Genomic DNA, 54,592 nt, shown 5'->3' on the forward strand with positions numbered 1-54,592 from the left:
GCATGTCCGCGGCGAACGCCTCGATCCGCGGGCGGACCTGCTCCATCTCCTCCGGAGTCACACCCGGAACAAGATCACAGACCTGGTGTCAGACCCGGCAGCGACACACCTAACAAAGCCCTACTAGGCGCCGTCGATCTCCCGGAGGGCGGCCACGCGACGACCCGGGGCGCGGAGCTGATCGAGGTAGGGGGTCCCCGGCCGTCACGGGGGCGCCCCGGGGCGCCGCATGGTCCGGGCTGCGCCAGGTCGACGGGATGCCGCACACGCCTCCATGTAACACCTCCTCTGCGGAGGGCTGCGCACGACGGCGTCAAAGAGATATCCTCTATCGCGCTGAAGTAGACTCGGGGTGTGTCGTCTCCCGATAAGGTGCTTCGCAAGAAGATTGCCATCTGTCACATTGTGCGAGATATGCAGTTCCTTTCGCGTGTTGCGTACGATATTGTCGCTAACCAGAACAATCGCGTAATCGTCTCGCTTGCGACCAATGCCCTCACGTCGTTTATGGTCTACGAGTCAGCAAGGTTTATTCGAGGGAGTGCTCCGGAATATCTAGACCTTGCAAATGTCGTCCTCTCGGAGGAGTTGACCGCATCGCGGCACAGCGTCAAGCTCTTCGATGGCGATGAGGCTGGCTATGTCGGCGTCAGTGCCCTGTTTGAGGACGGCTTCCTCCAAGCCGATCGAGAGGCATTCATCGAATCGATCGGATTTGCGCCCTTGCGGGCCTTCGGCGTTGACCTAGGGTTGACGTTCCTAGGTGGCAAGTTGATATATACGACAAATGCCTTGCAGTTCAACTTAGGTCTTGGACCTGGCGCTGCATATCAGAAGGATTCAGGGCAGCGGCTGATGGAGATGGCGCGACAGTGCAGTCAGTTCGCGACGAGTATAGGTTCGGCCACTGGAATTACCGGGCCCGGCGGCTCGTTTGTGGGACGTTTCGATGACTCCATGTTCTGCGCACGGGATACCGTTGCGAGCACCTTCTATGTGGATCTCGCTGATCCCGCCCTAGCGGATGGCTTATCGGCATCGCTGGCTGCGATTTGCGGCATGCTGAATACTCTAACTCTGATGATCGGCCTAGATACGTCGATCGATAACGGCCCAACTGTAACGAAACTACACTTTGTGGTACTGTGGCACGGAGTTCGCGCTCTAGCGGAGATCCAAGCGAAGTTTGGCGAATTCCTCAGCCCCGCATCAAAGGCGGCACTGAATCAGGCCCTCAATCTTGGGTCTGCTGCCGTCGTGCTGACCGACGGTGACAACCGTCTAAGAAACGCGCTGGTTCACTACGGACTTAATAGGCACTACCCGGTCGCTCAACTGGACCCGAGTAGACCACTTTTCGGGCTAGTGGAGACCGTCTATCCGTCACTCGACTACTTCGAGTTTCAGAAAATCGTCTACGATGCTACCTCGCGACTAGCGGAAGTGTTGAACCAGTGGCTCCAAATATCGCCAACAATCGGACGCGCCGCTCCTCGGTCATGACCAGTGGAAGATCGTGTTTACGATCTATGCGACACGCTGACCAAGGATCCGTGGACGCCATTCCGGGTAGCAATGTACCTGTAGGCAGCAGTTCTTGGACCGAGATCTGGTACCGAGATTATCCCCATCGGCGACGCACACTAAGCTCGGCGGGCGCATCTCGACTTCCCAACGTTCTTCGGTCAATCCACGGGGCTACCGCGTCCACGAGTTAGCTTCTTTGTGCCAGCGGAACCAAATCCCAACTCGTTCGTAACCTAGTGATTGGACTGAGCGGCCTCATTGAACTTCTCAAGCCCATCCATAAGGCTTGTAAAAGCCAGCTGAGGATTCGAGAAGAAGCCCACGAGTAGCGCCTCGAAACGTTTCATTATTTCTTCGCGGCGGCCCTTCCAGAACACCCGCTCCTCAAGATCTAGTAGTTCATACAAAAGATCTTCAATGTTTTCCAAGATGGATGCGAATGAATCTACGCTTTCAAGTCTTTCCACATCGGTCAGAGATTTCCACTTGTAATGCACAAAAGCGTTCCGCCTGTCGATGATTTTCTGCGCCAGCACTGTAGAACCATGGGAAAGTCTTGGCAATTCGGCTATGGTCCATAGTTCGCGAATTTTCTCGTTCCAGGTAAACTTTCGCAGTAGAAGATCGGCCAATTTATCAGACAGGCCCTGCCGAATGAATGACTTCCGAAGGAAGCCGTTAATTGTGTGCTCAAGCCACGTGGCATACAGGGTAACACTAATTTCGTAGTCATCCGGCTTGTCATCGTCGAATTGCTCAGCTCTTGCCAAAAGTGCGTCTCGATAATCGACAGTAAGCGCCGTAATTCTACTATTGTCCGTGTTCCGCATCTCATTAAACCAAAAGAGGACTACCGCCTCAACAATTTCATCTGCGGACTTACCTTGAATTTCAACATACCCATACTCTATGCAATTAATCAAACCGTTCTTGAAAACGGGCCGCCAAAAGGTCTCGAACGCGGCCGCCTCTTCTTCCGATTTAAAAGCAAAGACTAGTTCCTTAGGTATTTTAGGAGCGTCGGTCATGAGCACATAGTATCTCCTCGACCGAGCGCGTGAGGAGAGGTTGTTCTGCGAACGTCAGCTCGGAAGACGACCCGGAGCGACTACGCTTCATCTGGGAAACGACTAGCGATGGCGCAGACAGCCGCCGGGCAGGATGGCAAGGGCGACAACACTAGTCCAGCTAGCAAGCTGGGCTGCACTGTGGTTCGTGGGTTCCGAACGGTCGGTGGCTGACCGCATACTTGGATGGTGTCCACGCTGGTCCTGCCATCGTGGGTGGTCCCGGACGTCGAGGCGGGTGCGGGAGTGCGAGCGGGTGAGCTTGCGTCTGCTCCGCCACCAGCCGCACGGCGAGACCACCCGCGATGCTGGTGTGGCCGCCGCGCTGATGTGGCTGACGCTGGGCGAGATCTCGCCGATGACACACCGGGGCGCGTCGGGCGAGCACAGCGCTGGCGGTTCGTGGACGCGCGGTGTGTCGTTCGAACTGGCGCGGGCGGAGAGCTGGGTTGCGCTCTGCGTGGCGGCGGGAGCGCCATCGCCGACCGCGGAGGACTGGCAGCGGCTTGGGGTCGAGCCGGCGGCCTGGTCGACGTGGGTCATCGTCGAGCGGGCGGCGAGGTCGGCGCGCTCCTGCTCGACCAGCACGGAGCGCTCCAGCTCGTAGCCCTTGGTCCGTCGGTGTCCATGCTCGTCCAGTCCGTCGCGCTACGGATGTCACTCAGTTAGTCACTCGCGCTCCCACCACGCCGGTGGTGTGTGGCATCCCGTCGACCTGGCGCAGCCCGATCACGTCGCCGACGGGGGGCAACCTGCCGCGCCAAGTCGACCACAAGGTCTGGGCGACGGAGTCGTTCTGACCTCTCTGGAGCACCTCGCCAAGCTTGCCCCCCGTCGGCGACGTGATAGCCCTCCGGGAGGTCGGCGGGATGCCACACGTCGCCGTCCCCACCCGACCGCCGCCCATGTGCCTTTCCGGTCATCCCGGAGACCTGCCTGCCCGGGGAGGGCACGATACTACTCAATGTGCTTACTCAGGTACCGGTCGTCGCAGCCTCGTTCGGCGCACTTGCAGCGCTGTTGGGTGTCGCATTGACTCAGTTCGCGACGAGTCGACGCGAGACCAAGCAATGGCAGCGACAGCTGGCGCAGGACGAGACTCGGTGGGAACGTGAGCGCCAGGAGCGGCAAGACCAATGGGATCGAGAAGACGCTGCCCGCTGGGAAAGAGAGAGATACAGTGCATACGCCGATCTGCTTGCGAGTGTCGAGAAATGGATTGACGCGGCTCGAAGCGAGAAGCCGAACCCGGCCGTCGGTCGCCCCTATATTACAGAGACCGGTGTGGCACGATTAGACGAAGCACATGAGGGCATCGAGCGTTCTGAGGAAATGGTCGAACTGCTCGCACCTGAGTCACTGCGCGGCAGAGTGCGTGGGATTGCCGTCAAGACTTCCTTCTTTACATTTAAGTACGGCCCAGTTGGTGAATCGATTGATGAGGCGCCTTCCGAGGATAGTGACACGGCATTGGCTGACATAACTCGGGCGCATCTCAACCTGCGTAGTCTGATCCGCAAGGATCTCGGGATCGAGCCGGTCGGCGAAGACGAGGAGTCGTAGCGGCGCTTGCGGCTGCATCGGCACAGAGCCGCGTGGCGCCCGCAGGGCGCCGCCTTGAACTCGTAGAGAAGAAGTCTGAACGCGCTGGCGTGACGTCGGCCTGACCAGGTCTCAGTTCGGGTCTCAGTCCCAGCCCGTTCAGCGAGCCGCATATGCCGCTCGACCTGCACCGATGGCATCGCCAGCAGCCTCGTGAACAGGGCAAACGCTGAAGCGCGGAACTTGAAAGCGAGAGTCCCGCAAGGGTCCGGGGGTTCGAATCCCTCCGCTTCCGCAACACCGGCGCCTGCGCCCGCGGTGGCTATCCCGGCCGGCGTAGGACGGGGAGGTCCAGGTGCGTGGGGTCGCCGAGCGTGAGGGTGAAGGTCTCGCCCGGTGGGCCGTGGTAGGAGAAGCACGAGGCGTCGTGGCCGGCGATCGCGATCCGGATCCGGTCACCGGCGCGGAGCAACGCCGACACCGGTAGCAGCTCGACGACCAGGTCGAGGTCCGCTCCGGGCTCGACCGGGAGGCGGTCGGCGCGGGCGAAGCTGCGCGGTACGCCGAGACCCGTGGGCGCGGCCGGCCCGGACGTCGCCCGCTGGAGGAACCGCAGGCAGCCCTCGGTCAGGTAGGTCACCGAGCCGTCGGGACCGATGTCCTCCAGGTAGACGTAGACCACGCCGTCGGTCCCGCTCGTGGCCAGGCGGAGCGTCGCCACCGGGAAGCCGAGGAGGTGCAGGTCGGCCGAGAGCGGTGCGGAGGTGAAGGTCAGCAGCGTCTCGTCGGCCTCCCGCCGATCAGGGTAGGCCGCGCCCCGGCCGATCTCGCCGGCGAGCCATCGATTGGTGGGGCCGGTCGTCGAGCCGGGATCGACGGCGTACCGCACGGTCGACCCGGACCCCGCACCGTCCGCCAGCTCGCCGGCCGGACCCGGGTGCAGCCGGTGCACGTCGACGTCCTCGGGCGGCCAGGCGTCCACGGTCCGCCACCGGTCCGTGCCGAGCGTGCTGTACGTCAGCGTGCCGTGCCCCGCCGGCGGCGCCGGGTCGGCTCCGAGGTACCGCGCGAAGAACTCCACCAGCCGGCGGTCCTGGCCCTCGGGGGCGGCGAGACCACTTCCGTCGAGCGGATCGACGGGCCGCAGGGGGTCGGCGTGCGTGCGACCGCCGTGCCCCCACGGCCCGATCTCGACCGTCTGGTGGTTGGGCAGGGTGGCGAACCGCGTCAGGGCACCGGTGACGAAGGCGCCGTCGACCCAGCCGACCCGCACCAGCAGGGGGACGCCGGTCGCGGCGATCGCCTCGTAGGCGGCGGCCGGCGTGGTGATCGCCCAGTCGAGCCCTTCGACCCGGTCGTCGTGGAACGGCACCCGGTCCATCAGCTCGTGCACGTCGGTGTTGGACTGGTGCTCCGCGACCGCCTCGGCCAGCAGGGCCCGGCCGTCCGGACCGTCGACCGGTTTGACCGGCGTCGAGGGCTCGATCGATTCCGGGGGCAGCCCCCGTAGCCCGGCCAGTCGCTCGCGGGCCCCGATCACGCCGTCCTTGAGCCGGCTCTCGCCCATCCACCGGGCGAACCGGCCCGCGGTGGCGGCTCCGCCCGGGTAGAAGAGCTGGCGGTACGGGTCGTTCGGGCTGAACAGCGCGGCGACGGCGATCAGGTGCGGATCGCCGAGCCGCGCGACCAGCTCGGCGGCCTGGCCCTCGTAGGACGTGCCGAAGGCGCCGACCCGGCCGTTCGACCACGGCCGGGTCGCCACCCAGTCGATCAGCTCCCCGAAGTCGGCGATCTCGCGTTCACCGAGCTCGCTGGTCCGCACCCCGAACGACGCGCCGGTGCCGCGCGCGTCGGCCACGACGAACGCGAAGCCCGCGGTGTTCCACAGCTCGCCCTCCGCCCGGTTGGTGTCGAACTCGGGGCCGGGGCGAGGCGGCTCCTCCGCGCGGTGGTAGCGGGTGGTCCGGACGACCGCACCGACGGTCTCGCCGGCGGCGACCTTCCCGACCGGCAGCCACACGTCGACAGCGAGCCGTACGCCGTCGCCGACCGGGACGTACACGGACTGCAGCCGCCGGTTCGGGTCGAGGACCATGGCCGCGATCCTGGCCCCGCACGCCGCCGCTCCGGTACCGCATATCCGACGGCATGCCCGCGTCGAGCGGCTCCGCACCGCCGGTCCGACGGCCCGGCCTCACCTCAGGTGCCGGGCGAAGAACCGGTTCGCCGCGTCCCCCTCGAACTGCGGGACGCCGGTGTGCCCGCCCATGTTGGCGTGCAGCGTCTTCTCCGTGGAGCCGAAGGCGTCGAACAGGTCCAGGGCCGTCTGCCGGTCGTTGCCCTCGTCGTCCCACTGCAGCAGGACGTGCAGGGGAATGGTGACCTGCCGGGCCTCCTCGAGGATGGTCCGGGGCACGAAGCTCCCGGCGAACAGGCCCGCGGCCGCGATGCGCGGCTCGACCACCGCCAGCCGGACGCCGATGGAGATCACCCCTCCCGAGTACCCGACCGGGCCGCCGATCTCGGGCAGCGCGAGCAGCGCGTCCAGGGCGGCCTGCCACTCCGGGACCGCCTCGTCGACGAGCGGGAGGATGAGGGCGTCGATGATCTGGTCGCTGACCGGCTCGCCGGCCTCCAGCGCCCGGCGCAGGTCGGCGCGGGCCTGCTCGGCGGCGGCGGAACGGGGCCGGTCGCCGCTCCAGGGGAGCTCGATGGTGGCCGCGGCGAAGCCCTCCGCCGCGGCGTGCCGGGCCCGGGCGACCAGCCGGGGGTACATCTTGTGCAGTCCGAGCGGGGGGTGGCCGAGCAGGATCAGCGGGGCCGGTGCGGACGCGGATCCGGGCGTCCACAGGATGCCGGGGATCTCGCCGAGGGTGAACCCGCGTTCGAGGACGCCGTCGTCGAGGCGCTGGTCGGAGGTGAATCGCATGGTCGTGCCTTTCGGGGGTGCGCGTGAGCGGCGCTCCCGGACGACCTACCGCCCGACCGTGACCCCGGAGGGGAGCACCCATGTCGATACTGCGTCCACGGGTACCACCTCCTCGATCTCTCGCACGGCCGCCGGAAGTTAGCAGTGGTCGTCGTGGCCCGCCAACGGGGTTTCCAGGGCCGGACGCCACGGGCCCTCCGCTCGTCCCGCACGGTGGGGGAGTCCGCCATGGTGGGGGCGTGCACCTGGAACCCACCTACCCGGTCGACACCGCGCGCCTGGTGCTGCGCCCGCTCGCGGACACCGACGTCGACGAGCTGCTGACCTACCGCGGGCGGGCGGACGTGTGCCGCTACCTGCCCTTCGAGCCGATGACCCGGGAGACGCTGCGGGCCCGCCTCGGCGCCGACCTGTCCCGCTCGGCGATCACGGCCGAGGGCCAGGCGCTGACCCTGGGCGTGCGGGTCCGGGACACCGGTCGGCTCGTCGGCGACGTCGTGCTGTTCTTCCGCAGCCAGGAGCACGCGCGCGGCGAGATCGGCTACGCCTTCCACCCCGACGTGGCCGGTCGCGGCTACGCGAGCGAGGCGTGCTCGGCGCTGCTGGGCCTGGGCTTCGACCAGCTCGGGCTGCACCGGGTCATCGCCCGGCTGGACAGCCGCAACGAGGCCTCCGCCCGCCTCGCCGCGCGCCTGGGGATGCGGCGGGAGGCGCATTTCGTGCGCAGCGAGATGGCCAAGGGCGAATGGGTCGACCAGCTCGTCTTCGCCATGCTCGCCGAGGAGTGGCCGGGGTCCGCTGCGCACCGGGTCCAGCAGCGCGGCCGGGGGACGGCCCCGGGTCGTGCGACGGACGGGTGACGAGGAGCGGCCCCGCCGGAACGTCACCCGGTCACGGCACGGCGCCGCCGCCGGACCAGCCGGGCCACCGCGACGAGCACGGCCACCCCCACCAGCGCCAGCAGCACCGGCACCAGGGTCAGCGCCCACGGCCACGCCGGTCCCTCCAGCACCAGGCCCCCGATCGGCAGTTCGAGCACCTTCGCCGTCCACCGCGCCGTCGCGACGTCGGTGGTGCGGGCGAGGTCGACGATCGCGGCGTCGAACGCGAAGCCGGGCGCGGCGTGCAGGTACGTCGGTTCCGGTGCGTCCGCGACCGGCGCGACGGGCCCCGCGGCGGCCCCCGGGACGAGCAGCCGGTCGAGCCGCGGGGCGGCGCCGGCCAGGTCGTCGCGGGGCAGGAACGCCAGGCCGTGCCGGGAGCGGACCGGGCCGCCGTCCTCGCTCACCGCGAGCGTGCGGGCGGCCAGCGACTGGCCGCCGTAGGGGTCGAACGCCGAGGCCAGCTCGATCTCGCCGACGCCGTCGGTGAGCGCCACGCCGATGGTCGGCGGGAACCACCGGAAGCCGGCGTTGAGCATCGCCACCGGGTCGGGGAAGGCGACCTGGGTGGTCACCGGCGGGTCCGCGCGGTGGTGGCGCCACCCGATGGCGGCCGCGGCGTCGTCCGCGGCGGCGGCCCCGAACAACTGCTCCACCACGTGCAGCGTGCCGTCGATGCTGGACAGGATGCCGGCGGTGGTCACGACGTCGCCGTCGTCGACGAACCGCTGGCCGCGCACCCAGTCGACGTCCGGGTAGTTCGCCTCGTAGCGCGGGAAGCGCAGCCAGTGCGCGGTGGCCGGGCGGCCGTCGAGCAGCCCGGCGGAGGCGAGCACCCCGGAGCCGTTGCAGACGCCCAGCAGCAGCGCGCCGCCGTCGTCCTGGGTGCGCAGCCACCCGGTGACGGGCGCCGTGCTCGGCTCGCCGACGTCGGGCAGCGCGGGCACCACCACCACGTCGGCCGCGCCGCCGAGCCGGGCGGCCAGGTCGTCGAAGCTGAGGTCGGGGACGAGGTCCAGGCCGCCGGTCAGCGGCACCGGGGCGCGCCGGGGCCCGACCGTGTAGACGTTGAAGCGGCCGGTCGCGGCGAGGATCTCGTAGGGGGCGAGCACGTCGGAGACGATCGCCCCGCGCTCGCCGACGACCACGGCGGCGGTCGGCCTGCCGGGATCGTGGGCGGCGAGCGCGGGGGCGGGGACGGGACGGTCGGGCCCCGGCTCGTACGGGGCGGCGAACGCCGCGGGCACCGCGACCGCCGCCCCCAGACCGGGGAGCAGCAGCGCGGCGAGCACCACGGCCAGGACGCGGGCGGTACGACGCAGCGCGGTCCGCACCCGGATCAGTGCCAGTACTCCGACCGGCGCCACAACATGGCCACCAGCATCAGCGGGAACATGATCACGTGCCCGGCCGTCATCAGGGCCGACCCGGACAGCGCCCCCAGCCAGTACGGCACCAGCAGCGCCAGGAACGGCACGTACATCACCGCGCACATCTCCACGATCGGCGCCCACCGGTGCCGGCGCACCGCCATCCACGCCGCCATCGCGACGGTCATGTTCGTGGCCATGACGACCGCGTGCACGTCGTCCCTGGCCACCCACTCGGCCGGCCACAGCGGCGCGAGCACGATCATCCCGATGATCATCGCGGCGACCATCTCGACGTAGTGCCCGAGGAACCGGGCGAGCTTGCGGTGGGTCGGGCGGGTGGCGGTCGCGGTGGTGTGGGCGGTGGTGTCGGCGGTCGTCATGGGGCTGCCCTCCCGGTCGAAGTCGTCGCCGTAGAGGGTCGCCGCCGGGCGGGCCGCGGCCATGTGCCGGAGGTCATGGGCGGGGTCACGATCCGCCGTGACCACCGCTGCCGGAGGTCCTCGCCGTCAGAGCAGGTCGAGGGCGCGGGCGCGCAGGGCGGCCTGGGTGCGGTCGCGGGCGCCGAGCTTGGACAGCACGTTCGTGACGTGGTTCTTCACCGTGCCCTCGGCCAGGAACAGCTCGCCGGCGATCTCGCGGTTGCTGCGGCCGTCGGCCAGCAGGCGCAGCACCTCCAGCTCCCGCTCCGACAGCGGCACCACCAGCGGCTGCGGGCGCGGGGCGGGGTCGGGCTCGGGCAGCTGGGCGAAGCGGGCCACCACCTTCGCCGCCACCGACGGCTGCAGCACCGACTCCCCGCGCGCCGCGGCCTGCACCGCCTCCACCAGCCGCGCCGAGGAGACGTCCTTGAGCAGGTAGCCGACCGCGCCGGCGCGCAGGGCGGCGAAGACGTCCTCGTCGTCGTCGAACGTGGTCAGCGCGATCACCCGCACCCCGGGCTGCTCGACGCGCAGCCTGCGGGTGGCGCCGACGCCGTCGAGGACCGGCATGCGCAGGTCCATCAGGACGACGTCGGGGGCGAGCTCGGCGGCCCGGCGCAGCGCCTCGTCGCCGTCGCCCGCCTCGCCGACGACCTCGACCTCGCCGCCCGCGGACAGCAGCGTGCCCAGCGCCTCGCGGAACAGCGCCTGGTCGTCGACCAGCAGCACCCGCACCGGGCTCACCGCACTCCCTCGCTCACCCGGGCACCTCCATCGCCAGCGTGCAGCCTTCACCCGGCGCGGTGTCGAGGTCCAGGCGCCCTCCCAGCCGCGCGGCCCGCTCGCGCAGCCCGACCAACCCGAAGCCCTCCGACGCCGTGCCCGCGGCGCCCGCCCCGTCGTCGTGGACCTCGACCCGCACCACCCCGTCGGCGAACTCCAGCACGAGCCCGGCGTGAGTAGCGCGGGAGTGCTTGCGGACGTTGGTCAGGCCCTCCTGGGCGGCCCGGAACAGCGCCTCGCGCGACTCGTCGGGCAGCGCGCGCTCCTCCCCGGAGATCGTCACCCCGGTCGGGATGCCGGCCGCGGAGGTCTCCTCGGCCAGCGCGGTGAGCGCCGCGGGCAGCGGCGGGACGTGGCGCGGCTCGCGCAGCGCGGCCACCGAGCGGCGCACCTCGGCCAGCGCCGTCTCGGCCTGCTCCTGGGCCTTGGCCAGCACCTCGTCGGCGCGGCCCGGGTCGGCCGAGAGCACCGCGCGGGCCGCCTTGACCTGCATCTGGACCACGGTCAGCGAGTGCCCGAGGCCGTCGTGGATGTCGCGGGCCACCCGGTTGCGCTCCTGGACCGTGGCCAGCCGCTCGGCCTGGGCGGCGTAGTCGCGCAGCTGCCCGTGCGCCTGGGCCAGCTCGTGGCGGGTCCGCTGCTCGCGCAGCAGCAGTTCGGTGATCACCGCGCCGAACAGCACCGACATCAACGTGCCCACGCCCTCGCGGGGCAGGCTGTGCAGCGGCATCCCGACGTGCACGAACGGCGTGGTCGCGACGACCAGCGCGATGACCGGGACCGGCAACCGCAGCACGACGCACTGGCTGACCAGCAGCACCAGCAGCAGCGTCGACCCGACCCCGGCGTCGTAGGTGAAGGTGACGAACGACAGCGGGAGCTGGACCGCGACGTAGAGCAGCGACCACGCGATGTGCCCGCGGCGCTGCACCCACGGGAAGGCCAGCAGGGACAGCGCCGCGAAGACCGCGCCGAACGCCATCGCCGGAGCCCGATCGGGCGCGCCGAGCGAGCCCAGCACCACCGTGAGGAACGCGCCGGCGGTCAGCGCCGCGAGGGCCCGGTTCACGGGGCCACTGTGGGCGCTGCGCGGCAGCACGGTCAATCGGCATCCGGGGCGGCAGCCCGGGCGGCCCGGCGGCGGGCGCGGTGGTTGGCCACGTTGACCCGGTTGCCGCACACGTCGGGCTCGCAGTAGCGGCGGCGGCCGGCCCGGCTGGTGTCCACGAACGCCCCGGCGCAGGTCGGGGCGGCGCAGTGGCGGAAACGGTCGGGTCCGAGCGCGCGCAGCACGCCGAGCAGCCCGGTGCCGGCGAGCAGGGCCAGCTCGTCGGCGATCCCGGCGCCCGGGCGGCTGCGCACCCACCACTCCCAGCGCCCGCCGTGCCGGACCAGGACGGGCCCGACCCCGGTCCGCGCGGTCAGCTCGCCCGCCCCGTCGGCGAGCGACGCGGGGTCGTCGAGGAGGGCGCGCAGGGTGGCCCGCAGCGCCCGGACGGCGGCGACGTCGTCGTCGGTCGGGGTGGCGAGCGACGCGAGGTCGTGCGCGGCGAGGAAGCGGCCCAGCGCGGCCGGGTCGGCGACCAGGTCGCCGGTGCTCACCGCGACCTCGGGTGCGGTGTTGACCAGGTCGGTCGCGACGCGCGCGCCGGTGGCGTGGTCGTCGAGGCGCACCAGCACTGTCGGTCCCCCCTTTGTAAGGTTTGTCGTGACAGTTTAAGCCTTTCGCAAGGAGAGGAGTCCTCGACCATGGCCACACCGCGAACCGAGCGGCCGCTGCGGCCGCGCACGGTCCTGCTGGGCCTGCTGGCGCTCGCGCTGAACCTGCGCGCGGCCCTGGCCGGCTACCCGCCCCTGCTGGAGACCGCCCGCACCGGGCTGGGTGTCACCTCGGCCGCGGCCGGCCTGGTGCAGACCGGGGCCGTGCTGATGATGGCGGTCGGCTCGTTGGCCGGAGCCGCGGCCGGCGAGCGCATCGGCCGGGAGCGGGCGCTGACCGCGGCGCTCACCCTGGTGGCGGCGGGCAGCCTGGTGCGCGGCGCGCCGACGCTGCCCGCCCTGATCGGCGGCAGCCTGCTGGTCGGGTTCGGCATCGGCGTCGCCGGTGCGCTGCTGGCCGGCGTGGTCAAGCAGCGCCTCGCGTCCCGCGCCGGGGCGGTGACCGGCGGATACGTCGTCGCCATGATGGTCGGCTCGACGATCGCCGGCGCGGCGGCCGTGCCGATGGCCGTGGCGCTGGGCGGCTGGTCGGCGTCGCTGGCGGTCTGGGCGGTTCCGGCGCTGCTGGCCGTCGCCGTCTGGGCGCCGGTCGCCCGCCGCGCCGGACCGGGGGAGCCCGCGGCCCGCACCCGGCTCCCGTGGCGCGACCCCTTCGCCCGGCTCGCCGCCGCCTACCTGGCCGGCTCGTCGCTGCTGGTCTACGGCTGGCTGACCTGGCTCTCGCCGTACTACGAGAGCCGGGGCTGGGCGCCGGAGGCCGCCGGGCTGCTGGTGGCGGTGTGGAGCATCGCGCACGTCCCGTCGGCGCTGGCCGTGCCCGCGCTCGCCGAGCGACGCCGCCGCTGGCGGTTCTGGGCGGGTGCCACCCTCGCCGTGATCACGGTCGGGACGCTCGGCGTGCTGCTGGCCCCGGAGCCCCCGGTCGTCGGCCCGTGGCTCTGGGTGGTGCTGATCGGGCTGGGCGCGGGCGCCGGGTTCCCGCTCGGGCTGGCCGTCATCGCCTGGCGGACGCCCGACGGCGCCGCCGGCGCCGCCGTGAGCGGCATGGCGATGGGCGTCGGCTACACCGTCGCCGGGCTCGGCCCGCTGCTGATGGGCCTGCTCATCGACCTGACCGGCGGTTTCGGGGCGGCCGTCGGCGTGCTGCTGGGCGCGGCGGCGCTGCAGGCCGTGGCGATCCTGCGGATCGGCGACCCGCCGCGGGGCTGACGCCGCCACCCGGGGCCGCGCCCGGACGGCCCGCGCCGCCGGATCAGCGGTGCTCGTCCTCGGTCAGCGGGACCACCCAGGCCCGGCGCTCGGCGATCCGGCCGTCGCGGATCACGAACACCTCCGCCATCGACATGCGCACCGGCCCACCGGACTCCCGCGGCGCCCACCCGCGCAGCTCCGCCATCACGGTGTCGCCCTCCTCGACCATCCGCACGACGTCCAGCCGCGGCGGGCCGACGAACCCCGGCCCGTCGATGGCGTCGTCGTAGGCCTGCTTGCCGGTCAGGTGGAAGTGCCCGAAGACCGTCCACTCGATGTCGTCGGTCAAGCAGGACAGGATCGTGGTGTGGTCGTTCGTGCGGAACCCGTCGAGGTAGGTCCGCACCAGCTCCTTGTTCGGCGACTCGCTCATCCGATCCTCTCCGGGCGCCCACCGCGGGCGCCTCAGCGAGGGGTCGGAGCCGGCGGCCCGCTCTCGACGTCGAAGTCGAGCCGGAACCTGCCGTCGCCGTCGCCGACCTCGTCGCGCAGCACGAGCTCGGTGCGCCGCTGCTGCAGCTCGTGGTGCTTGGTGGCGTAGAACAGCGCGGTCACCTCGTCGATCCCGGCGGCCGACAGCGAGGTGTCGCGGCGCCTGCGCCAGGGCAGCACCCAGCCGCCGAGGCGCTCCGCCGCGGCCAGCGCCACCAGCAGGCACACCAGCCCGGGCAACGACATGGCGAACACCCAGCCCATGACCGCGAGCGTAGCCGTAAACCACGTGCCACCGGCCCGGCCGCGGGGCCAGGATCGCCGCCCATGACCGCCCGCATCTCGCACACCACGTTCGACTCCCGCGACGCCCACGCCCAGTCCGTGTTCTGGGGCCGGGTGCTCGGCTTCACCGAGGACCCCGACGACTCCGACGAGCCCGGCCACGAGGAGTGCATGATCTTCTCGGCGGACCGCGGGCAGCGGCTGCTGTTCATCGAGGTGCCCGAGGCCAAGCAGGTCAAGAACCGGCTGCACCTCGACCTCGTCCCGGTCGAGGGCACCCGCGACGAGGAGCTGGCCCGGCTGCTGGAGCTGGGCGCCACCGTCGTCGACGACCGCCGCCGCCCGGACGGCGGTTGGGTCGTGCTGGCCGACCCGGAGGGCAACGAGTTCTGCATCCTGCGCTCCGAGGCCGAGCGGGAGGCCGCGACCGCCACCCCCTAACCCCGTCGAGAACGAACCTGTTGTCGATTGGACCGGTCCAAAACGACAACGACTTCGTTCTCGACGGGATGGGGCTCAGGCGGCGTAGCGGTCGATCTCGGCGAGCAGGGCCTGCCGGGTGGGGTCGTCGCAGAAGGCGGCCCGGGCGCCGGTGCGGGCGATGTCGGCCAGGTCGGCGCGGTCCAGGCCGAAGTCGGTGTGGCACAGCCGGTACTCGGTGTCCAGGTCGGTGCCGAACATGCCGGGGTCGTCGGTGGCCAGGGTGACCGGCACGCCCGCGGCCAGCAGCGCCGGCAGCGGGTGCTCGGCGAGCGACGCGGTGGCCCCCGTGCGCACGTTGGAGGTGGGGCACACCTCCAGCGCGATGCCGTGCCCGGCGAGGTGGGCCAGCAGGGCGGGGTCGGTGGCGGCGCCGATCCCGTGCCCGACCCGCTCGGCGCCCAGCTCGCGCACCGCCGCCCACACCTCGGCGGGGCCCACCGTCTCCCCGGCGTGCGGGACGCTGTGCAGGCCCGCGTCGCGGGCGGCCCGGAAGACGTCGGCGAAGTCGGCCCGGCGCACGCCGCGCTCGGCGCCGCTCAGGCCGAAGCCGACGGTGCCCGCCGGGCGGTGCCCGACGGCGAACCGCAGGGTCTCCTCGGCGCCGGGCAGGCCGAGCGCGGCGTCCGCGTCGAAGATCCAGCCCAGCTCGACGCCGTGCCGGGCGCGCACCAGCTCCCGGCCGTCGACGAGGGCCTGGGCCAGGTCGTCGGGGTCGATGCCGGCCATCCGGTTGCGCACCGGCGTGACCTGGACCTCGGCGTAGCGCACGGTGCGCGCGGCCAGTTCCGCGCCCAGCCCGGCCACCAGCGTGACGACGTCGGCCCCGGTGCGGACCAGCAGGTTCACCCGCCGGTAGACGTCCAGGAAGTGCGGGAAGTCGGTGAACCGGTAGAACTCGGCCAGCGCGTCCGGCTCGGTCGGCACGTCGCCGTCGGGGTGGCGGCGGGCCAGGGTGAGCACGGCGTCGGGCGGGGCGGAGCCGACCAGGTGCAGGTGCAGCTCGACCTTGGGCAGGGCGGCGACGTACGCGGCGATGTCGGTGGACACGATGGGCCTTCCGGGAGGGTGACGGGGACGGGAGCCGCGAACGGCTCACCAGTCGGCGTCGCCCCGGTCGTGGCACGCGCCGTACAGCGGCTGGGCCACCAGCCCGTACCGGTACACGTCCACGGCCCCCACCCTGCTCGGCCGCCCCCGACGGGTCAAGAACTTTGCCGGAGTGGCAACGGAACTTGTCAGTCGGCCCGGGTCGGGAGCAGTGTCGTGGCATGGAGACGACGCAGCGGTACGACGTGGTGGTGATCGGTGGCGGGCCGGCGGGGTTGGCCGGGGCGGTGGCGCTGGCCCGCTCCCGCCGCTCGGTCCTGGTGGTCGACGACGGGACCCCGCGCAACGCCCCCGCCGACGGCGTGCACAACTACCTCGGCCGGGAGGGCACCCCGCCCGGCGAGCTGCTGGCGCTCGGGCGGGCCGAGCTGGCGGGGTACGGCGGCGCGTTCCGGGAGGGCCGGGTCAGCGGCGCGGAGGCGCTGGAGGGCGGCGGCTTCCGGGTTGCGCTCGACGGCGGCGGGGACGTGGACGCGCGCCGGCTGCTCGTCACGACGGGCCTGACCGACGAGCTGCCCGACGTGCCGGGGCTGGCGCAGCGGTGGGGCCGCGACGTCCTGCACTGCCCGTACTGCCACGGCTGGGAGGTGCGCGAGCGGGCCATCGGCGTGCTGGCGTGCGGCCCGATGGTCGTGCACCAGACGCTGCTGATGCGCCAGCTCAGCGACGACGTCACCGTGTTCCGGCACCGGCAGCCCCCGTTCGACGACGAGCAGGCCGAGGAGCTGGCCGCCCGCGGCATCCGGGTGGTCGACGGCGAGGTCGTCGGGCTGGAGGTGGTCGACGACCGGCTCACCGGGGTGCGGCTGGCCTCCGGCGAGGTCGTCGCGGTCGAGGCGCTGGCGGTGCAGCCGCGGTTCGTCGCGCGTGGCGGGGTCGCCGAGTCCCTCGGCCTGTCGACCAGCGATTTGCTGGTCGGCGAGCACTCCATCGGCAGCCGGGTCGACGCCGACCCGACCGGCGCCACCGCGGTGCCCGGCGTCTACGTGGCCGGCAACGTCAACGACCCGATGGCCCAGGTCGTCGCCGGCGCGGCCGCCGGAATGCGGGCCGGTTCGATGATCAACGCCGAGCTGGTGGCCGAGGAGACCAGGCTGGCCGTGGCCGCCCACCGCGAGCGGAGCGCCGCCCGTGTCTGACACGCACGCGCCGCACGACCCGGCCACGATGTTCACCGAGCGGGCCTGGGAGGAGCGCTACCGCGCCACCCCCGCGGTCTGGAGCGGTCGGCCCAACCCCCAGCTGGTGGCCGAGGCCGCCGACCTGCCGGTCGGCCGCGCGCTCGACGTCGGCTGCGGGGAGGGCGCCGACGCCATCTGGCTGGCCGAGCGGGGCTGGCCGGTGACCGGCGTCGATTTCGCGACGGCGGCGCTGGAGCGCGCCGCCGGGCACGCGGCCGCCCGCGGGCCGGAGGTGGCCGGGCGCACCACCTGGGTGCACGCCGACATCACCGGCGGCTGGGATCCCGGCGACGGGGTGTTCGACCTGGTGTCCGCGCAGTTCATGCAGCTGCCGGAGGAGCCGCGCACAATGCTGTTCGCCCGGTTGGCCCGCGCGGTCGCCCCCGGCGGCACGTTGCTGATCGTCGGCCACCACTTCGACGACGAGCACGCCGCGGACCACCCGCACCTGGCGGACATGGGCTACACCGCGGAGGAGATCGCCTGGTCGCTGGACGCGGAGCGGTGGGAGATCGTCGTCGCGGAGACCCGCTCGCGCCTCGGCCGGCTCCCCGGCGGCAGCGGCGAGACCACCCTGCGCGACGTCGTGCTGCGGGCGCGGCGGGGCTGAGGGCTCAGGCGCCGAGGGCCGTCCTCGGCGGTGCGGTGACGACGTCGCGGCGCAGCCTGGCCAGCCGTGTGCCGATCCGGGCGAGCACCGCGGTCGGCGCGCCCAGCGCGGCCAGCGTGTCGACCAGGTGCCGGACGACGGCGTCGAAGTCGTCGTCGGTGATGCCCAGGCCGCGGTGCGCGACGGCCATCTCGCGGCCGGAGTAGACCTCCGGGCCGCCGATGGCCGCGGCGATGAACGAGCGCTGGTGCGCCTTGAGCCGGGCCATGTCGAGGTCGACGAAGTACTCCGAGAGCGTCGCGTCGCCGCGCAGCCGCGCGTACAGCTCGTCCACGGCGGCGCGCACCACGGGCGCGCCACCGATCGTGTCGAAGACGCCCATGGCGTCCTCCTGGCGGGACGCGTGCCGGCTCACCGGGTGCTCCCGCCGCGGGGGCCGGGGGGTGCCGCCGCGCTCGCCCGACCGCAGCGACCGGGCGACGAGCTCGGCACCGGGGGGTGTACCGCCATGTGCGGAGAGTACTGGTCACGGCCTGCCGGTGCCCGGCACCCGTACCTGACTGACCAATACTTGGCCGGTTCGCGCCGCGATGTCCTCGGCCATCTCCTCGAAGCCGCGGAACTCCGCGGCCAGCGCGAACAGCGTGCGCCGGTCGGGGCCGCCGAGCGCGCAGGAGAAGCCGCCCCGGTCGAGCTCCACGGTCTCCAGCACCTCGCCGCCCTCGGCGACGCGCACGCAGGCGCGGTTGGGCACGTCGGCGAACCAGACCGCGCCCTCGGCGTCGAGGCAGATGCCGTCCGGGGTGCCCTCGCCCAGGTCGGCCCACAGCCTGCGCTCGCCGAGGCCGCCGTCGGAGTGGATGTCGAACGCGCTGAGCCGCCTGCCCCACGACTCGGCGACGATCAGGGTCGAGCCGTCCTCGGTGATCGCCATGCCGTTGCCGAACTGCAGGCCGCCGCCGACCTCGCGGGCGGTGCCGTCCGGGGTGACCATGGCGATCAGCCCCGGGTCGGAGAAGTCGCCCCGGCCGCCGTTGACGTAGGCGTTGCCGCGGGCGTCGACCACCAGCTCGTTGTAGTAGCCGCCGACCCCGCTCAGGTCGGCGTGGGTGACGAGCGAGCCGTCCGGCTCCCGGCGCAGCAGTCGCGCTGCGGGGCCCTCGACGATCAGCATCCGCCCGTCGGGCAGCCAGTCGAGGGAGATCGGCAGGGTCTCGGCGTCGAGCCGGACGACGACCTCGCTGCGGCCCTCCCCGTCGACGGCGCGGATCTCCCCCGTCCCCCAGTCGGCCAGCCAGAGGCGGTCGTCGTGCCAGCGGGCGGACTCGCCGAAGGCGAGGCCGGCGAGCAGGACGTCGGGTTCGGTCATCGGAACCTCCGCGCGGTGATGGTGCTCGTTGGACCGGGGCACCCGGCGGAACTCATCGCCGTGGACCGGACGATCGTCCCGGCCGGTTAATCCGTTGGGCGTGGGCCGGTGCTCCGTTAGGGTCCGGCGCATGCCTGGTTGACGTCGCCTACCGCCCCCGGCCCGTCCGCTGGCCCGACGCATGGTCGGGTGGGCGGTGCTGGCCGACTCCGTGCCGATCTACCCGCTGTACGCGCTGCTCTTCGTCGACAGCGGGCTGTCGGACCTGCAGATCTCGCTGCTGTTCGCGCTCTGGTCGGCGGTCGGCGTGGTCTTCGAGGTGCCCTCGGGCGTCCTCGCCGACCGGTTCTCCCGACGCGGCTGCCTGGTCGCGGGCGACCTGGTCCGCGCCGTCGGTTTCGCGGCCTGGGTCCTGCTGCCCGAGTTCGCCGGCTTCGCGGTCGGCTTCGTGCTGTGGGGGATCGGCTCGTCGCTCGCCTCCGGAGCGCAGGAGGCCCTCCTCTACGACGGCCTCGTCGCCGCGGGCGCGAAGGAGCACTACGCCGTCGTCAACGGCCGGGTGAGCGCGGCCGAGCTGACCTCCCAGCTGCCGGCCGCCGCGGCGGGCACCGTCCTGTTCTCCCTGGGCGGCTACGCGCTCGCGGGCTGGGTGAGCGTCGGCGTGGCGCTGGCCGCGGCGGTGCTGGCCGCCCGGATCCCCGAGGCGCCCCGCGTCGGCGAGGACGATGCGGACGACGACGAGGGGGACGACCTCGGCTACCTCGCCACCCTGCGGGTCGGCCTCCGCGAGGCCGCCGCCCGCCCCGGGGTGCGCGCCGTGCTGGTGGCCGTGATGGCCGTCGCCGCCTTCGACGCCGTCGAGGAGTACTTCCCGCTGGCCGTGGCGTCCTGGGGGGTGCCGGTGGCCTGGGTGCCGATCGTCGACCTGCCGATCGTGCTGGCCGGCGTGCTCGGCGCGGCGCTGGCCGGGCTGGTCAACCGCCTCGGCGCGGGCGCGATCGGCGCGCTGCTCGCCGCGGCGATGCTGCTGCTCGGCGGGGCGGGCCTGCTCGCGCACCCGGCCGGGGTGGCCGCGGTGGCCCTGTTCTACGGCATCTACCGGGCGATCGTCGTGGTCTGCGACGCCCGCCTGCAGGACCGGATCGCCAGCCGCTCCCGGGCCACCGTGACGTCGGTGGCCGGGCTGGGAACCGACCTGGTGTCGTTCGCGATCTACGCGGCCTGGGTGGTGGGGGAGGTGGTGGCGCTGGCCGTGCTGGGCCTGCTGGTCGCGGCCGTGCTGCCGCGCTTGCTGCGGAGCCGGCCGAGCGCCCCCACGCCCGGCTCGGCTCCGCTGCCCGGCGGTGACGTGCCGGGCGGCGGGTAGCGAGGCCCCCGGGCTCGCTAGCCACCACCAATACGAGGGGCGGAACGCGGTCCTGATACATCGTCGGCGGACCGGACCAGCCGCCGGGCGCGTTCGATGCCCGGCGGCGCCGGGACGTCGGGCAGGACGTCGGTCGCGCTGCGCAGCGCGCGCAGCGTCGCCGTCACCCCGAGGTCGGTCGTCGGCAGGCCGGGCAGCCCGTACATCCGGCGCGCCCACCGCGGCAGCGTGCCCAGCGAGACCAGGGCCACCGTCGGGATCGCCAGCTTGACCAGGGTCGGGGCGTGGCCCTTCGGGGCGAACAGGTTGCCCACGGCCAGCCGGGCCTCGTCGGTCAGCGCCAGCCGCGGGCGCATCCGCTGCATGTAGGCGGCCATCTCCGCGCGGGAGGTCGGCGCGTCGTCCAGGCCGATCACCCGCGCCGCCCGCAGGCTCTCGGCCAGGTAGCGGTCGGCGCCCGCGCCGTCGAGGAGGCCGGCGCGCAGCGCCACCTGCGCGTAGGAGTCGACCTCGGTGCTGTGCACCCACCGCAGGTGCTCGGGCTCGTCCAGCCGGAACGACTCCCCGGTGTCCGGGTCGTGGCCGCGCAGGCGCCGGTGCAGCCCGCGCACGCGCGCCGCCGCCGTCTCGACCTCGGCCGTGCTGCCGAACGTCCGGGTGCCGACGAACTCGACGGTGCGCTGGAACCGCGCCCACGCCTTCGCCGGGTCGAACAGCGCCGAGTTCTGGTAGGTGCCCCGCATCACCCGCGGGTGCAGCGACTGCAGCAGCAGCGCGCGCAGCCCGCCCACCCACATCACCGGTTCCAGGTGCACCCGCCAGGTGACCGAGTCGGGCCCGAACAGGCCGTCGTCGTCCTGGTCGTCCCGGTCGTCCCGGAACCCCTCGGCCCCGTACCGCGCCGCAGAATCCACCGGCCACCTCCCGCGATGTCGCCCCTCCAGGACAACACCGCGCGGCCGGATGCGCGAGCCGAGCGGTCAGCCTGCGCGCAGCCGGTACTCCCCGCCGTGCCCGGCGACCTCGGTCAGGTCGTAGTAGTGCACGATCTTCGGCCCCTCGTGCAGGTGCACGTACCGGATGATCGACGGCACGGGTTCGGCGGCCGGGCGGGTCTGCACGCGGCCGTCGAGCGGGCCGCCGACGAACCAGTAGACGTCGCGCCGGCCCGGGCGCCACACCTCGTCGTCGGTGACCGTGGCTCGCCTCTCGGGCGGCTCGGCGTGCGCGCGATCCGGGTGCACGCCGACCACGGTAGGTGAATCGGGCCGTTCCGAACACCCGCAGCGCCGGGACGCGCTGTGATCGGTCTGTGATCGATCCGGTCGGTCAGATCGGATCGGTGAGGAACGCGGTGGCCGCGGCGGCCAGGTGCGCCGGGTCGTCGACGCCGCACAGCTCCCGCGCGGAGTGCATGCTCAGCACCGGGATCCCCACGTCGACGGTGCGGATGCCCAGCCGCGTGGCCAGCAGCGGACCCACGGTGGAGCCGCACGGGACGGTGTTGCGGCCCACGAACACCTGGGTCGGCACGCCGGCGTCGCGGCAGGCCCGATGCCACGCGGCGGCCCCGGGCGCGTCGGTGGCGTAGCGCTGGTTCGCGTTGACCTTCAGCGCCGGGCCGCGGTTGGGCAGCGTGCGGTGGGTCGGCTCGTGCAGGTGCAGGTAGTTCGGGTGCGCGGCGTGCGTCACGTCCACCGACAGGCAGCGCGAGCGGGCGAACGCGGCCGATCTGGCGTCGTGGCCCCCGGCCAGTTTGGTCAGCACGTTCTCCAGCAGCGGACCGGAGGCGCCGGTGGCCGAGCCGCTGCCGATCTCCTCGTGGTCGAAGCCGACCAGCACCGGGATGACGTCGGCGCCGTCGTCGACGCCGACCCGCTCGGCCGCGGCCACCAGCGCGCCCAGCCCGGCGTGCACCGACGACAGGTTGTCCAACCGCGGCGCGGCCAGCAGCTCGAACCGCTCACCCAGCCGGGCGGGTGGGGCGAGGTCGTAGACGACCAGGTCGTGCGCGGCCACCTCGGCCGCGTCGACGCCCGCCTCCGCGGCCAGGAACTCGATCAGCTCGCCATCGGCCGGGGCGCCCAGCCCCCAGATCGGCAGCAGGTGCTGCTGGGGGTCCAGCTTCAACCCCTGGTTGACCTGCCGGTCGAGGTGGATGGCCAGCTGCGGCACCCGCAGCAGCGGGCGGGCCACGTCGACCAGCGCGACGCTGCCGTCGTAGAGCGCCAACCGCCCGGCCACGCCCAGGTCGCGGTCGAGCCAGGAGTTCCACAGCGCGCCGCCGTAGACCTCCACGGCGACCTGCCGCCAGCCGGCCGCGCCGACGTCCGGGTTCGGCTTGATCCGCAGGGTCGGCGAGTCGGTGTGCGCGGCCATGATCCGCAACGGGGTGCCCGGCCGCGCCGAGCCCGGCACGTACCAGGCCGCGAACGTGCCGTCGCGGACCAGGTAGCGCCCACCCGGCCCGTCGGCCCACGGCTCGGACTCCGACTGCTCGGTGAAGCCCGCCGCGCCCAACCTGCGGACCGCCTCGGCCACCGCGTGGTACGGGGTGGGGGCGTCGGCGATGAAGTCGGCCAGATCCTGCGCGAGATCGTCCATCGGCTGCCATCCTCCCCCACGTGGACCGCCGCGCCGACTACGACACCCTCGTCGTCGGCGCGGGCTCGGCCGGCTGCGCGCTGGCCGGGCGGCTGCCCGGGCGGGTGCTGCTGCTCGAGGCGGGCCCCGCCGACGTGCCCCCCGACCTGCGCGACGCCGCCTCGCTGGCCGCCACCCGTCCCGGGCACCCGCGGAACTGGGCCTACACCGCCGAGCTGCGCCCCGGGCAGCGCGCCGTGGTGCCCCGCGGTCGCGGCCTCGGCGGCTGCGGCGCGACCAACGGCGCCAACTGGGTCTGGGCCACCCCCGCCGACGCCCGCGACTGGGCCCAACCCGGCTGGTCGTGGCCCGACCTGGTGGCCGCCTACCGCCGCGCCGAGACCGACCTCGACCACCCTCCCGCCCACCCTCCCACCCCTCCGCTCCTCCCCGCCGGACGTCAGGAAAGCCACCATCAGGACGTCCGGCGTCCTGATGGTGGCTTTCCTGACACGGGGGCGAGGGGTGCGGCGGGGCGGGGCGGCGGAGGGGAGTGGGGTCGGGGCGGGGCGGGGGAGTGGGGGCACGGGGACTCGGGGCCGGTGCCGGTGCGGCGGGCCGGTGGGGCGCTGCTGCACCCGGCGACCGAGCGGTTCCTGCGGGCGGCGGCCGCGCTGGGGTTCCCCGCCGAGCCGGACAAGAACGCCGGGGGGCCGCCGGGGGCGGGCCTGGTCCCGTGCAACGCCGTCGACGGTGTGCGGGTCGACCCGGCCACCGCCTACCTGCGCGCCGCTGCGGGCGTGACCGTGCGCGGGGATTCGCCCGTCGCCCGGGTCCTCTTCGACGGCGACCGCGCCCGCGGCGTCGAGCTGCTCGACGGCAGCACGCTGGAGGCCGGTGAGGTCGTGCTGGCCGCGGGGGCCGTCGGCTCCGCGCAGCTGCTGCAGCTCTCCGGTATCGGCCCCGCCGACGCGCTGCGCGCCGCCGGCATCCGGGTCCGGCTGGACCTCCCGGTCGGCCGCGACTGGTCCGACCACCCGGCCGTGTACCTGCCGTTCGTCGACGCCGACCCGCCCGCGCACCCGCACGCGCCGGGCAGCCAGGTGGGCCTGGACCTGGACTGCGGCGCCGACCCGGCGGGCGACGGCGAGGTCCTGCTGTTCGTCCGGCCGTTCGTGGCCGGCGGCCCGCTGCACCTGATGTGCGCGCTGCAGGCCCCGGACAGCCGCGGCACGATCGCGCCGGTCTCGCCGGACCCGCGGGAGCGCCCGCTGATCCGGTACGGCTACCTGCGCACCGAGTACGACCGCCGCCGGCTGCGCCACGTCATCCGCACGGCGGCCGAGCTGCTGCGCGCCGGGTTGGGCGCGCGGGTCGCACCGGGCGGCGACGTGCTCGGCACCGACCGCGCGCTGGACGGCTGGATCGCCGCGAACCTGACCACCGCCGTGCACCTGAGCGGCAGCGCCGCGATGGGGCGGGTGCTCGACCCGGAGCTGCGCGTGCTCGGCCACAGCGGCCTGCGGGTGGTCGACACGTCCGTGCTGCCGACCGTGCCGCGCCGCGGCACCGCCGCCACCGCCGTCGCGATCGGGGAGCGCGCGGCCCAGCTCATGTCGTGAGCGGGGATCGTGGCTACGAGCCGGTCTTCCACTCCCGACCGCCGAGGTCGATGCCGAAGCGGTCGGCGAGCACGGCGCGCTCCTCCTCGGGGTCGAGGGTGCGCTCGGTCTGCCGGTCGCCCTCGGTCTGCTTGAGCACCCCGTTCACCACCGAGATCCGGCCGTTCGCGGTGGCCAGCGCGGCCAGCCTGCGGTTCACGAAGTGCGACCGCGGGTCGTTCTCCTGGTAGCGGCAGCGCGGCAGGAACTCGGCCAGCTCGCGGGGGCGCAGCGTCCAGCCCCACTCGCGCTCCCAGTGCCCCTCGTGGGTGCGCCGGAACGCCCACCACAGCTCGCCGTCGCGGTGCACCTGCGTGCCTCCGTGCGTGCCGGGCTCCAGCGGCACCGGCTCGGTCCAGGAGGCCCCGTTGCCGACGTCGGCCAGGAACGGCCCGTCGTCGGTGCGCACCAGCAGCCGCAGGTGCTCGAAGTCGGGGCCGCGCCCGCCGTCCGGCCCGACCTCGAACGCCGAGCACAGCGTGACGTCGAACCCGAGCTCGCGCAGGAGGATGGCGAACAGCCCGTTCAGCTCGTAGCAGAAGCCGCCCCGACGACGGGTGACGATCTTGTCGAAGAGCCGGTCGGGGTCGAGCGAGAGCGGCACGCCGAGGTGGATGTCGTAGTCCTCGAACGGCACGGCCCGCGGGTGCGCGGCGTGCAGGGCGGCCAGGTCGGCGCGGGTGGTGCCACGCGGGCGGTCGGCGCCGATCCGCGCCAGGTAGGCGTCGGCGTCGATCGTCGGGTCGAGCGTCATGGGGACCAGTCTTCGACCTCGACCCGGGTGCAGGTCAAGGGGCGCGACCTATGCTCGGGCGGTGAGCGCGAACCCGTTCCTCGCCCCCAGTCCGCTGCCGTTCGGCTACCCCGACTTCACCGCGATCCGCGAGGAGCACTTCGCCGAGGCGTTCGAGGCCGGCATGGCCGAGCAGCGGGCCGAGGTCGCGGCGGTCACCGCCGACCCCGCCCCGGCGACCTTCGAGAACACGATCGTCGCGCTGGAGCGCTCCGGACGGACCCTGCAGCGGGTGTCGGCGGTGTTCTTCACGCTGGTGAGCTCGTGCAGCACCGCGGGCATCCGGGAGATCGAGGCCGCGGTCGCGCCGCGGCTGGCCGCCCATCACGACGCCATCACCCTCGACCCGGCGCTGTTCGCCCGGATCGAGGCGCTGTTCGACGCCCGCGAGGACCTCGGCCTCGACCCCGAGTCGCACCGGCTGCTGGAGCGCTACCACCGCGACGCCGTGCGCGCCGGGGCCCGGCTCGGCCCCGCCGAGCAGTCCCGGCTGCGCGAGCTGAACGCCGAGCTGTCCGCGCTGTCCACCGAGTTCGGCAGCCTGCTGCTGGCCGAGGCCAACGACTCGGCGGTGCACGTCACCGACGTCGACGAGCTCGACGGGCTGTCCCCGGACGCGATCTCGGCCGCGGAGCAGGCGGCAAGGGCCCGCGGCCTGGACGGCTACCTGATCACGATGGTGCTGCCCACCGGCCAGCCCGCGCTGGCCTCGCTGACCGATCGGGCCCTGCGTCAGCGGGTGCACACCGCGTCGGTCTCCCGGGGCTCCCGCGGCGGCCCCCACGACACCCGGGAGATCGTCCGGCGGATGGTCGGGCTGCGTGCCGAGCGCGCCCGCCTGCTGGGCCACCCGCACCACGCGTCGTGGTCGGTCGAGCCGGGCACCGCGGGCACCGTCGAGGCGATGGACGCGATGCTCGACCAGCTCGCCCCGGTGGCCGCGGCCAACGTCCGCGCCGAGGCCGAGGAGCTGGCCGCCGTGGCCGGTCACCCGATCGAGCCGTGGGACCGCGCCTTCTACGCCGAGCGGGTGCGCCGCGAGCGCTACGACCTCGACGGCGAGGCCCTGCGCCCGTACTTCGAGCTCGACCGGGTGCTGCACGACGGCGTCTTCCGGGCCGCCGCGCTGCTCTACGGGCTGCGCTTCGCCGAGCGCACCGACCTGCCGCTGCACCACCCCGACGTGCGCGTCTTCGACGTCCACGACTCCGACGGGCAGCTCGGGCTGTTCGTGTTCGACCCCTACGCCCGCGACTCCAAGCGCGGCGGGGCCTGGATGAACTCCTTCGTGTCGCAGTCGCACCTGCTGGGCACGAGGCCGGTGGTGCTGAACACGCTCAACATCGCCAAGCCCGCCGATGGCGAGCCGACGCTGCTCACCCTGGACAACGTGCGCACGGCGTTCCACGAGTTCGGCCACGCGCTGCACGGGCTGTTCTCCGACGTGCGCTACCCGACGTTCTCCGGCACGTCCGTGCCGCGGGACTTCGTCGAGTACCCCTCGCAGGTCAACGAGATGTGGCTCGACCACCCCGAGATCCTGCCCGGCTACGCCCGCCACCACGCGACCGGCGAGCCGCTCGACCCGGCGCTGGTGGCCCGGTTGGCCGAGTCGCGGTCCTACGGCGAGGGCTTCGCCAGCACCGAGTACCTGGCCGCGACCCAGCTCGACCAGGCCTGGCACCGGCTCGCGCCCGACGCGGTCCCGGACGACGTGCCGGCCTTCGAGGCCGCCGCGATCGAGGCGGCGGGGCTCGCGGTGCCCAGCGCCCCGCCGCGCTACCGCACCACCTACTTCAACCACGTGTTCGGCGGTGGCTACAGCGCGGCGTACTACTCCTACATCTGGAGCGAGGTGCTCGACGCCGACACGGTGGAGTGGTTCGCCGAGAACGGTGGCCTCGACCGGGCCGTCGGCGAGCGGTTCCGCCGGGGCCTGCTGGCGGTGGGCGGGGCGGTCGACCCGCTGGAGGCCTACCGGGCGTTCCGCGGGCGCGACCCGGAGATCGGCCCGCTGCTGGCCCGCCGGTTCGGCAAGGTCTGACGCCGCGCTCAGCCGCGCACGTACTCGTTCACCACGACGCCCGACTCGAAGGGCAGGCTCGCCACCCGGGTGAGGGCGCGCGGGTCGTAGGCGCGGTCGGCGAACAGCGGGATGCCGGCCCCGAGCAGCAGCGGGTTGACCTTGAACACGAACCGGTCGATCTCCTCGACCAGGGTGCCGGCCAGCTGCCCGCCGCCGCACAGCCAGATGCCGCTGCCGTCGGGCTCGGCCTTCAGCTCGCGGACCACCTCGACGGGGTCGCGGTCGGTGAGGTGGATGTCGTCGGGGACCTCGCGCTCCCGGCGGGAGAACACGTACTGGCGCAGGTGCTGGTACGGGTTGGGGACCCCGCCTGCCGCGTAGGTCTTCCAGCCCATCAGCACGGTGTCGAACCGGCTGTTGTCGGCCTTGAGCCCGACCATCTCCAGCCCCGGGGTCGGCAGCGTGTCGACCCACTCGCGGAAGATCCAGTCGATGTGGTCGCCCTGCACCGGGAAGGCGTCGAAGGTGTCGTCGGGGGCGGCGATGAAGCCGTCGAGGCTGACGGCCACGAAGTAGGTGAGCTCTCGCACGGGGTCTCCAATCACAGTGCCTGTAGTGGTTGAGAGAAAGTACAACAGGCATAGTGGTTTGCGCTAGCCTGTGCGCATGGTCCGCAACGAGGGACGCCGCCGGGAGCTGGCCGACGCCGGGCTGGCCGTGCTGGCCCGCGACGGCGCGCGCGGCCTCACCCACCGCGCCGTCGACACCGAGGCCGGCGTGCCCGCCGGGACGACCTCCAACTACTTCCGCAGCAGGCAGGCGCTGATCGGCGGGCTGTTCACGCGCATCGGCGAACGCCTCGCCCCCGACCCGGACGTGCACGCCGGGCTGGCCGCGCGCCCGCCGTCGCGGGAGCTCTTCGCCGACTACGTCCGCGACATCGTCACCCGGCTCACCGCCGAGCGGGACGTCACGCTCGCCCTGTTCGAGCTGCGCCTGGAGGCCGCCCGCCGCCCCGAGCTGCGCGAGACCGTCGGCGAGTGGCTGCGCGCCGGCTTCGCGGGCGACGTCGAGTTCAACCGCTCGGCCGGCCTGCCCGGCGGCCCCGCCGAGATAGCGCTGTTCCACTACGCGATCGACGGGCTGCTCCTCGACCGGCTGACCACCTCCATCGACGCGGGCACGCCGACCGACGAGGTCGTCGACCGACTGGTCGACGGGCTGCTCCCGACCGTGGTCACTCCCAGGTGACGCGGGCGAGCTCGCGCCAGCGGGCGGCCACGGCGGCGTCGCCCTCGACCGGGACGGCGGGCACCCGGTTCCACAGGTGCAGGTACAGCAGTCCGGCCGACCCGCGCAGCGTCGCGTCCGCGGGCCCGGTGCCGCGCTCGATCGTCGCGCCGTCCGGCCCCACCTCGACCAGCCAGCGCGCGGGGGCGTCGTCCGGGGCCACGACGAACCGGTAGGCAGCGTCGCTGCGCAGGCGACCGGGTCGCGACAGGAACCCCATGAGCAGCTCGTCGATCCCGTCCACGGCGAACTCCGTCGGGTGCCCCGCGGCCGGGTCGGGGGTGCCCGCGGCGGCGTCCGCATCGGCGCGGTGCACGGCGGCCTCGTGGGCCTGCCTGCGTGCCCAGAACGCCAGCGGCGACGGGGCGGGCAGGAACGCCCCGGTGGGCAGGTCGGGCGGCGCGGCCCGCAGCGCCGCCACCAGCTCGGCGTTGCGCTCCCGGTACCAGGCGAGCGGGTCGCCTTCGGGGCGGGCCAGGTCGTCCTCCGCGACGTCGGGATCGGCGGCGGGGTCGGCGCGCACGAACGGCACCGCCCAGGCGTGCACCCCGCCGGTGTGGGCCAGCAGGTCGCGGACCGTCCACCCCGGGCACGTCGGCACCGGCGCGTCGACCCCGGCGGCCGCGGCCGCGGCCGCCAGCGCCCGGCCCTGGCGCTGCAGCTCGTCGAGGTACCCGGTGACGTCCACGCGGCGATCCTGCCGGACGCCCCCGACGCCTCGACACCGGAAAACGGGCCGTCCCGCCCGGGGGGGGGCGCCGGGCGGGACGGGGGTGGGGTGGGAGTGGTACTTCGCTGCTACTCGTAGATCCGGACGAAGTCGACCAGCATCTCGGAGGGCTCCGGGTCGCCTTCGTCGGGGAAGTAGTCCAGCTGGACTGTCAGGTGCATGTCGCCGGGCGGCATCTGGTCGTCGTCGGTGCTCTCGAACCACTTCTCACCGTCGATGTAGCCGGTGATCCGGCCGTCGACCCACTCGACCGCGTAGTTGTGCCACTGCGTGATGTCGATCTGCTTGCGGTCGAAGACCTGGCTGTTGTCCTCGCCGTAGTGCAGGAAGAACATCACGTCGTCGGCGTCGCTGTTGGTCTCGGCGAAGTCGACCTCGCCACCGACCGGCCAGTTCTCGGCGCTGGGCCACAGCAGCAGCACCGGGTGGTACTGCTTGTCGCCCTTCGGGAACTTGGCGCGCAGCTCCCAGCGGCCGAACTCCTGGCCCTCGTCCCAGGCGATGCCGCCGGTGTCGCCGTCCTCGTCGCCGCGGATCACGAGGTTGCCGTTCTCGACGGTGACCTTCTCCGGGACGCGGCGGCCGTTGCCGTTGTGGCCCTCGCCGTCGTAGGCGTTCGCCCACCCGTCGCCGAGTCCGTTGTCGAACTCGTCGCGCTCGACGAGCTTCCACCCGAACTTGTTCGCGGCGGTGGTGCCCTCGTTGCGGGCAGGCTTGACGGGCTCCGGGGGCGCCTCGGGCGCGGCCTCCTCGACCGGCGTCACCGCCGGGACCTCGGGCGCGGGCACCTGCGGGACGGGCGCGGGCGGGATGTCGGCCACGACGTCCGGCTCGACCGGGGGAGCGTTGACGAACTGGCTGCTCAGGTCCGGCGCGGCGACCTGGTCCTCGTCGGGGGGCTGGATGAACGTGGCCACGGACGTGGCCACCAGCATCACCGCGGCGCCGACGGCGAGCGGGGCCAGCCGGCGGCCGATCGACTTGGCCTGCCGGCGGCGGCGCCGGGCGCCGACCTCGTCCTGCGCGTCGTCGGCGACCTCGTCGGTGTCGACGCGGTCCTGCTCGATCTCGGCGTCCTCGGTGTCCTCGTCGGTGTCGAGGCCGATCGGGTGCGGGGAGATCTCCTCGGTGACCTGGTCGCGGTCGAGGACGGGGGCGATGACCGAGGTGCCCGCCGGGTCGGCGGTGGTGACCGCGCCGCGCACGGCGGTGGCCTCGACGTCCGCGGGGCGGTGGGGGAGGCGGCGGACCGCGGTCGCGTCGACGTCCCGGCCGGCCGGGACGACCGGCCGCGGGGCGACCCGCGGGATCGCGGCGGTGTCGAGGGCGGGGCGCGCGGCGGCGGCCGGGATGGCGGCGGTGGCGCCGACGCCGGCGACGTGGTGGCGCGAGGTCTTCTCACTCGACTGCTCGGGAGCGTGCCGCGAGGGCCGCTCGACCTTGTGCCGCGAGGTGCGCTCGGTGGACCGTGGGGCCGCAGCGGTGCCTGCGGGGTCGGCACTGTGCCGACCGCTCGACCTGGACGTGCGGCTCTGCCGCTCTGCGGTGATTCGTGCGATCAGCTCGGTCGATGACTCCGTGCGACCACCCGCATCGGAGTGATTCCGGCGCATGGGGAGGAACCATAGGGAGGGTGACCACAGGTGATCACCCAACCTGAGAGGTGAGGTTGCGCGAACGCGCCCACAGGTCGATCGGACGCGCCGGATCGCAGGCAAATCGGACCAATGCCCCTCGAACTAGCCCGATCGGCGCAACAAACTTCTCAGCTCGCGACGAGCGGTCCCACTCGGACGGCGGACACCGTACGGGTGGACGCGCTCCTGTTAGGCGATTGTTATCGCGCTCGATGTACGCCACAATCGCGGCGATGCTCCCCGCTGCTCCCCCGGGGGGTGCGTCCCCGTACTCGACGGCGCTGGGGCCGTCGCGTGTGTTCGTGCCCCCGAACGACCATGTCGTGCTGGCGCTGCCCCCGACGGCCGCGTCGGCCTCCGTGCTGCGCAGCCTCCGTGCCGAGGGGGTGAACGTCAGCCCCGTCACCGACGGCATCGGCGTCCTCGACGTCGTGCGCGCCCGCGACCCCGCGCTCCTCGTCCTCGACGTCGAGCTGCCCGGCCCCGACCAGGCCGGCGTCATCGCCGCGGTGCAGTCCGAGGCGCCCAACGTGACGGTCATCGCCATCACCCCGCGCGAGCGCCGGGCCGGGCTGCTGGTCCAGCTGCGCGGCGACCGCGACGACTACCTGCTGCGGCCCTTCGCCGTCGACGAGCTGGCCGCCCGCATCCGGTTGCGGCTGCGGCTGGGGCCGGTCATCGAGAGCACCGTCCTGCGCCAGGGCGAGCTCGCCGTCGACACCGAGTTCGGCGAGGTCACCGTCGACGGGCAGTCGGTGTCGCTATCGCCCACGGAGTACGCGCTGCTCATGGCGCTGCTGGGGGCGCCGGGCGAGGTCGTGGCGCCCGACCGGCTCGCCCGCGAGGTCTGGTCCGAGCCTGCCTCGGCCAACCTCGTCCAGGTCTACATCTCCTACCTGCGGCGCAAGATCGGCCCGGAGCGCATCCGCACGGTGCGCGGCGAGGGCTACGTGCTGGAGGCCTGAACGGCGCGCGTCGTCCCGGTGACCGTTCGGGTGGCCGCGCCCCCAGGGCCGTGCATCGCCGGTCGGTGAGTGCTACCACGGAACCGGACGGGCGGCGCGGGGTGCCGCCCGCCGACCTCCAGGGGAGTCGCCATGACCGTTACCGGGATCATCACCGCCATCGTCGTCGGAGCCATCATCGGAGCCCTGGGCCGGCTCGTCGTGCCCGGCAAGCAGAACATCCCGATCTGGCTGACCATCGTGGTCGGCATCGTCGCCGCCTTCATCGGGACCGGACTGGCCCGGTTGTTCGGCGTCGCGCAGACCTCGGGCATCGACTGGATCGAGCTGATCCTGCAGGTCGTGGTCGCCGCGATCGGCGTGGCCGTCGTGGCCGGGATCTGGGGCCGTCGCGGCGTGCGCCACTGACTGCCCCGACCCGCCCACCCACGACCGGCACCGGGCCGCGCCGATGGCGCGGCCCGGTGTTCGCGTGTAGGGACTGCGGTGTCCCCATCCGACAGGAGGCAGTTCCGTGACCGCCAGCTCGATCACCCGGGAGACCGTCGCCCGCCTCGTCGACCACACCCTGCTCAAGCCCGAGGCCACCGCCGCCGACGTCGCCGCCCTCTGCGCCGAGGCAGGCGACCTCGGCGCGTTCTCGGTGTGCGTGTCGCCGTCCCGGCTGCCGATCCCGCCGGGCGTGCTGTCCCCGGCGGTCAAGGTGGCCACCGTGTGCGGCTTCCCCTCCGGCGCCCACCACGACGCGGTCAAGGCCGCCGAGGCCGCGGCCTCGGTCGAGCACGGCGCCGACGAGGTCGACATGGTCGTCGACCTCGGCCTGGTCAAGGCGGGCGAGTGGGCCGCGGTGGCCGCCCAGATCGCCGCCGTGCGCGCCGCCGTGCCCGCCCCCGCCCTGCTCAAGGTGATCATCGAGAGCGCGGCCCTGACCGACGAGGAGATCGTCGGCAGCTGCCGTGCCGCCGAGCAGGCGGGCGCCGACTTCGTCAAGACCTCCACCGGCTTCCACCCCGGCGGCGGGGCGAGCGAGCACGCCGTCCGGCTGATGGCCGAGGCGGTCGGCGGGCGGCTCGGGGTCAAGGCCAGCGGCGGCATCCGCACGGCCGACGCGGCGGTGGCGATGATCCGCGCCGGCGCCACCCGGCTGGGCCTGTCCGGCACCCGCGCCGTCCTCGACGGCCTCCCCTCCTGACCCACCCGCCGGACCCCGCCGCCCCCTCGCGGCGCTCCGGCAGGTTCAGGAAGGCCACCTTCCTGAACCCGAGGGCAGGCGGCAGGGCAGTCGGATCGGCCGCGGCGGTCAGCCGCCGTAGGCCGCCACCAGCTCGCGGGCGGCGTCGAGCACCTCGTCGCGCAGCTCGACCGGCTCGACGATCTCCACCGCCCGGCCCAGCCCCAGCAGGGTGATCCGGGCCAGCTCGCCGGACGGGAAGGCCACCTCGACGCCGGCCCGCCCGTCCGCCCCCGGCTCCACCACGACCGGGTCGCCCACCCGGCGGCCGTCGGTCATCCGCACCACCAGGTCGACCTCGTCCGCGCTCACCCGCAGCCGCACCCGGACGGCGGCGTGGGCCTCGAAGCGGTCGCGCAGGCCGGTCCAGACCGTGGCCAGGTCGACGTCGTCCGGGCGGACCGCCCGCTCGTCCAGCGCGACCGCGGAGCCGATCCGGTCGACCCGGTGCAGCCGCGCGACCCCCCGGTGCGCGGCGACCAGGTACCAGACCCCGGCCTTGACGACCAGGCCGTACGGGTCGAGCAGGTACTCGGCCGTGCGGCCGTCGCCGTGGCGGTAGCCCACCCGTAATCGCCGGTCGGCCCACACCGCCTCCTGCACCGCGCCGAGCAGCGGGGTGGGCGGGGCGGAGCGGTACCAGCCGGTGTGGTCGACCAGGACCCGCTGCCGGGCGCGCTGCGCGTCGGCGCGGTGCGAGGCCGGGACGGCGGCGATCAGCTTGTGCACGGCGCTGCTCAGGGCCGTGCCCAGGCCGAGGTCGTCGGGGATGGCGCGCCCGGTCAGCGCGACGAGTGCGCGCGACTCGGCGGCGGTCAGCCCGGTGATGTCGGTGCGGTAGCCGGGCAGCAGCCGGATGCCGCCGTTGTGGCCCTGCTCGGTGTAGACGGGGACGCCGGCCGCGGACAGCGCGGCGACGTCGCGGTAGACCGTGCGGACGGAGATCTCCAGCTCGCGGGCCAGCTCCGGGGCGGTGGCCCGGGCCCGGGTCTGCAGGATCAGCAGCAGCGACAGCAGTCGTTGCGAGCGCATCGGGGCAGCCTGCCAGTCGTGTCGGGGGAAAGCGCCGGTCAGCCGGTCGGCGGCGGGGTGGCCGGGACCCACGGCGACCACGCCGGGTCGCGGCCGAGCCAGCCGGCCAGCCGCTCGTACGGGCAGGCGTCGGGCGGGACGGGCACCACCGGCCCGTACGGGACGCGCCCGCCCCGCGGTCGGGCCGGCACGAACTCGACCGCGGCCGGTACGAGCGCGGCGGCCGGTGCCGCGTCGAGCTCCTCGGCCCGCCCGACGGCGGTGGCGAGGTCCCAGGCGTGCACGACGAGCTCGAGGGCGTGGACGACGGCGGCCTCCCGCCCGCTGACCGTCCCGAGCGGCGAGTGCAGCCGTCGGACCAGCACGGCGTCGTCGGACCACGCGGCGACCAGGCGGTCGCGGTCGGCGCGGGCGCGCGCGGCCAGCACCGGCACCGCGCCCAGCACGAGCACCGGCCGCGCCGGGACGGGCCGGCCGGTGGCCACCAGTGCGGCGCCGCGCAGCGCCCCGAGGACGTGCCCGCCCAGCGCGCGCACGTCGAGGCCGTGGCACGGGGTGGGGCGGTGCAGGTCGTCCGGGGCGAGCGCGGCGAGCAGCGCCACCACCTGGTCGGCGGCGCGGTGCAGCAGCGGGCGCGGATCGGCGTCGGGCGGGTGGGTGGTGTCGCTGGGGACGCCGGTGGGATCGACCATGGCGCCGAGCGTGCGCCCGATTACCTGACACCTGCGGTCAGGTTGCTCGGGCGAGGGTTCAGCCGGTGGCGGAGAACGCGAGCGCGGCGGCCAGGAACGTGTCGTTCTCGGCGCGCGAGGCTACCGTGACCCGCACCCCGTCGGCCGGGAAGGGCCGGACGACGACCTTGTGGTCGAGGCAGTGCGCGGCGAACTCGCCGGCCCGCTCGCCCAGCGCCAACCAGACGAAGTTGGCCTGCGTCGGCGGCACCACGAACCCGGCCCCGACCAGCGCGTCGCGCACCCGCACCCGCTCCTCGACCACCTCGGCGCAGGAGGCCAGCAGGTTGTCCGCGTCGGCCAGCGCGGCGATCGCGCCGGCCTGGGCCACCGAGCTGACGCTGAACGGCGAGCACACCTTGCGCAGCGCGGTGATCACCTCGACGGCGCCGACCGCGTAGCCGACCCGCAGCGCGGCCAGCCGGTAGGCCTTGGAGAAGGTGCGCAGCACCACCAGGTTGGGGTGCCGGTCGAGCAGGGTGAGCCCGTCGACGACGTGGGGGTCGGTGACGTACTCGTGGTAGGCCTCGTCGAGGGCGACCACGACCTCGGGGCCGACCGCGGCCAGGAACCGCTCCAGCTCGTCGCCGGTGACGGCGGTGCCGGTCGGGTTGTTCGGGCTGCACACGAACACCAGCCGGGTGCGCGGGGTGACCGCGGCGGCCATCGCGTCCAGGTCGTGGCGGAACCCGTCGTCGAGCCCGACGGTGACGGCGGTGGCCCCGCCGATCTGGGTGACGATCGGGTAGGCCTCGAACGAGCGCCAGGCGAAGACCACCTCGTCGGAGGGCTCCCGGCAGGTCGCCTGGACCAGCTGCTGGCACAGGCTCACCGACCCGCAGCCCACCGCGATCCGCTCCGGCGCCACGCCGAGCGTCTCGGCGAGGCGCCCGGTGAGCCCGGTGACGGCGAGATCGGGGTAGCGGTTGCCGCCCGCGGCGGCCTCGGCGATCGCCTCCAGCACCGCCCGGGACGGCGGCAGGGACACCTCGTTGCTGGCGAGTTTGATCGCCCCCGGGATGGTGCGGCCCGGCACGTAGGCCGGAAGGCTGTCCAGGTCGGCGCGGATGGAGGTCATGGGCTGAACGGTAGCTGCCCGGCGCCGACCGGGCCTCGGGTCCGTGCGACTCTGTGGTCATGACCGAGATCCGCACCGAGGCCGTCCCGCTCGTCGACGGCAGCGTGCTCCGACTCACCGTTGCGGAGCCGGTCAGCTCTATCCGCGGGGGGATCGTCGTACTGCACGAGGCACGGGGCGTCACCGACTCCGTGCGCGGGCTGGTATCGGGTCTCGCCGGGGACGGCTGGCTGGCCGTCGCACCGCACCTCTACCACCGCGACGGCGCCGACGAGCTCGACGGCGCCGACGACGCGAACGTCCGCGAGCACGTCGACCGGCTCGACGGCCAGCAGGTGCTGGCCGACACCGACACCGCGTTCGGCTGGCTCGCCGACCACGACGTCACCGCCGACCGGATGGGCGTCATCGGCTTCGACCTGGGCGGCTCGGTGGCCGTCATGGTCGCCGCCGAGCGCACCCTGGGCGCGGCCGTGACCGTCGGGGGCGGCGGCGTGCACACGCCCTCCGGGCGGCTCGACTCGCTGATCGGGGTGGCCCCCGGACTCACCTGCCCGTGGCTGGGCCTCTACGGCGAACCCGACGGCCCCGCCGAGGAGGGCGACATCGACCGGCTGCGCAAGGCCGCGCAGGCCTCCGAGGTGGCCACGCAGGTCGTGGTCTACCCGCGCACCGGGCACCGCTTCGACGACGACCCCGCCCACGCCGCCGACGCCTGGCAGCGCACGCTCAACTGGTTCGACTCGCACCTGCGCTGAGCACACCGCCCGCGGGTGGGATGTGGCTCGCGGACACTGTCTGCGAGCCGCCCGACTGATGCATGCTGACCGGCATGACGACCGCCGAGACCCCCGACGTCCTGTGGGCTCCGGAACCCGGGCACGCCGGTCCGATCACCGAGTTCGCGGCCCACGTCCGGCGGACCCGCGGCGTCGACCTGCCCGACTACGCCGCGCTGCACGAGTGGTCGGTCACCGACCTGGAGGGCTTCTGGTCGGCAGCGGCCGAGTTCCTGGGCGTGCGCTGGCACGACCGGCCGAGCGCCGTCCTCGGTTCGCGGGCCATGCCGGGCGCCGAGTGGTTCCCCGGCGGCACCCTGAACTACGCCGAGCACGCGCTCACCCCCGGCCCGGGCCGCGCCGACGACGACCTCGCCGTCGTGTTCGCCCGGGAGGACGGCCGGCAGCGCCGGGTCACCCACGCCGAGCTGCGCGAGCAGGTGGGCCGGGCCCGCGCCGGGCTCGTCGGGCTGGGCGTCGGGCGCGGCGACCGGGTCGTCGCGCTGGCCCCGAACTGCGTCGAGACGCTGGTGCTGTTCCTGGCCGCGGCCAGCCTCGGCGCGATCTGGTCGTCGTGCTCGCCGGACTTCGGGGCCCGCGCCGTGCACGACCGCTTCGCCCAGGTCGAACCGGTGGTGCTGCTCGCCGTCGACGGCTACCGCTACGGCGGCAGGGCGTTCGACATCCGCCCCACCGTCGACGCGCTGCGGGCGAAGATGCCCACGCTGCGCGCCACCGTCCTGCTGCCGTACCTGGACGACGCGGCCACCCTGGACGACACCGTGGCGTGGGCCGAGCTCACCGCGGCCCCGGGCCCGCTGGAGTTCGAGCCGGTGCCCTTCGACCACCCCCTGTGGGTGCTCTACTCGTCGGGCACCACCGGCCTGCCCAAGGGCATCGTGCACGGCCACGGCGGCATCGTCCTGGAGCACCTCAAGGCGCTGCGCCTGCAGATGGAGCTCGGGCCGGGGGAGCGGTTCTTCTGGTTCACCACCACCGGCTGGATGATGTGGAACTTCCTCATCGCCGGCCTGCTGGTGGGCGCCACGATCGTGCTGTTCGACGGTAGCCCCGGCCACCCCGACCTCGGCGCGCTCTGGCGGCTCGCCGAGGAGCACCGGATCACCTACTTCGGGGTCTCCGCGCCCTACGTCCAGTCCTGCCTCAAGGCCGGCCTGCGCCCCCGCGACGACGTCGACCTCTCCGCCCTGCGCGCCATCGGCTCCACCGGCGCCCCCCTGTCGGTCGAGGGCTTCCGCTGGATCGGCGACGCCGTCGGCGGGCACGTGCAGATCTGCTCGGTGTCGGGCGGCACCGACGTCTGCGCGGCCTTCGTCGCCGCCGCCCCGACCGTCCCGGTGTGGCTGGGCGAGCTGTCCTGCGCGGCGCTGGGCGCCGCCGTGGTGGCCTACGACGATGCGGGCGAGGAGGTCGTCGACGAGGTGGGCGAGTTGGTGATCACCCAGCCGATGCCGTCGATGCCGGTGGCGTTCTGGGACGACCCCGACGGCAGCCGCCTGCGCGCCGCCTACTTCGAGGACTACCCGGGCGTGTGGCGCCACGGCGACTGGGTGCGCCGCACCCCCCGCGGCTCCTACGTCATCTACGGCCGCAGCGACTCCACCCTCAACCGCGGCGGCGTCCGCATGGGCACCGCCGACTTCTACGCCGTCACCGAGGGCTTCGACGAGGTCCTGGACTCCCTGGTGATCGACACCACCGAGCTCGGCGCCCGCGACGAGGGCGCCCTGCTGTGCTTCCTCGTCCTGGCCGAGGGGGCGTCGCTCGAGGAGGTGGAGCCGCGGCTGCGCCGTGCCCTGCGCACCGAGCTGTCGCCCCGCCACGTCCCCGACCGCTTCGTCCTCATCGACGCCGTCCCCCGGACCCTGAACGGCAAGAAGTGCGAGGTACCGGTCAAGAAGATCCTGGCGGGCGCCGACCCCGACCGGGCCGTCAGCCGCGGCGCCCTCCTGGACCCGTCCGCCCTGGCCCCGTTCCTCGCGCTGCGAACCCCGGACCCCCGTGATCCCGCTTGAACGCGCTGTGTACCCTGGTGAGCGTTGGAGGGCCGAGAGGCCCCGGGAGGCTTCGCCTAGTCTGGTCTATGGCGCCGCACTGCTAATGCGGTTTGGGGTAACCCCCCATCCCGGGTTCAAATCCCGGAGCCTCCGCGCCGGTGGTCGGCTAAGCTGGCCACCGGATAACTGAAGATCACGCGCCCGTAGCTCAACGGATAGAGCATCTGACTACGGATCAGAAGGTTAGGGGTTCGAATCCCTTCGGGCGCACCAATCTCGACCTGCGGAAACCCATTCGGCGGAGATCACCTCGGTGGGCCGCTGTCCGATGCGTTCTGCATCTATCGATGCGGCCCGTTCGCCGCGCGGGTCGAACCGGAGCCGGGCGTGGTGAACCGCGCCCGGTCAGCGGTACCCGCGGAAGAACTCGCGGACGTCGGCGAGCAGCAGCTCCGGCTCCTCCAGCGCGGCGAAGTGGCCGCCGTGGTCGACGTCGGTCCACCGCACGATGGTGTTGTCCAGCTCCGCGTACCGCCGGATGCCGACGTCGTGGGCGAACACGATCACCCCGGTGGGGACGCCGGAATTCACCGCCGGCTCCCAGGACTGCGGCTGCGCGTAGCCGACGTAGGCCGCCGAGCCCGCCGTGCCGGTCAGCCAGTAGAGCATCACGTCGGTGAGCAGCCGGTCCCGGTCGACGATCTCCTCCGGGAGCGTGGACCGCGGGTGGGTCCACTCCCGGAACTTGTCCATGATCCAGGCGAGCTGCCCGACCGGGGAGTCGACCAGCCCGTAGGCGAGGGTCTGCGGGCGGGTCGACTGGACCGCGATGTAGCCGAACTCCTCCTGCATGAACGCCTCGATCCGGCCCACCCGGTCGCGCTCCAGTTCGGTCAGCGCCGCGCGCTCCTCGTCCGACTGCGGCATCGGCGGCAGCCCGGTCCCGCCGTTGACGTGCACGGCGACCACCCGGTCCGGGACCACGCGTCCCAGCTCCGTGGAGACCCCCGCCCCCACGTCGCCGCCCTGGGCGCCGAACCGCTGGTAGCCGAGCCGGCTCATCAGCTCGGCCCAGGCCCGGGCGATCCGCTCGGTCGTCCAGCCGCCGTCGGACACCGGACCGGAGAAGCCGAAGCCGGGCAGCGACGGGATGACCACGTGAAACGCGTCGGACGCGGCGCCGCCGTGCGCGACCGGGTCGGTCAGCGGGCCGACCAGGTCGAGGAACTCGACCACCGAGCCGGGCCAGCCGTGGGTGAGCACCAGCGGGAGCGCGTCCGGGTGCGCCGAGCGGGCGTGCAGGAAGTGGATGCGCTGGCCGTCGATCTCGGTGGTGAACTGCGGGACCGCGTTGAGCGCGCGCTCGGCCGCCCGCCAGTCGTAGCCGTGCCGCCAGTGCTCGACCATGCCGCGCAGCCAGGTCGTGGGGACCCCGGTGTCCCAGCCGTCGCCGGGCAGCGGGGCGGGCCAGCGGGTGGCGTCGAGCCGGGCGGCCAGGTCGTCGAGCTCGGCCTGCGGGATGTCGACGCGGAACGGGTGCAGGTCCTCGGTGTCGGTCATACCGATGACAGTAGGAGCCGGTTAGGACAGTTTCTGTCCTAGCCGGATGTCAGAATCGCCGACATGGCGGAGAGCTCGGCGCGGCTGCTGCGCCTGCTGTCGTTGCTGCAGACCCAGCGCACCTGGTCCGGTGGTGAGCTGGCCGACCGCCTGGAGGTGGACGTGCGGACGGTCCGCCGCGACGTCGACCGGCTGCGCACCCTGGGCTACCCGGTGCACGCCACGGCGGGGACTGCCGGCTACCGGCTCGGCGCCGGCGCCCGGCTGCCCCCGCTGCTGCTCGACGACGACGAGGCCATCGCGGTGGCGGTCGGCTTGCGCGCCGCGGCGACCGGTGGGGTGACCGGCACCGAGGAGTCCTCGGTGCGGGCGCTGGCCAAGCTGGAGGCGGTGCTGCCCGCCCGGCTCCGGCACCGGGTCGGCACCCTGAACGCGGTCACGGTGAGCCTTCCCGGCGGCGGCCCCTCGGTGGCGCCGGACGTGCTGGTGGCGGTGGCCGCGGCCTGCCGGGCCACCGAACAGTTGCGGTTCGACTACGCCGGTCACGACGGCACCGCGACCATCCGGCGGACCGAACCGCACCGGCTGGTGCACACCGGGCGGCGGTGGTACCTGGTGGCCTGGGACCTCGACCGGGACGACTGGCGGACCTTCCGGGTCGACCGGCTGCACCCCCGCGTCCCCACCGGGCCCCGCTTCACCCCGCGCGCCCTGCCCGACGACCTGCCGTCGTTCGTGGCCGGCGGGATCACCACCCGGGCGTACCGCCACCGCGCGCGGTTCACCCTGCAGGTGCCGGTCGAGGTGGCCGCGGACCGGATCGCGCCGACCGTCGGCGTGCTCGAAGCGGTCGACGAGCGCTCCTGCACGCTGCACGCCGGATCGAACTCGCTCGACGAGCTGCTGCTCTACGTCGGGCTGTTCGGGTTCCCGTTCGAGGTGCACGAACCGCCCGAACTGGTGGCGCACGTGCAGGAGCTGGTCACCCGGCTGGCCGCCGCCGTGGACGGTCGCTGAGGATCTTCCGGTGGGCGGTGCGAGACGCGGACCGCAGGGCCGCCATCGCGGCCCGATCCGCGGGGTGCTCGTAGGCACGGGGGCTGATGTCCGGGAACTGCAGCAACGTGGGGCCGACATCCGTAGCTCTCCGTAGGTACCGGTCGTGTCCGCGCCCCCCATCCGGTGTCTTCGCAGAGGCAGCGTGCTCCTCGCAGCGACCACAGCACCTGCGAGGAGCAGGGAGAGTCTGCGAGGACGGGCTCGAACTCCGCGCCCGCGCACAGGCGAAGCGACGCTTCGCGCCGCCGCGATGCCGCCTCGCGCCGTAACGCCTGCCGCTGTCCGGGCGACTCCGCTGCTGATCCGGGGTGTGTGCGCCGCCGCTCTCGGCCGGGCGGGCGAGGGGGTGGGGTCGTGCGTCGACGCGTGCGGGGCCTGTGGGTGCTCACGGCGGTGGCCGCGCTCGTCGTGTCCGGCTGCACGACGGTGATCACCGGTGAGCCGCAGACGCGCTCGTCGCGCCCGAGCGGCCCGGTCGATCCGGTCGCCGGGCACCCCCGCCTGTTCATCCGGGAGGGCGACGTCGAGCGCCTGCGCTCCTGGGCCACCCCGGAGAACCCGCTGTGGGAGGGCGGCGTCGTGGCGCTGGCCGAGCGGTCGAAGGGGTGGATGGACGACGGCACCATCCCCGCGCAGGACACCGGCTCGGCGGACTACGAGACCTACCCGACGGAGCTGAACGCGCAGCTCTTCGCGTTCATGTCGCTGGTCGACCCGGACGAGGCGGCCCGCGCCGACTGGGGCCACCGGGCGCGCGAGCTGCTGATGCACGTGATCGGGAAGGCGGAGGCCGGGGTCGGGGCTGAGGGCGACCCCTGGGTCGACCCGCGCTTCGCCGTCTTCAACCGCTCCCGCTGGCAGGGGGCGGCCTTCCCGCTGACCGTCGACTGGGCCTACCCGTACTTCTCCGCCGACGACCGGGCGCGGATCCAGAAGGTGTTCCTGCGCTGGGCGGGCGAGCAGTTCACCGCCTACCCCGCGGTCTCGGCGGGCGGGGGTGCCACCGACTTCACCCGGGCCGGGGCGGCGCCCGACGCGGCGCTGCTCGCCGACAGGACCCAGGTGCGCTGGGCGACGAACAACTACTTCACCGCGCACGGGCGCAACCTGGTGCTGATGGCGCTGGCGCTGGACCCCGCCGACGACCCCGGTGGCGAGCTGGCCTCCTACCTGCGCGACGCGCTCAACCTGTGGTGGTACCAGACCGACCACGCCCTGCGGACCGAGGCGGCGGGCGGGCACTCGCCGGAGGGCACCGAGTACGCGCAGAGCTCGATCGCCTACATGACCCAGCTCGGCTTCGCCCTGCACACCGCGGGCCAGGCCGACCCGGCGAGGAACGGTCCGCAGTCGGTGATGGGCGACAACCCGTTCTTCGCCGCGTTCCTGCCCGCCCAGCTGCACTCGATCGCCCCGGTGCCGACCCGGGCGCCGCCCGAGCTGGAGATCGGGGAGGTGCCGGTCTACCAGCCCGCCTCCTTCGGCGACTTCGAGCGGTACCAGGCCCACGACATCACCGACGCGCTGGTGCCGCTCGGCCTCTACGCCGCCGACCGCGGCGACCGGGCGACCCTGGACGCGGTGCGCTGGTACATCACCGACGTCTCGCCCGGCGGCGCCGAGGGGCTGGTCGACCGGGTGGGGAACACCAGCGAGTACTTCACCTCGATGTGGTACTTCCTGGCCCTCGACCCCACCGCGGCCCCGCCCGCCGACCCGCGCCCCCCGCTGCCGCTGTCCCACGCGGCGCAGGGCCTGAACCGGTACTCGGCGCGCACCTGCTGGTGCCCGGAGGCGAGCTGGTTCACCTACGGGCTGACCTGGAAGACGATCGACCACCAGGGCAGCGACGCCAACGAGTTCGAGCTGTACCGGCGCGGGGAGTGGCTGACCAAGAAGCACACCGGCTACGACACGCCCTGGTACACCGACTACCACAACACCCTGACCATCGAGAACGATCCACCGGTGGCGCCGCTGGACGAACCGTTCGCCGACATCGCCGCGCGCGGTTCGCAGGTGCCGATCGTCTCGCCCACCGACCCGACGCTGGTCGCGCAGGGCGAGGGCGAGGGCTGGTTCTACGCGCTCGGCGACGCCACGGCGCTCTACAACTGGGTCGACGACCAGCGCGACGACGTGCGGCACGCCAGCCGCTCGGTGGTCTGGCTGCAGCCCGACCACGTGATCGTCTACGACCGCGCGGAGACCGCGACCGCCGGCCGCTTCAAGCGGTTCTGGCTGAACGTGCCGGCGCAGGCCGAGGTGGTCGGGCCGCTGGCGACCGTGCGGACGCCCGGCGGGCAGCAGCTGTTCAGCACGACGCTGCTGCCGGCCGGGGCGACGATCACGTCCGGCCCGGCCGCCCCGCACCTGGGCACCACCTCGCTCGGGGAGCCGATGCTGTTCCAGGTGCAGGTCGACGCGACCGGCGGTCCGCCCTCGGCCCGGTTCCTGCACGTGGTCCAAGGCGCCGACGGCGGGGTCGCCGCGGACCCGGCGACCCTCGTGGAGAGCACCGGCGGGCGGCCCTACGCGGGTGCTGCGGTGTCCGGCACCGCCGCGGTCTTCCCCGTCGACGTCGGGGCGGAGGTCGACACCACCACCGTGCCGGTGCCCGCCGGGGTGACTCGGGTGCTGGTCACCGGCCTGGTCCCGAACGCAGGCTACGACGTGAGCAGCGGCGGCGGGCAGGTCACCGTGACCAAGGGCGGCTCGACCACCGCGGACGCGGCCGGGGTGGTGGTCGTCAACCCCTGAGGTCGGCGCGGGGTAACGCCGGGTCGCCCGCCTCCGAACCGTCCGGCGAACCGGGAACGACGCGCGGACGGGATGACCGATGGCGGAACGGGACGAACGGTTCGGCCACGTGCGGGTCGAGGTCGACCGGGTGGCCGGGCTGGTCGAGGTCTCCGGGGCCGCGGTGCCGCGGGTCCTGCTGCGCCGCCGCGAGGCCGAGCCCCGCCACCCGCACGCCCCGATCGGCACCCGCGACCCGGCCCGCCTCGACCTGCTCGCCGCGGGTCGCCGGTGGGAGGTGGCGCCCGCCGGCGGCGGGCTCACCCGCCGCTCCCACCGCGTCGACGCCCGCCGCGACGCCGTCCGCCTGCGGCTCGTGCCCTGCACGAGCGAGCGCAGCAAGCTGCTGCGCGACGGCCGCGAGCTGGGCAGGCTCTGGTCGGTGTGCGACGGCGGGTCCGCTCCGGACGTCTCGGCCCGCTGGCGGGCGCCCGGCCGGGTCGAGCCCGTCGACGCCGCCATCGGCTACGCGCTCGCCGCGGGGTTCGGCACGGGCGCGCAGGCGTGGTTCGTCACGCTCCTCCTGCGGGCGCTGGTGCGCTCCTGACCGGCAGTCGGTGAGGCTCTCGGGCGCCTGCCCGGGCCAGGTCAGCCGCCGTCGAGCAGGTGGTCGAACTCGCCACCCCGGGCGCCGTCCAGCCACGCCGCGAACTCGGCGCGGGTGAACCGGAGCACGGGCCCACCCCGGTCCTTGGTGTCGCGCACCTCGATCACGTCACCAACCCGTCGCTGCTCGACGCACGTGCCATCCGAGTTGCTGGCGGTCGCCTTGACCCACGGGGTCTCGTTCATCCGGTCCACTCCTCCACTGCCACGGTCTTGCTCAGCAGATCGCTGAACACGACCTCGTACTCGCGCACCTGATCGGCGGACTCCACATAGCGGGATCCGCCCGAGAACTCCACGTAGACGACGGTGGGGTCCTCGTCGTCGACAAAGTCCAGGATCGTGAAGTTGCCCCGCATCGGATAGGCGCCCACAGTCCAGGGCAACACCCGGACCTCGGCGGCACCGCTGGTGACGACCTCCTTGATGTGCGCCAGCTGAGCCGACATGACGCCGGGTGAGTCGACGACGAGCGAGACCGCAGCGGCCCCGAGGACGATCGTCAAGTCCGGTCGCCGGGCGAAGAGCCGGCGCTGGCGGTCCATGCGGAACCGCACCCGCTCCTCGACCACCTCCGGCGTCAACCGCGGGTCGGCCCCGATCACGGCCCGGGCGTAGTCCTCGGTCTGCAGCAACCCGTGGACCAGCTCGGGGTCGAAGCAGCGCAGCGAGGCCGCGGCCTGCTCCAGGCCGATGTAGAGCCCGAACCAGTCGGGCAGCACGGCCTGCGCGTACAGCTCGGTCCAGTCCTCCTGCTGCGTCCCCGGCGCCAATCCCACGAGTTCGTCGGTGGTGTCCCGGTCGGCGCCGTAGAGCCAGCACAGCGCCATGACGGTCGCCATCTTCACCGGCGTCTGCCCGGCCTCGATGCGGCTGACCGTGGCGCGGGAGGCGATCTGCGCCTCGACCACGTCCGCGACCTTCTTGCCCGACTTGAGCCGCAGTGCGCGCAGCTTCGCACCGAGCTGCCGCCGCACGACTAACGAGCCGCCCCCGCTCATGGCCACCTCCGGAGTGTCTCACGGTGAGTCATCGGAATGCGACCGTCCCGTTGCATGAACTTGCTCGCGACGCGACACCCGCAGATCTGAGAGTCTCACGGAGAGACGTGGCGACACCAGCTGCCTTCCAGAACGATGAGCTCTTGCAGGACCGGCGACCTGACCCCCGATACCGGTCGTCGGGCCTGCGTCCAGCGGAGGGCACAACGGCAGGAGGCGACTGTGGCGACCACCTACGAGGTCCAGGGACGACGGACAGAGCGCGGCGCGGACGGGGAACCGCGCGAGGTCGTGCGCCTGGACGCGACGAGGAGTCGGGCCACAGCGTTCGCCATCGCCGAGACGATGGGCGCCGAGAAGCTCACGGCCTGGGTGTTCGAGGCCGAGCGGCGGGCGGGCCGGACGTCCTACACGCTGCTCGGCATCGTCCGGGCGACGAAGTCCTGACCGGGGTGCCGCGAGTGCTGCTCGGAGCGGCGTTCGTCCAGGTGACGGGGGCCGAGGACGGCGCGGCGCACCTCGTCGCGTTCCGCCTCTACGAGGCGGGCCTGATGTCCGGTGCGGGCCGCTACGCCGCGATGTGCGGCAAGGCCGTGCTGGCCGCCTCGATGGCGACCGCCCCGGTCCGCCGGTGCCCGCTCTGCCGGGCATCGCTCTCCGAGCCGGAGTCGTGAACTCGGCGGCGCGCTCTCACCGTCCGGTCAACCGCACCACCGCGGCGACGACCTCCGGTCCGTGGCCCAGCTCCGGGTCGTTGTGCCCGGCCCCGGGCACGGGCACCACGGGGGCGCCCGCCGCGTCGGCGACGGCGGTGCTCTGCGTGAACGGCACCGTCGCGTCGTCCGGCCCGGCCACCACGACGACGGGCACCGGGACCGCGCCGACGGTGTCCCGGACGGGAAACCGGTCGCGCAGCAGCAGGGTGCCCGGCAGGAACGGGTAGTGCACGGCGGCCATGTCGGCCAGCGAGGTGAACGGGCTGCGCAGCACCAGCCCGCCGACGGGCCGCTCCAGGGCGAGCCGGGTGGCGACGCCGCCGCCGAGGCTCTCCCCGAACAGGACCAGCCGGGCGGGGTCGACGCGGCGCTCGTCGACCAGGTGGGTGTGCGCGGCGCGGGCGTCGGCGGCCAGCCCGTCCTCGGTCGGGGAGCCCGGGTTGCCGCCGTAGCCGCGGTACTCCAGCAGCAGCACCGCCGACCCGGTCGCGGCGATCGCCCCGGCCAGCGGGGCGCGGGCGGCCCGGTTGCCGGCGTTGCCGGGCAGCACGAGCACGGTGGCCCCGGTGGGGCGCCCGGTCGGCGGGGCGTACCAGGCGGTGAGGTCGAGGCCGTCCTCGGTGCGCAGGGTGACCGCGGAACCGCCGTCGAGCGCCCGCTCCGGCGCCGCCGCGGGTGCCCCGGACGGCAGGTAGACCAGTTGCCGCTGGAACGCCCAGGCCAGCACGAGCACCACCACGGCGAGCACCAGCGCGACCGCGCCGACCCGCACCGCCGTCCCCACCCGCCCAGTGTCCCCGCGCCAGGGCCGTCGACGCTCGCCGGGACGCCGGCGGCGGCGCGTCAGGCCGCGGGCGGGCGCGACCGACGCGCGGGGCGGCGGGTCTTGGGCTGGGTCGGCGCCTGCCGCCGCGGCCGCGCGGTCAGCGGACGGTGCACCGGGGCGTCCACCGCGGCCTCGACCTCCTCGCCCTCGTGCCAGAGCGTCAGCGGCTCGCCCTCGAGCACCTCGTAGGTCGCGCCGTCGTGGCGCACGGTGACCCGCAGCCTGCGGCCGTGGAAGCCCATCCGGAACGCCAGCCGGGTCAGCCCCTCGGGAAGCGCCGGGCGGAACTCCAGCCGCCCGTCGACCTGGCGCAGCCCGCCGAACCCGGCCACCAGCGCGATCCACACCCCGGCCAGCGCGGCCAGGTGCAGGCCGTCGCCGCTGTCGTGGTCGGCGTCGCGCAGGTCGGCCAGCGCCGACTCCACCACGTAGTCGTGGGCCAGGTCGAGGTGCCCGACCTCGGCGGCGAGCACCGCCTGCACGCAGGCCGACAGCGACGAGTCGCGGACCGTGACCCGCTCGTAGTAGTCCAGGTTGCGGGCCTTCTGCTCGTCGGTGAAGGCGTCGCCGCGGGCGAACATGGCCAGCACCAGGTCGGTCTGCTTCACCACCTGCTTGCGGTAGAGCTGGAAGTACGGGAAGTTCGCGTGCAGCGGGTAGGAGTCCTCGGTCATCGCGTCGAAGTCCCACACGGGCTGGTCGGTGAAGCCGGCCGCCTGCGGGTGCACGCCCAGGTCGGCGTCGTAGGGGACGGCCATCGCGTCGGCGGCGGTGAGCCACTGCCCGCGCTCGTCGGGGTCGACGCCCAGCTCGGCCGCCTCGTCCGGGAACCGCTCCGCCCAGTGCGCCGCGCCGCGCAGGTTCCGCTGCGCCATCAGGTTCGTGTAGACGTTGTCGTCGCTCACCGCGCTGTACTCGTCGGGGCCGGTCACGCCGAACAGGTGGAACGCGCCGTCGCCGGTGGTGTGGCCCAGCGAGGCCCACAGCCGGGCCGTCTCGACCAGCAGCTCCAGCCCGACGGTCCGGGCGAACTCCCCGTCCTCGGTGGTGTCGACGTAGCGGATGACCGCCTCGGCCACCGCCGCGTTCACGTGGAAGGCGGCCGTCCCGGCCGGCCAGTAGCCCGAGCACTCCTCGCCGGCGATCGAGCGCCACGGGAACGCCGCACCGCGCAGGTCGAGCTGGGCGGCCCGGGCGCGGGCCTTGGACAGCGTCGCGAACCGCCACATCAGCGCGTCGCGGCTCACGTGCGGGCGCAGCGCGGTCATCACGTGCAGCACGAACATCTCGGTGTCCCAGAAGGCGTGGCCCTCGTAGCCGGAGCCGGTGAGCGCCTTGCCGGCGATCGCGCGGCCCTCGGCGCGGTCGGTGGCCTGCAGCAGGTGCCACAGCGCGAACCGCACCGCCTGCTGCAGCTCCGGGTCGCCGTCGACCTCGACGTCGGCGTGCTCCCAGAACTCGTCGAGGACGGCGCGCTGGTCGGCGACCAGCCCGTCCCAGCCCGCGGCGCGCGCCGCGGTGACCGCCGCCGCCACCTCGTCGCGCACGGCGGGCAGCCCCCGGTGCTCCGACCAGGCGTAGCCCAGGTACTTGACGACCACCAGCTCCTCGCCGGGCTCCAGGCGCACCGCGACGGTGAACCGGGCCGCGTCCTCCTCGCTCTCGCTGTGCACCTGGACGCCCCGGGGGGCGCTCACCTCGTGCTCGGCCGCCGCGCCGAGCACGAACGCGGTGCGGCGGGTGCGGTGCAGCAGGGTGAGCCGGTCGCCGGTCGCGCGGTGCTCCAGCGGCTCGAGGGGGTGGCGCAGCAGGTCCTTGGTGTTCAGGTGCCGCGGGCGCAGCGGCTGCTGCTCGTTCGCTACCAGCGCCGACTGGACGACGACGTCGACCGGCCGGTCGACCGGGCGCACCGCGTACCGGACGGCGGCCGCGGTGCGGTGCCGGAACGACACCAGCCGCTCGGACTCCACGTCGACGACCTCGCCGCCCGGCGAGCGCCACCGCAGCTCGCGGCGCAGGGTGCCGGCCCGCATGTCCAGCGCCCGCTCGTGCCCGAGCAGCCCGCCCTCCCGGACGTCGAGGGCGTGCCCGTCGACGAAGAGCCGCACCAGCGCGCCGTCGATCGTGTTGACCAGGGTCTGGGTGGCCTCCGGCTCGCCCGCCCGCTCCTCGGTGTAGACCATGGTGCGCAGCTCGTGCAGCCCGGCCAGGTAGGTGCCGGCCTGCCCGGTCGGTTCGCCCTCGTCGAGCACGCCGCGCATGCCCAGGCAGCCGTTGGAGAGGGCGAAGGTCGTCTCGGTCTCGGCCAGGTCGTCGAGGCGGGGCCCGGCGGGCTCGCGCAGGATCCAGGGCTCGACTGCGTAGGCGTCGGGGCGGGGCACACCCACCCGTTCCCGATCCCCGGACGTTTCATGCCCGGTTGGGCGGTTCGCCTCGCCGTCAGGGACGGCGGGCCGGGTCGTCGAAGCGGTCGAGGCGCAGCGGCAGCCGGGTCGGCGCGACCGGGGGCAGCCACGACCGCCGCACGCGGGACAGGCCGACCCCGAGCAGCGCCCACAGCAGCCCGAGCCCGGCCTGGGCGAGGTGCCCGGTCAGCCCGTCGCCCAGCAGGTACGCCGGCAGCACGGCGGCGACCGGGTACAGCCCGCAGGCCAGCGGGAGGAAGCGCCCGCGCCCGGCCCAGCGCCGGGCGAGCAGCACCGCGGCCCCGGTCAGCACCATGCCCGCCCACGTGCCCACCGCCCCGACCGGGAACAGCGGCGACACCGACCGCGTCGCGTCGATCGCGGCGATGGCGTGCGCGAGCAGGTCGGTCACCACGCCGGCGATGGCGACCGCCAGCCCGACGATCGCCAGCCGGCCGGAGCCGGCCACCTCGGCGGCCGCCAGCCCGCCCAGCGCGGCGACCAGCAGCAGCAGGGCGACGGCGCTCAGCGCCATCCACGGGGAGAACCCCGAGGTCGCCAGCGGGAACGCGCCCGCGGTCAGGCCGAGGGCGAGCTGGAGCAGCCCGGCCACCGTCGCGCAGGCCCCGGCGGCCCGGGTACCGGGAACCGCCGGGATCGCGCGGATCACGGCGCCCCGGCGCCGGAGGCGGGGAAGGTCGGCATGGCGCGATCGTAGGAAAACCCGCCCACCGCGCACATCGGTGGTGCTACCGATGCGGAAAGGTTGGCGCAGGACGTCACGCGCGACGCCGGTCCGACCGGGTCGCCCTACCCGACGAAGATGCAGAACGGGTGCCCGGCCGGGTCGGCGTAGACCCACAGCGGCTCGTCCGGGTCGTCGGTGTGGTCGAGCAGCACGCGCGCGCCCAGGGCCAACGCGCGTTCGTGCTGGTGGGCGAGCGCGGCGGTGTCCGGGACGGTCATGTCCAGGTGCAGCTGCTGGGGCACGTCGTTGGACGGCCACGTCGCCGCGGGCAGCTCGTCGACCTGCTGGAACGCCAGCGGGAAGCTGCCGCCGCGCAGGACGAGCCAGTCCGAGGTGTCCGGCTCGCCCGGCTCCGGGGGCTCGTCGCCGGGGCGGTACCGCAGCCCGAGCAGCTGCCGGTAGAACTCGGCCAGGCCGCGGATGTCGGTCGCGTCGAGCACGGTCGTGCGCAGCACGGGGTAGCTCTCGTGATCGCTCATGTGACGGAGCGTGGCACGACCGCGGGCCGGGCGCCGGGCCCGCGCGGAATCCGGTGGTCGCCGCTCCGCGGCGCTCCCTACGATCCGCCGCATGTACTTCTTCCGCCTCCGCTGAGCGCCGCTCGCGGTCCACGGGACGCACCCCGCCGCGGGTGATGCGGGACGGCCACCGGCCGCCCCGGGTCGCGGCGTGGGAGAACGACGGTGGGCGCAGGAGCGTGCCTGGTGGCGCGGAGCGTGCGGGGCATCGAGGAGCTGGTGGCCGCGGAGATCGGCAGGCGCGGGGGCGAGGTGGTGGCCACCGGCCACCGGGAGGTCCGCTTCGTCGCGCCGCGGGCCGCGGGAAGGGCGACCGTGGCCTCGTTGGCCACGGTGGACGACGTGTTCGTGCTGGTCGCGGACGTCGAGGGGATCGGGCGCTCGCGCGCCGACCTGCCCCGGCTGGCGGCCGCCGTCGCCGCCGCCGACCTGGACGCGGCGCTGGCCGTCCGCGTCGGCTGCGGCGGGCCACCGGGGGCGGCGGTCGACGTGTCGGCGTCGTTCCTGGGGCGCCGCTCGTTCACCCGCTACGACGTGGAGGACGCCGTCGGCGCGGCCCTGGCCGCCCGGCTCGACCTGCCCTACCACTCGCGCCGGGGCGGGGGACGTCCGCCGGAGGGCGGGCTGAGCTGGCGCGTCACCCTGGTCGACGACCGCGCCTCGGTCGCCGTCCGGGTGGGGGCGCGGCCGCTGCACCGCAGGCCGTGGAAGGTGGCGTCGGTGCCCGGGACGCTGCACCCGCCGCTGGCCGCGGCGATGGTGGCGCTGGCCGGCGTCGGCCGCGGCGACGTCGTGCTCGACCCCTGCTGCGGGGCGGGCACGCTGGCGATCGAGGCGGCGCGGGCCGGGGCGGTGGCCGTGGGCGCCGACCTCGACCCGGCCGCCGTGGCCGCGTCGGTGCGCAACGGGCGGGCGAGCGGCGTGCGCTGGCTGCGGGCCGACGCGGGGGCGCTCCCGGTGGCCGACGGGTCGGTGCGTCGGGTGCTGCTGAACCCGCCGTGGGGGCGCCGGGTGGCGCCGGCCGGCGTGCTCGCGCGCCGTCCCGGGCGACTCGGGCGGGAGGTGCGCCGGGTGCTGGGGCCGGGCGGGACGGCCGTCGCGCTCGTCCCGGACGGGGCCGCGCCGGAGGTGGCGGGGCTGCGGGTCGAGCGCCGGGTCCCGGTGGCCCTGGCCGGGTCCCGGCTGGCGCTGCTGTTGCTGCGCTGACCCGGGCGGACGTGCGCTGAGCTGCGCCGGTCAGCGGCCGTGGTAGGCGCTGCGGGCCTCGACCACGTCGTCGATGTGCGTCTCCGCCCACTCCTCCAGGGCGCGCACCAGGCCGAGCAGGCTGCGCCCGAGGTCGGTGAGGGCGTAGTCGACCCGCGGCGGCACCACCGGGTGCACGGTGCGGGTGAGCAGGCCGTCGCGCTCGAGGCCGCGCAGCGTCGACCTCCCCCGCCTCCTCGGCCGCCCGGCCACCCCGCTCGCCGACGCCGTCCGCGCCGCCCTCTCCTGACCCACCCCCACCGTCGAGAACGAAGCTGTCGTCGTTTTGGACCGGTCCAACCGACAACGAGTTCGTTCTCGACGGGGGCGGTCAGGACCAGCTGGTGCCGACGGGCTGGCGGACGGTGACGTTGAGCCGGTTGAAGAAGTTCGTGGTCGCGATCATCGTGATGATCGCGGCCAGGGACTTCTCGTCGAAGTGGTCGGCGGCGTCGTCCCACACGTCGTCGGGCACGGTGCCCTTGTCGGCGATCCGGGTGACGGCCTCGGTCAGGGCGAGCGCGGCGCGCTCGGCGTCGGTGAAGTAGGGCGCGTCGCGCCAGGCCGCGATCGTCCACAGCCGCTCGTCGCTCTCACCCGCCTTGCGCAGGTTGCTGGCCCCGGCGTGCGCGCAGTAGGTGCAACCGTTGATCTGGCTGGCCCGCAGGTGGACCAGTTCGAGCAGTTCGGCCGGGGCGCCCCCGGCGTGCATGGCCTGGTAGATGCCGCCGATGGCCTTGGTCAGGCCGGGCAGGACGGCTGCGGGGCTCTGCATGCGAGCGGACATGATGGGTTCCTCCGTCGTGATCGGGTCCGTTCCGGACCGTCAACGCCTCGACGGACGACGGCGGGGAAAGGTAACGGGGGCGCGGTGGGGCAGCAGGACGATCTGGCGGAGCGCTTCGAGGGGGTCCGGGGGCACCTGCGCGCGGTGGCCTACCAGTTGCTCGGCTCGCTGACCGAGGCCGACGACGCGGTGCAGGAGGCGTGGCTGCGGCTGGCCCGCACCGACGTGTCCGACGTGGCCAACCTGGACGCCTGGCTGACCACCGTCGTCGGGCGCATCTGCCTGGATCTGCTGCGCTCGCGCACGTCTCGCAAGGAGGACCCGCTCGACGTGCACCTGCCCGACCCGGTGATCGTCGAGATCGGCGCGCCCGACCCGGAGCGGGAGGCCCTGCTGGCCGACTCGGTCGGCCTGGCGATGCTCGTCGTGCTGGACTCGCTGGGCCCGGCCGAGCGGCTGGCCTTCGTGCTGCACGACCTGTTCGCCGTGTCGTTCGCCGAGATCGCCCGGGTGCTGGGCCGGTCGACCGACGCGACGAAGATGCTGGCCAGCCGGGCCCGCAGGCGGGTGCGGGCCGACGCCGTGGCCCCCGACCCCGATCCGGCCCGCCAGCGCGAGGTCGTCGACGCGTTCCTGGCCGCGTCCCGGGCCGGCGACTTCGACGCGCTGGTCGCGCTGCTCGACCCGGACGCCGTGCTGCGCGCCGACGCGGGCGCCGGGCCGGGGATCTCCGCGGTCATCCGCGGGGCCGCTGCGGTGGCCGCTCGTGCGCTGATGTTCGCCCAGGTTGCCGCGACCGGGCGCCCGGTCCTGGTGCAGGGCCTGCCGGGCATGGTCAACCTCGTCGACGGCCGCCCGACCGCAGTACTGGCCTGGACCGTGGTGGGCGGTCGGATCGCGGCCGTCGACGTGTTCGCCGACCCCGACCGGTTGGCGGGCCTGCTCTGACCCCGCCCGCCGAGGCCGTCCGCGCCGCCCCTCTCCCGACCCACCCCCACCGTCGAGAACGAAGTCGTCGTCGTGTTGGAACGGTCCAACCGACAACGACGTTCTCGACGGGGGGTCACCCACAGGGGCATGACCGTCAACTCCTCTGTTCGGCGTACCGAGATACGGCAAGACTGGCAAGCTTTGTTGCGCCGAGCGTTGGAGTAGACGAATGCATGGCTACGAGGACGAGACCATCCGCCAGGAGGGCTGGGACGCCCCAGCGCCGCGGCCGCGGATCGACGCCGCCCGGTTGTGGTCCGGTGGGGTGGCCACGGCCGTGGTCGCCGCCCTGATCGCGCTGGTCGGGGTGCTGGTGGTGCGGGCGGTGTTCCAGGTCGCCTTCTCCGGCTCGCGGGAGGCGGGCGCCGTGGGCGACTCCAGCACGGTGGTGCTGTGCGTGCTGGCCGCCGTCGCGGCGCTGGCCGCCACCGGGCTGGCCCACCTGCTGCTGCTC

57 protein-coding genes and 2 tRNA genes (1 of these 59 cut by a window edge) are annotated in these 54,592 nt (G+C 73.8%); 27 read left to right on the forward strand and 32 right to left on the reverse strand.

The genetic code is table 11. The features are described 5' to 3' along the window. The first annotated feature begins 354 nt into the window (after positions 1 to 354). Positions 355 to 1,503, forward strand: coding sequence for a hypothetical protein (locus tag KDL28_RS30640; RefSeq protein WP_252444215.1), 1,149 nt, complete (start codon positions 355 to 357; stop codon positions 1,501 to 1,503). A gap of 257 nt (positions 1,504 to 1,760) precedes the next feature. Here the strand turns inward: KDL28_RS30640 and KDL28_RS30645 are convergent, their stop codons facing one another. Beyond that, positions 1,761 to 2,555, reverse strand: coding sequence for a hypothetical protein (locus KDL28_RS30645; RefSeq protein ID WP_252444216.1), 795 nt, complete (start codon positions 2,553 to 2,555; stop codon positions 1,761 to 1,763). Positions 2,556 to 2,907: 352 nt separating this feature from the next. On the opposite strand from KDL28_RS30645, the gene KDL28_RS30650 reads away from it, so the two are divergent. Continuing rightward, positions 2,908 to 3,201 carry a hypothetical protein gene (locus KDL28_RS30650; RefSeq protein WP_252444217.1) on the forward strand — a complete coding sequence of 98 codons (294 nt, stop codon included), beginning with the start codon at positions 2,908 to 2,910 and terminating at the stop codon, positions 3,199 to 3,201. A gap of 359 nt (positions 3,202 to 3,560) precedes the next feature. Next, entirely contained in the window at positions 3,561 to 4,157 is a 597-nt protein-coding gene (locus tag KDL28_RS30655) for a hypothetical protein (RefSeq protein ID WP_252444218.1), read from the forward strand. A gap of 301 nt (positions 4,158 to 4,458) precedes the next feature. Here the strand turns inward: KDL28_RS30655 and KDL28_RS30660 are convergent, their stop codons facing one another. Beyond that, positions 4,459 to 6,231 (reverse strand): CocE/NonD family hydrolase, encoded by a 1,773-nt coding sequence (locus tag KDL28_RS30660; RefSeq protein WP_252444219.1) that lies wholly within the window; start codon positions 6,229 to 6,231, stop codon positions 4,459 to 4,461. A 99-nt stretch (positions 6,232 to 6,330) separates the two neighbouring features. Next, positions 6,331 to 7,065, reverse strand: coding sequence for an alpha/beta hydrolase (locus KDL28_RS30665; RefSeq protein ID WP_252444220.1), 735 nt, complete (start codon positions 7,063 to 7,065; stop codon positions 6,331 to 6,333). 239 nt (positions 7,066 to 7,304) lie between these two features. Between KDL28_RS30665 and KDL28_RS30670 the strand changes: the two genes are divergently transcribed. After that, positions 7,305 to 7,925 carry a GNAT family N-acetyltransferase gene (locus tag KDL28_RS30670; RefSeq protein ID WP_252444221.1) on the forward strand — a complete coding sequence of 207 codons (621 nt, stop codon included), beginning with the start codon at positions 7,305 to 7,307 and terminating at the stop codon, positions 7,923 to 7,925. A gap of 23 nt (positions 7,926 to 7,948) precedes the next feature. Here KDL28_RS30670 and KDL28_RS30675 read toward each other — a convergent pair whose 3' ends face one another. The 5 genes from KDL28_RS30675 to KDL28_RS30695 all read right to left on the reverse strand — a co-directional run bounded on the left by KDL28_RS30675 (position 7,949) and on the right by KDL28_RS30695 (position 12,201). Beyond that, on the reverse strand, positions 7,949 to 9,280 hold the full coding sequence (locus tag KDL28_RS30675; protein WP_252444222.1) for a DJ-1/PfpI family protein: 1,332 nt from the start codon (positions 9,278 to 9,280) through the stop codon (positions 7,949 to 7,951). 5 nt (positions 9,281 to 9,285) lie between these two features. Further along, positions 9,286 to 9,762 carry a hypothetical protein gene (locus KDL28_RS30680; RefSeq protein WP_252444223.1) on the reverse strand — a complete coding sequence of 159 codons (477 nt, stop codon included), beginning with the start codon at positions 9,760 to 9,762 and terminating at the stop codon, positions 9,286 to 9,288. A 63-nt stretch (positions 9,763 to 9,825) separates the two neighbouring features. Further along, a complete protein-coding gene (locus KDL28_RS30685; RefSeq protein ID WP_252444224.1) occupies positions 9,826 to 10,482 on the reverse strand; it encodes a response regulator in 657 nt (218 codons plus the stop codon). Between the two features lie 13 nt (positions 10,483 to 10,495). After that, the gene (locus KDL28_RS30690; RefSeq protein ID WP_252444225.1) at positions 10,496 to 11,590 is read right to left on the reverse strand and encodes a sensor histidine kinase; all 1,095 of its coding nucleotides are present in this window, start codon (positions 11,588 to 11,590) and stop codon (positions 10,496 to 10,498) included. A gap of 32 nt (positions 11,591 to 11,622) precedes the next feature. After that, complete coding sequence (locus tag KDL28_RS30695; protein ID WP_308216084.1) at positions 11,623 to 12,201, reverse strand: CGNR zinc finger domain-containing protein; 579 nt, start codon at positions 12,199 to 12,201, stop codon at positions 11,623 to 11,625. A 69-nt stretch (positions 12,202 to 12,270) separates the two neighbouring features. Between KDL28_RS30695 and KDL28_RS30700 the strand changes: the two genes are divergently transcribed. Continuing rightward, positions 12,271 to 13,449, forward strand: a complete 1,179-nt coding sequence (locus tag KDL28_RS30700; RefSeq protein ID WP_252444226.1) for an MFS transporter — start codon at positions 12,271 to 12,273, stop codon at positions 13,447 to 13,449. Positions 13,450 to 13,492: 43 nt separating this feature from the next. On the opposite strand, the gene KDL28_RS30705 is transcribed toward KDL28_RS30700, so the two are convergent. Together KDL28_RS30705 and KDL28_RS30710 are read right to left on the reverse strand one after the other, a co-directional pair. Next, the gene (locus tag KDL28_RS30705) at positions 13,493 to 13,864 is read right to left on the reverse strand and encodes a nuclear transport factor 2 family protein (RefSeq protein WP_252444227.1); all 372 of its coding nucleotides are present in this window, start codon (positions 13,862 to 13,864) and stop codon (positions 13,493 to 13,495) included. A gap of 32 nt (positions 13,865 to 13,896) precedes the next feature. Next, positions 13,897 to 14,187, reverse strand: a complete 291-nt coding sequence (locus KDL28_RS30710) for a DUF6191 domain-containing protein (RefSeq protein ID WP_252444228.1) — start codon at positions 14,185 to 14,187, stop codon at positions 13,897 to 13,899. Positions 14,188 to 14,250: 63 nt separating this feature from the next. On the opposite strand from KDL28_RS30710, the gene KDL28_RS30715 reads away from it, so the two are divergent. Beyond that, positions 14,251 to 14,649, forward strand: a complete 399-nt coding sequence (locus tag KDL28_RS30715; RefSeq protein ID WP_252444229.1) for a VOC family protein — start codon at positions 14,251 to 14,253, stop codon at positions 14,647 to 14,649. Between the two features lie 75 nt (positions 14,650 to 14,724). Here the strand turns inward: KDL28_RS30715 and add are convergent, their stop codons facing one another. Then, complete coding sequence (add, locus tag KDL28_RS30720) at positions 14,725 to 15,738, reverse strand: adenosine deaminase (protein ID WP_252444230.1); 1,014 nt, start codon at positions 15,736 to 15,738, stop codon at positions 14,725 to 14,727. A 221-nt stretch (positions 15,739 to 15,959) separates the two neighbouring features. On the opposite strand from add, the gene KDL28_RS30725 reads away from it, so the two are divergent. Further along, positions 15,960 to 16,937, forward strand: coding sequence for an NAD(P)/FAD-dependent oxidoreductase (locus KDL28_RS30725; RefSeq protein WP_252444231.1), 978 nt, complete (start codon positions 15,960 to 15,962; stop codon positions 16,935 to 16,937). Continuing rightward, the gene (locus KDL28_RS30730) at positions 16,930 to 17,589 is read left to right on the forward strand and encodes a class I SAM-dependent methyltransferase (RefSeq protein ID WP_252444232.1); all 660 of its coding nucleotides are present in this window, start codon (positions 16,930 to 16,932) and stop codon (positions 17,587 to 17,589) included. The genes KDL28_RS30725 and KDL28_RS30730 overlap by 8 nt, the downstream gene beginning before the upstream one ends. A 4-nt stretch (positions 17,590 to 17,593) precedes the next feature. Here KDL28_RS30730 and KDL28_RS30735 read toward each other — a convergent pair whose 3' ends face one another. Both KDL28_RS30735 and KDL28_RS30740 read right to left on the reverse strand, forming a co-directional pair. Beyond that, positions 17,594 to 18,004: a group I truncated hemoglobin gene (locus KDL28_RS30735; protein ID WP_252444233.1), complete on the reverse strand. Its 411-nt coding sequence runs from the start codon at positions 18,002 to 18,004 to the stop codon at positions 17,594 to 17,596. Between the two features lie 111 nt (positions 18,005 to 18,115). Continuing rightward, positions 18,116 to 18,958 (reverse strand): SMP-30/gluconolactonase/LRE family protein, encoded by an 843-nt coding sequence (locus tag KDL28_RS30740; RefSeq protein ID WP_252444234.1) that lies wholly within the window; start codon positions 18,956 to 18,958, stop codon positions 18,116 to 18,118. Positions 18,959 to 19,139: 181 nt separating this feature from the next. On the opposite strand from KDL28_RS30740, the gene KDL28_RS30745 reads away from it, so the two are divergent. Further along, positions 19,140 to 20,324, forward strand: coding sequence for an MFS transporter (locus KDL28_RS30745; RefSeq protein ID WP_252444235.1), 1,185 nt, complete (start codon positions 19,140 to 19,142; stop codon positions 20,322 to 20,324). 17 nt (positions 20,325 to 20,341) lie between these two features. Here the strand turns inward: KDL28_RS30745 and KDL28_RS30750 are convergent, their stop codons facing one another. The 3 genes from KDL28_RS30750 to KDL28_RS30760 form a co-directional block, all read right to left on the reverse strand. Then, a complete protein-coding gene (locus tag KDL28_RS30750) occupies positions 20,342 to 21,238 on the reverse strand; it encodes an oxygenase MpaB family protein (RefSeq protein ID WP_252444236.1) in 897 nt (298 codons plus the stop codon). Positions 21,239 to 21,304: 66 nt separating this feature from the next. After that, positions 21,305 to 21,568, reverse strand: a complete 264-nt coding sequence (locus KDL28_RS30755) for a DUF8847 domain-containing protein (protein ID WP_256503087.1) — start codon at positions 21,566 to 21,568, stop codon at positions 21,305 to 21,307. Between the two features lie 85 nt (positions 21,569 to 21,653). Then, positions 21,654 to 22,928: a M18 family aminopeptidase gene (locus tag KDL28_RS30760; RefSeq protein ID WP_252444237.1), complete on the reverse strand. Its 1,275-nt coding sequence runs from the start codon at positions 22,926 to 22,928 to the stop codon at positions 21,654 to 21,656. A gap of 20 nt (positions 22,929 to 22,948) precedes the next feature. On the opposite strand from KDL28_RS30760, the gene KDL28_RS41760 reads away from it, so the two are divergent. Continuing rightward, the gene (locus tag KDL28_RS41760; protein ID WP_252444238.1) at positions 22,949 to 24,529 is read left to right on the forward strand and encodes a GMC family oxidoreductase; all 1,581 of its coding nucleotides are present in this window, start codon (positions 22,949 to 22,951) and stop codon (positions 24,527 to 24,529) included. 13 nt (positions 24,530 to 24,542) lie between these two features. Here KDL28_RS41760 and KDL28_RS30770 read toward each other — a convergent pair whose 3' ends face one another. Beyond that, the gene (locus KDL28_RS30770) at positions 24,543 to 25,322 is read right to left on the reverse strand and encodes an arylamine N-acetyltransferase family protein (protein WP_252444239.1); all 780 of its coding nucleotides are present in this window, start codon (positions 25,320 to 25,322) and stop codon (positions 24,543 to 24,545) included. Between KDL28_RS30770 and KDL28_RS30775 the strand changes: the two genes are divergently transcribed. Further along, entirely contained in the window at positions 25,321 to 27,405 is a 2,085-nt protein-coding gene (locus tag KDL28_RS30775) for a M3 family metallopeptidase (RefSeq protein WP_252444240.1), read from the forward strand. The genes KDL28_RS30770 and KDL28_RS30775 overlap by 2 nt on opposite strands. A gap of 8 nt (positions 27,406 to 27,413) precedes the next feature. Here KDL28_RS30775 and KDL28_RS30780 read toward each other — a convergent pair whose 3' ends face one another. Continuing rightward, positions 27,414 to 27,977: a dihydrofolate reductase family protein gene (locus KDL28_RS30780; protein ID WP_252444241.1), complete on the reverse strand. Its 564-nt coding sequence runs from the start codon at positions 27,975 to 27,977 to the stop codon at positions 27,414 to 27,416. Positions 27,978 to 28,053: 76 nt separating this feature from the next. On the opposite strand from KDL28_RS30780, the gene KDL28_RS30785 reads away from it, so the two are divergent. Then, positions 28,054 to 28,638, forward strand: coding sequence for a TetR/AcrR family transcriptional regulator (locus KDL28_RS30785; RefSeq protein ID WP_252444242.1), 585 nt, complete (start codon positions 28,054 to 28,056; stop codon positions 28,636 to 28,638). Here the strand turns inward: KDL28_RS30785 and KDL28_RS30790 are convergent. Beyond that, positions 28,625 to 29,365 carry a maleylpyruvate isomerase family mycothiol-dependent enzyme gene (locus KDL28_RS30790; RefSeq protein WP_252444243.1) on the reverse strand — a complete coding sequence of 247 codons (741 nt, stop codon included), beginning with the start codon at positions 29,363 to 29,365 and terminating at the stop codon, positions 28,625 to 28,627. The two genes, KDL28_RS30785 and KDL28_RS30790, sit on opposite strands and share 14 nt — an antisense overlap. 110 nt (positions 29,366 to 29,475) lie before the next feature. Beyond that, positions 29,476 to 31,020, reverse strand: a complete 1,545-nt coding sequence (locus KDL28_RS30795) for a family 16 glycosylhydrolase (RefSeq protein WP_252444244.1) — start codon at positions 31,018 to 31,020, stop codon at positions 29,476 to 29,478. 326 nt (positions 31,021 to 31,346) lie between these two features. On the opposite strand from KDL28_RS30795, the gene KDL28_RS30800 reads away from it, so the two are divergent. The 3 genes from KDL28_RS30800 to deoC all read left to right on the forward strand — a co-directional run bounded on the left by KDL28_RS30800 (position 31,347) and on the right by deoC (position 33,201). Further along, positions 31,347 to 32,009, forward strand: a complete 663-nt coding sequence (locus tag KDL28_RS30800; RefSeq protein WP_252444245.1) for a response regulator transcription factor — start codon at positions 31,347 to 31,349, stop codon at positions 32,007 to 32,009. 132 nt (positions 32,010 to 32,141) lie between these two features. Then, positions 32,142 to 32,417 (forward strand): GlsB/YeaQ/YmgE family stress response membrane protein, encoded by a 276-nt coding sequence (locus KDL28_RS30805; RefSeq protein WP_252444246.1) that lies wholly within the window; start codon positions 32,142 to 32,144, stop codon positions 32,415 to 32,417. A gap of 106 nt (positions 32,418 to 32,523) precedes the next feature. Then, positions 32,524 to 33,201 carry a deoxyribose-phosphate aldolase gene (gene deoC, locus KDL28_RS30810; protein WP_252444247.1) on the forward strand — a complete coding sequence of 226 codons (678 nt, stop codon included), beginning with the start codon at positions 32,524 to 32,526 and terminating at the stop codon, positions 33,199 to 33,201. A gap of 108 nt (positions 33,202 to 33,309) precedes the next feature. Here deoC and KDL28_RS30815 read toward each other — a convergent pair whose 3' ends face one another. Genes KDL28_RS30815 through hisC form a run of 3 tightly spaced genes read right to left on the reverse strand, consistent with a single transcriptional unit; the run spans position 33,310 to position 36,081 of the window. Then, complete coding sequence (locus tag KDL28_RS30815) at positions 33,310 to 34,272, reverse strand: helix-turn-helix transcriptional regulator (RefSeq protein ID WP_252444248.1); 963 nt, start codon at positions 34,270 to 34,272, stop codon at positions 33,310 to 33,312. A 38-nt stretch (positions 34,273 to 34,310) separates the two neighbouring features. Next, positions 34,311 to 34,964 (reverse strand): TIGR03086 family metal-binding protein, encoded by a 654-nt coding sequence (locus KDL28_RS30820; RefSeq protein WP_252444249.1) that lies wholly within the window; start codon positions 34,962 to 34,964, stop codon positions 34,311 to 34,313. Between the two features lie 58 nt (positions 34,965 to 35,022). Beyond that, positions 35,023 to 36,081, reverse strand: a complete 1,059-nt coding sequence (hisC, locus tag KDL28_RS30825; protein ID WP_252444250.1) for a histidinol-phosphate transaminase — start codon at positions 36,079 to 36,081, stop codon at positions 35,023 to 35,025. A 59-nt stretch (positions 36,082 to 36,140) separates the two neighbouring features. Here hisC and KDL28_RS30830 point away from each other — a divergent pair, with 59 nt between their 5' ends. From KDL28_RS30830 to KDL28_RS30845, 4 genes are all read left to right on the forward strand, one after another. Beyond that, the gene (locus KDL28_RS30830; RefSeq protein ID WP_252444251.1) at positions 36,141 to 36,839 is read left to right on the forward strand and encodes a dienelactone hydrolase family protein; all 699 of its coding nucleotides are present in this window, start codon (positions 36,141 to 36,143) and stop codon (positions 36,837 to 36,839) included. Between the two features lie 74 nt (positions 36,840 to 36,913). Beyond that, positions 36,914 to 38,896, forward strand: coding sequence for an acetoacetate--CoA ligase (locus KDL28_RS30835; protein ID WP_252444252.1), 1,983 nt, complete (start codon positions 36,914 to 36,916; stop codon positions 38,894 to 38,896). 45 nt (positions 38,897 to 38,941) lie between these two features. Next, positions 38,942 to 39,031: transfer RNA gene (locus tag KDL28_RS30840), tRNA-Ser, on the forward strand. Positions 39,032 to 39,075: 44 nt separating this feature from the next. Next, positions 39,076 to 39,151, forward strand: a tRNA-Arg gene (locus KDL28_RS30845). 132 nt (positions 39,152 to 39,283) lie between these two features. On the opposite strand, the gene KDL28_RS30850 is transcribed toward KDL28_RS30845, so the two are convergent. Next, positions 39,284 to 40,438, reverse strand: a complete 1,155-nt coding sequence (locus tag KDL28_RS30850) for an epoxide hydrolase family protein (RefSeq protein WP_252444253.1) — start codon at positions 40,436 to 40,438, stop codon at positions 39,284 to 39,286. Between the two features lie 63 nt (positions 40,439 to 40,501). Between KDL28_RS30850 and KDL28_RS30855 the strand changes: the two genes are divergently transcribed. The 3 genes from KDL28_RS30855 (at position 40,502) to KDL28_RS30865 (ending at position 44,843) form a co-directional block, all read left to right on the forward strand. Next, positions 40,502 to 41,455, forward strand: coding sequence for a helix-turn-helix transcriptional regulator (locus KDL28_RS30855; RefSeq protein ID WP_252444254.1), 954 nt, complete (start codon positions 40,502 to 40,504; stop codon positions 41,453 to 41,455). Between the two features lie 396 nt (positions 41,456 to 41,851). After that, the gene (locus tag KDL28_RS30860) at positions 41,852 to 44,257 is read left to right on the forward strand and encodes a hypothetical protein (protein WP_252444255.1); all 2,406 of its coding nucleotides are present in this window, start codon (positions 41,852 to 41,854) and stop codon (positions 44,255 to 44,257) included. Between the two features lie 79 nt (positions 44,258 to 44,336). After that, entirely contained in the window at positions 44,337 to 44,843 is a 507-nt protein-coding gene (locus tag KDL28_RS30865) for a hypothetical protein (protein WP_252444256.1), read from the forward strand. 41 nt (positions 44,844 to 44,884) lie between these two features. Here the strand turns inward: KDL28_RS30865 and KDL28_RS30870 are convergent, their stop codons facing one another. Next, positions 44,885 to 45,088, reverse strand: a complete 204-nt coding sequence (locus KDL28_RS30870) for a DUF397 domain-containing protein (protein WP_252444257.1) — start codon at positions 45,086 to 45,088, stop codon at positions 44,885 to 44,887. Continuing rightward, positions 45,085 to 45,903, reverse strand: coding sequence for a helix-turn-helix domain-containing protein (locus KDL28_RS30875; RefSeq protein ID WP_252444284.1), 819 nt, complete (start codon positions 45,901 to 45,903; stop codon positions 45,085 to 45,087). Before KDL28_RS30875 ends, KDL28_RS30870 begins: the two co-directional genes overlap by 4 nt. A gap of 222 nt (positions 45,904 to 46,125) precedes the next feature. On the opposite strand from KDL28_RS30875, the gene KDL28_RS30880 reads away from it, so the two are divergent. Then, complete coding sequence (locus KDL28_RS30880; RefSeq protein ID WP_252444258.1) at positions 46,126 to 46,350, forward strand: hypothetical protein; 225 nt, start codon at positions 46,126 to 46,128, stop codon at positions 46,348 to 46,350. Between the two features lie 14 nt (positions 46,351 to 46,364). After that, positions 46,365 to 46,577 carry a hypothetical protein gene (locus tag KDL28_RS30885; RefSeq protein ID WP_252444259.1) on the forward strand — a complete coding sequence of 71 codons (213 nt, stop codon included), beginning with the start codon at positions 46,365 to 46,367 and terminating at the stop codon, positions 46,575 to 46,577. Between the two features lie 16 nt (positions 46,578 to 46,593). Here KDL28_RS30885 and KDL28_RS30890 read toward each other — a convergent pair whose 3' ends face one another. The 4 genes from KDL28_RS30890 to KDL28_RS30905 all read right to left on the reverse strand — a co-directional run bounded on the left by KDL28_RS30890 (position 46,594) and on the right by KDL28_RS30905 (position 51,077). Further along, positions 46,594 to 47,403 (reverse strand): alpha/beta hydrolase, encoded by an 810-nt coding sequence (locus tag KDL28_RS30890; protein WP_252444260.1) that lies wholly within the window; start codon positions 47,401 to 47,403, stop codon positions 46,594 to 46,596. A 59-nt stretch (positions 47,404 to 47,462) separates the two neighbouring features. Next, entirely contained in the window at positions 47,463 to 49,832 is a 2,370-nt protein-coding gene (locus KDL28_RS30895) for a glycoside hydrolase family 65 protein (protein WP_252444261.1), read from the reverse strand. A gap of 52 nt (positions 49,833 to 49,884) precedes the next feature. Next, complete coding sequence (locus KDL28_RS30900; protein ID WP_252444262.1) at positions 49,885 to 50,520, reverse strand: hypothetical protein; 636 nt, start codon at positions 50,518 to 50,520, stop codon at positions 49,885 to 49,887. 140 nt (positions 50,521 to 50,660) lie between these two features. After that, positions 50,661 to 51,077, reverse strand: a complete 417-nt coding sequence (locus KDL28_RS30905; protein ID WP_252444263.1) for a VOC family protein — start codon at positions 51,075 to 51,077, stop codon at positions 50,661 to 50,663. A 225-nt stretch (positions 51,078 to 51,302) separates the two neighbouring features. Between KDL28_RS30905 and KDL28_RS41180 the strand changes: the two genes are divergently transcribed. Further along, positions 51,303 to 52,322, forward strand: coding sequence for a TRM11 family SAM-dependent methyltransferase (locus KDL28_RS41180; RefSeq protein ID WP_308216085.1), 1,020 nt, complete (start codon positions 51,303 to 51,305; stop codon positions 52,320 to 52,322). A gap of 30 nt (positions 52,323 to 52,352) precedes the next feature. Here KDL28_RS41180 and KDL28_RS30915 read toward each other — a convergent pair whose 3' ends face one another. Both KDL28_RS30915 and KDL28_RS30920 read right to left on the reverse strand, forming a co-directional pair. Continuing rightward, positions 52,353 to 52,616 (reverse strand): winged helix-turn-helix transcriptional regulator, encoded by a 264-nt coding sequence (locus KDL28_RS30915; protein WP_372497122.1) that lies wholly within the window; start codon positions 52,614 to 52,616, stop codon positions 52,353 to 52,355. A 76-nt stretch (positions 52,617 to 52,692) separates the two neighbouring features. Beyond that, positions 52,693 to 53,136, reverse strand: coding sequence for a carboxymuconolactone decarboxylase family protein (locus tag KDL28_RS30920; protein WP_372497123.1), 444 nt, complete (start codon positions 53,134 to 53,136; stop codon positions 52,693 to 52,695). A 96-nt stretch (positions 53,137 to 53,232) separates the two neighbouring features. Between KDL28_RS30920 and KDL28_RS30925 the strand changes: the two genes are divergently transcribed. Together KDL28_RS30925 and KDL28_RS30930 are read left to right on the forward strand one after the other, a co-directional pair. Continuing rightward, positions 53,233 to 54,096, forward strand: a complete 864-nt coding sequence (locus KDL28_RS30925) for a sigma-70 family RNA polymerase sigma factor (RefSeq protein WP_252444265.1) — start codon at positions 53,233 to 53,235, stop codon at positions 54,094 to 54,096. A gap of 211 nt (positions 54,097 to 54,307) precedes the next feature. Next, positions 54,308 to 54,592, forward strand: partial view of a DUF6069 family protein gene (locus tag KDL28_RS30930; protein ID WP_252444266.1) — the 5' portion only. Its footprint extends 213 nt past the window's final position; the window shows 285 of its 498 coding nt (coding positions 1-285); the start codon lies at positions 54,308 to 54,310; the stop codon falls past the right edge of the window.

This window comes from Pseudonocardia humida (assembly GCF_023898865.1).
Classification (GTDB): Bacteria; Actinomycetota; Actinomycetes; order Mycobacteriales; family Pseudonocardiaceae; genus Pseudonocardia; species Pseudonocardia humida.

What these genes read in the sequence shown, in the direction of transcription:
- KDL28_RS30740 (WP_252444234.1), bottom strand. Translation starts at nt 18,958, where the DNA reads ATGACCGAACCCGACGTCCTGCTCGCCGGCCTCGCCTTCGGCGAGTCC.
- KDL28_RS30855 (WP_252444254.1), top strand. Translation starts at nt 40,502, where the DNA reads ATGGCGGAGAGCTCGGCGCGGCTGCTGCGCCTGCTGTCGTTGCTGCAG.
- KDL28_RS30680 (WP_252444223.1), bottom strand. Translation starts at nt 9,762, where the DNA reads ATGGCCGCGGCCCGCCCGGCGGCGACCCTCTACGGCGACGACTTCGAC.
- KDL28_RS30795 (WP_252444244.1), bottom strand. Translation starts at nt 31,020, where the DNA reads ATGCGCCGGAATCACTCCGATGCGGGTGGTCGCACGGAGTCATCGACC.
- KDL28_RS30785 (WP_252444242.1), top strand. Translation starts at nt 28,054, where the DNA reads ATGGTCCGCAACGAGGGACGCCGCCGGGAGCTGGCCGACGCCGGGCTG.
- KDL28_RS30760 (WP_252444237.1), bottom strand. Translation starts at nt 22,928, where the DNA reads ATGGACGATCTCGCGCAGGATCTGGCCGACTTCATCGCCGACGCCCCC.
- KDL28_RS30820 (WP_252444249.1), bottom strand. Translation starts at nt 34,964, where the DNA reads ATGGTCGATCCCACCGGCGTCCCCAGCGACACCACCCACCCGCCCGAC.
- KDL28_RS30835 (WP_252444252.1), top strand. Translation starts at nt 36,914, where the DNA reads ATGACGACCGCCGAGACCCCCGACGTCCTGTGGGCTCCGGAACCCGGG.
- KDL28_RS30805 (WP_252444246.1), top strand. Translation starts at nt 32,142, where the DNA reads ATGACCGTTACCGGGATCATCACCGCCATCGTCGTCGGAGCCATCATC.
- KDL28_RS30745 (WP_252444235.1), top strand. Translation starts at nt 19,140, where the DNA reads ATGGTCGGGTGGGCGGTGCTGGCCGACTCCGTGCCGATCTACCCGCTG.
- KDL28_RS30870 (WP_252444257.1), bottom strand. Translation starts at nt 45,088, where the DNA reads ATGAACGAGACCCCGTGGGTCAAGGCGACCGCCAGCAACTCGGATGGC.
- KDL28_RS30875 (WP_252444284.1), bottom strand. Translation starts at nt 45,903, where the DNA reads ATGAGCGGGGGCGGCTCGTTAGTCGTGCGGCGGCAGCTCGGTGCGAAG.
- KDL28_RS30850 (WP_252444253.1), bottom strand. Translation starts at nt 40,438, where the DNA reads ATGACCGACACCGAGGACCTGCACCCGTTCCGCGTCGACATCCCGCAG.
- KDL28_RS30665 (WP_252444220.1), bottom strand. Translation starts at nt 7,065, where the DNA reads ATGCGATTCACCTCCGACCAGCGCCTCGACGACGGCGTCCTCGAACGC.
- KDL28_RS30775 (WP_252444240.1), top strand. Translation starts at nt 25,321, where the DNA reads ATGGGGACCAGTCTTCGACCTCGACCCGGGTGCAGGTCAAGGGGCGCG.
- KDL28_RS30700 (WP_252444226.1), top strand. Translation starts at nt 12,271, where the DNA reads ATGGCCACACCGCGAACCGAGCGGCCGCTGCGGCCGCGCACGGTCCTG.
- KDL28_RS30705 (WP_252444227.1), bottom strand. Translation starts at nt 13,864, where the DNA reads ATGAGCGAGTCGCCGAACAAGGAGCTGGTGCGGACCTACCTCGACGGG.
- KDL28_RS30715 (WP_252444229.1), top strand. Translation starts at nt 14,251, where the DNA reads ATGACCGCCCGCATCTCGCACACCACGTTCGACTCCCGCGACGCCCAC.
- KDL28_RS30770 (WP_252444239.1), bottom strand. Translation starts at nt 25,322, where the DNA reads ATGACGCTCGACCCGACGATCGACGCCGACGCCTACCTGGCGCGGATC.
- KDL28_RS30645 (WP_252444216.1), bottom strand. Translation starts at nt 2,555, where the DNA reads ATGACCGACGCTCCTAAAATACCTAAGGAACTAGTCTTTGCTTTTAAA.
- KDL28_RS30920 (WP_372497123.1), bottom strand. Translation starts at nt 53,136, where the DNA reads ATGCAGAGCCCCGCAGCCGTCCTGCCCGGCCTGACCAAGGCCATCGGC.
- KDL28_RS30905 (WP_252444263.1), bottom strand. Translation starts at nt 51,077, where the DNA reads ATGAGCGATCACGAGAGCTACCCCGTGCTGCGCACGACCGTGCTCGAC.
- KDL28_RS30710 (WP_252444228.1), bottom strand. Translation starts at nt 14,187, where the DNA reads ATGGGCTGGGTGTTCGCCATGTCGTTGCCCGGGCTGGTGTGCCTGCTG.
- KDL28_RS30830 (WP_252444251.1), top strand. Translation starts at nt 36,141, where the DNA reads ATGACCGAGATCCGCACCGAGGCCGTCCCGCTCGTCGACGGCAGCGTG.
- KDL28_RS30865 (WP_252444256.1), top strand. Translation starts at nt 44,337, where the DNA reads ATGGCGGAACGGGACGAACGGTTCGGCCACGTGCGGGTCGAGGTCGAC.
- hisC (WP_252444250.1), bottom strand. Translation starts at nt 36,081, where the DNA reads ATGACCTCCATCCGCGCCGACCTGGACAGCCTTCCGGCCTACGTGCCG.
- KDL28_RS30725 (WP_252444231.1), top strand. Translation starts at nt 15,960, where the DNA reads ATGGAGACGACGCAGCGGTACGACGTGGTGGTGATCGGTGGCGGGCCG.
- KDL28_RS30660 (WP_252444219.1), bottom strand. Translation starts at nt 6,231, where the DNA reads ATGGTCCTCGACCCGAACCGGCGGCTGCAGTCCGTGTACGTCCCGGTC.
- KDL28_RS30815 (WP_252444248.1), bottom strand. Translation starts at nt 34,272, where the DNA reads ATGCGCTCGCAACGACTGCTGTCGCTGCTGCTGATCCTGCAGACCCGG.